The sequence below is a fragment of the Enterobacter sp. A103 genome (assembly GCF_034427535.1).
Taxonomy (GTDB): domain Bacteria; phylum Pseudomonadota; class Gammaproteobacteria; order Enterobacterales; family Enterobacteriaceae; genus Enterobacter; species Enterobacter asburiae_B.
Genome location: NZ_JAXQPQ010000001.1, coordinates 1 through 56,133, shown reverse-complemented (window position 1 = coordinate 56,133; position 56,133 = coordinate 1). Strand labels below are relative to the sequence as shown.

53 protein-coding genes, 2 tRNA genes and 1 other RNA gene (1 of these 56 only partly in view) are annotated in these 56,133 nt (G+C 57.7%); 32 read left to right on the top strand and 24 right to left on the bottom strand.

What is annotated here, in order from left to right; translation table 11 throughout:
* Positions 1 to 255 carry the 5' end (the start) of a riboflavin synthase subunit alpha gene (locus SPH27_RS00280; RefSeq protein ID WP_048977446.1) on the bottom strand. The gene continues 390 nt to the left of window position 1, outside the view, so only the first 255 of its 645 coding nucleotides appear in the window; its start codon is at positions 253 to 255; its stop codon lies beyond the left edge, outside the window.
* 225 nt (positions 256 to 480) lie between these two features.
* On the opposite strand from SPH27_RS00280, the gene mdtK reads away from it, so the two are divergent.
* From mdtK to SPH27_RS00260, 4 genes are all read left to right on the top strand, one after another.
* Entirely contained in the window at positions 481 to 1,854 is a 1,374-nt protein-coding gene (mdtK, locus tag SPH27_RS00275) for an MdtK family multidrug efflux MATE transporter (protein WP_096150078.1), read from the top strand.
* Between the two features lie 153 nt (positions 1,855 to 2,007).
* Positions 2,008 to 2,084 (top strand) — tRNA-Val (locus SPH27_RS00270).
* A gap of 4 nt (positions 2,085 to 2,088) precedes the next feature.
* Positions 2,089 to 2,165: transfer RNA gene (locus SPH27_RS00265), tRNA-Val, on the top strand.
* A gap of 118 nt (positions 2,166 to 2,283) precedes the next feature.
* Positions 2,284 to 3,879 (top strand): FAD-NAD(P)-binding protein, encoded by a 1,596-nt coding sequence (locus SPH27_RS00260; RefSeq protein WP_182071182.1) that lies wholly within the window; start codon positions 2,284 to 2,286, stop codon positions 3,877 to 3,879.
* 28 nt (positions 3,880 to 3,907) lie between these two features.
* Here the strand turns inward: SPH27_RS00260 and SPH27_RS00255 are convergent, their stop codons facing one another.
* Together SPH27_RS00255 and SPH27_RS00250 are read right to left on the bottom strand one after the other, a co-directional pair.
* A complete protein-coding gene (locus SPH27_RS00255; RefSeq protein WP_023335425.1) occupies positions 3,908 to 4,543 on the bottom strand; it encodes a carbonic anhydrase in 636 nt (211 codons plus the stop codon).
* A 73-nt stretch (positions 4,544 to 4,616) separates the two neighbouring features.
* Positions 4,617 to 5,399 (bottom strand): MBL fold metallo-hydrolase, encoded by a 783-nt coding sequence (locus SPH27_RS00250; RefSeq protein ID WP_182071181.1) that lies wholly within the window; start codon positions 5,397 to 5,399, stop codon positions 4,617 to 4,619.
* Between the two features lie 125 nt (positions 5,400 to 5,524).
* Between SPH27_RS00250 and SPH27_RS00245 the strand changes: the two genes are divergently transcribed.
* Complete coding sequence (locus tag SPH27_RS00245; RefSeq protein ID WP_003857665.1) at positions 5,525 to 5,665, top strand: hypothetical protein; 141 nt, start codon at positions 5,525 to 5,527, stop codon at positions 5,663 to 5,665.
* A 92-nt stretch (positions 5,666 to 5,757) separates the two neighbouring features.
* Here the strand turns inward: SPH27_RS00245 and SPH27_RS00240 are convergent, their stop codons facing one another.
* Entirely contained in the window at positions 5,758 to 5,928 is a 171-nt protein-coding gene (locus SPH27_RS00240) for a hypothetical protein (RefSeq protein WP_157843316.1), read from the bottom strand.
* Positions 5,929 to 6,170: 242 nt separating this feature from the next.
* On the opposite strand from SPH27_RS00240, the gene SPH27_RS00235 reads away from it, so the two are divergent.
* Genes SPH27_RS00235 through SPH27_RS00220 form a run of 4 tightly spaced genes read left to right on the top strand, consistent with a single transcriptional unit; the run spans position 6,171 to position 9,265 of the window.
* Positions 6,171 to 7,001 carry an ABC transporter substrate-binding protein gene (locus tag SPH27_RS00235; RefSeq protein WP_182071286.1) on the top strand — a complete coding sequence of 277 codons (831 nt, stop codon included), beginning with the start codon at positions 6,171 to 6,173 and terminating at the stop codon, positions 6,999 to 7,001.
* A gap of 2 nt (positions 7,002 to 7,003) precedes the next feature.
* Positions 7,004 to 7,819: an amino acid ABC transporter ATP-binding protein gene (locus SPH27_RS00230; protein WP_039262344.1), complete on the top strand. Its 816-nt coding sequence runs from the start codon at positions 7,004 to 7,006 to the stop codon at positions 7,817 to 7,819.
* Positions 7,819 to 8,595: an amino acid ABC transporter permease gene (locus SPH27_RS00225; RefSeq protein ID WP_182071180.1), complete on the top strand. Its 777-nt coding sequence runs from the start codon at positions 7,819 to 7,821 to the stop codon at positions 8,593 to 8,595. Before SPH27_RS00230 ends, SPH27_RS00225 begins: the two co-directional genes overlap by 1 nt.
* Positions 8,579 to 9,265: an amino acid ABC transporter permease gene (locus SPH27_RS00220; RefSeq protein WP_032657777.1), complete on the top strand. Its 687-nt coding sequence runs from the start codon at positions 8,579 to 8,581 to the stop codon at positions 9,263 to 9,265. Before SPH27_RS00225 ends, SPH27_RS00220 begins: the two co-directional genes overlap by 17 nt.
* Here SPH27_RS00220 and fumD read toward each other — a convergent pair.
* The 4 genes from fumD to SPH27_RS00200 all read right to left on the bottom strand — a co-directional run bounded on the left by fumD (position 9,246) and on the right by SPH27_RS00200 (position 12,085).
* Positions 9,246 to 9,455, bottom strand: a complete 210-nt coding sequence (gene fumD / locus SPH27_RS00215; protein WP_008500615.1) for a fumarate hydratase FumD — start codon at positions 9,453 to 9,455, stop codon at positions 9,246 to 9,248. The two genes, SPH27_RS00220 and fumD, sit on opposite strands and share 20 nt — an antisense overlap.
* A gap of 110 nt (positions 9,456 to 9,565) precedes the next feature.
* Complete coding sequence (locus tag SPH27_RS00210) at positions 9,566 to 10,378, bottom strand: MetQ/NlpA family ABC transporter substrate-binding protein (protein ID WP_008500616.1); 813 nt, start codon at positions 10,376 to 10,378, stop codon at positions 9,566 to 9,568.
* A 23-nt stretch (positions 10,379 to 10,401) separates the two neighbouring features.
* Complete coding sequence (locus SPH27_RS00205) at positions 10,402 to 11,070, bottom strand: methionine ABC transporter permease (protein WP_008500617.1); 669 nt, start codon at positions 11,068 to 11,070, stop codon at positions 10,402 to 10,404.
* Entirely contained in the window at positions 11,063 to 12,085 is a 1,023-nt protein-coding gene (locus SPH27_RS00200; RefSeq protein ID WP_182071179.1) for a methionine ABC transporter ATP-binding protein, read from the bottom strand. The genes SPH27_RS00205 and SPH27_RS00200 overlap by 8 nt, the downstream gene beginning before the upstream one ends.
* 400 nt (positions 12,086 to 12,485) lie before the next feature.
* Between SPH27_RS00200 and SPH27_RS00195 the strand changes: the two genes are divergently transcribed.
* From SPH27_RS00195 to lpp, 4 genes are all read left to right on the top strand, one after another.
* Positions 12,486 to 13,856: a pyridoxal-phosphate dependent enzyme gene (locus SPH27_RS00195; protein WP_182071178.1), complete on the top strand. Its 1,371-nt coding sequence runs from the start codon at positions 12,486 to 12,488 to the stop codon at positions 13,854 to 13,856.
* An 11-nt stretch (positions 13,857 to 13,867) separates the two neighbouring features.
* The gene (locus tag SPH27_RS00190; protein ID WP_182071177.1) at positions 13,868 to 15,013 is read left to right on the top strand and encodes a trans-sulfuration enzyme family protein; all 1,146 of its coding nucleotides are present in this window, start codon (positions 13,868 to 13,870) and stop codon (positions 15,011 to 15,013) included.
* A gap of 377 nt (positions 15,014 to 15,390) precedes the next feature.
* Positions 15,391 to 16,812 carry a pyruvate kinase PykF gene (pykF, locus tag SPH27_RS00185; protein WP_029739779.1) on the top strand — a complete coding sequence of 474 codons (1,422 nt, stop codon included), beginning with the start codon at positions 15,391 to 15,393 and terminating at the stop codon, positions 16,810 to 16,812.
* 309 nt (positions 16,813 to 17,121) lie between these two features.
* Positions 17,122 to 17,358, top strand: a complete 237-nt coding sequence (gene lpp / locus SPH27_RS00180) for a murein lipoprotein Lpp (RefSeq protein ID WP_010430241.1) — start codon at positions 17,122 to 17,124, stop codon at positions 17,356 to 17,358.
* 60 nt (positions 17,359 to 17,418) lie between these two features.
* Here lpp and ldtE read toward each other — a convergent pair whose 3' ends face one another.
* The 9 genes from ldtE to SPH27_RS00135 all read right to left on the bottom strand — a co-directional run bounded on the left by ldtE (position 17,419) and on the right by SPH27_RS00135 (position 26,498).
* Positions 17,419 to 18,432: a L,D-transpeptidase LdtE gene (gene ldtE / locus SPH27_RS00175; protein ID WP_039262109.1), complete on the bottom strand. Its 1,014-nt coding sequence runs from the start codon at positions 18,430 to 18,432 to the stop codon at positions 17,419 to 17,421.
* A gap of 97 nt (positions 18,433 to 18,529) precedes the next feature.
* On the bottom strand, positions 18,530 to 18,946 hold the full coding sequence (sufE, locus tag SPH27_RS00170) for a cysteine desulfuration protein SufE (protein ID WP_028012869.1): 417 nt from the start codon (positions 18,944 to 18,946) through the stop codon (positions 18,530 to 18,532).
* 14 nt (positions 18,947 to 18,960) lie between these two features.
* On the bottom strand, positions 18,961 to 20,181 hold the full coding sequence (sufS, locus tag SPH27_RS00165) for a cysteine desulfurase SufS (RefSeq protein WP_182071176.1): 1,221 nt from the start codon (positions 20,179 to 20,181) through the stop codon (positions 18,961 to 18,963).
* Positions 20,178 to 21,449, bottom strand: coding sequence for a Fe-S cluster assembly protein SufD (sufD, locus tag SPH27_RS00160; protein ID WP_096151421.1), 1,272 nt, complete (start codon positions 21,447 to 21,449; stop codon positions 20,178 to 20,180). Before sufD ends, sufS begins: the two co-directional genes overlap by 4 nt.
* Positions 21,424 to 22,170: a Fe-S cluster assembly ATPase SufC gene (sufC, locus tag SPH27_RS00155; protein WP_014831592.1), complete on the bottom strand. Its 747-nt coding sequence runs from the start codon at positions 22,168 to 22,170 to the stop codon at positions 21,424 to 21,426. The genes sufD and sufC overlap by 26 nt, the downstream gene beginning before the upstream one ends.
* A gap of 9 nt (positions 22,171 to 22,179) precedes the next feature.
* Complete coding sequence (gene sufB / locus SPH27_RS00150) at positions 22,180 to 23,670, bottom strand: Fe-S cluster assembly protein SufB (RefSeq protein ID WP_023335409.1); 1,491 nt, start codon at positions 23,668 to 23,670, stop codon at positions 22,180 to 22,182.
* An 8-nt stretch (positions 23,671 to 23,678) separates the two neighbouring features.
* Positions 23,679 to 24,047 carry a Fe-S cluster assembly scaffold SufA gene (gene sufA, locus SPH27_RS00145; RefSeq protein ID WP_033145301.1) on the bottom strand — a complete coding sequence of 123 codons (369 nt, stop codon included), beginning with the start codon at positions 24,045 to 24,047 and terminating at the stop codon, positions 23,679 to 23,681.
* A 313-nt stretch (positions 24,048 to 24,360) separates the two neighbouring features.
* On the bottom strand, positions 24,361 to 25,089 hold the full coding sequence (locus tag SPH27_RS00140; RefSeq protein ID WP_033145300.1) for a MerR family transcriptional regulator: 729 nt from the start codon (positions 25,087 to 25,089) through the stop codon (positions 24,361 to 24,363).
* 188 nt (positions 25,090 to 25,277) lie between these two features.
* A complete protein-coding gene (locus SPH27_RS00135; protein WP_039262103.1) occupies positions 25,278 to 26,498 on the bottom strand; it encodes a diguanylate phosphodiesterase in 1,221 nt (406 codons plus the stop codon).
* Positions 26,499 to 26,834: 336 nt separating this feature from the next.
* On the opposite strand from SPH27_RS00135, the gene ycgZ reads away from it, so the two are divergent.
* The 4 genes from ycgZ to fdhF all read left to right on the top strand — a co-directional run bounded on the left by ycgZ (position 26,835) and on the right by fdhF (position 30,049).
* Entirely contained in the window at positions 26,835 to 27,074 is a 240-nt protein-coding gene (gene ycgZ / locus SPH27_RS00130) for a regulatory protein YcgZ (RefSeq protein ID WP_029739771.1), read from the top strand.
* Positions 27,075 to 27,078: 4 nt separating this feature from the next.
* Positions 27,079 to 27,399: a hypothetical protein gene (locus tag SPH27_RS00125; RefSeq protein ID WP_033145299.1), complete on the top strand. Its 321-nt coding sequence runs from the start codon at positions 27,079 to 27,081 to the stop codon at positions 27,397 to 27,399.
* 29 nt (positions 27,400 to 27,428) lie between these two features.
* Complete coding sequence (locus SPH27_RS00120; protein ID WP_039262102.1) at positions 27,429 to 27,707, top strand: biofilm development regulator YmgB/AriR family protein; 279 nt, start codon at positions 27,429 to 27,431, stop codon at positions 27,705 to 27,707.
* 191 nt (positions 27,708 to 27,898) lie between these two features.
* Positions 27,899 to 30,049, top strand: coding sequence for a formate dehydrogenase subunit alpha (gene fdhF, locus SPH27_RS00115; protein ID WP_182071174.1), 2,151 nt, complete (start codon positions 27,899 to 27,901; stop codon positions 30,047 to 30,049).
* A gap of 88 nt (positions 30,050 to 30,137) precedes the next feature.
* Here the strand turns inward: fdhF and SPH27_RS00110 are convergent, their stop codons facing one another.
* From SPH27_RS00110 to SPH27_RS00100, 3 genes are all read right to left on the bottom strand, one after another.
* On the bottom strand, positions 30,138 to 30,332 hold the full coding sequence (locus tag SPH27_RS00110; RefSeq protein WP_003857766.1) for a YdiH family protein: 195 nt from the start codon (positions 30,330 to 30,332) through the stop codon (positions 30,138 to 30,140).
* Between the two features lie 85 nt (positions 30,333 to 30,417).
* Positions 30,418 to 30,828, bottom strand: a complete 411-nt coding sequence (gene menI, locus SPH27_RS00105; protein ID WP_023311321.1) for a 1,4-dihydroxy-2-naphthoyl-CoA hydrolase — start codon at positions 30,826 to 30,828, stop codon at positions 30,418 to 30,420.
* The gene (locus tag SPH27_RS00100; RefSeq protein WP_182071173.1) at positions 30,825 to 33,881 is read right to left on the bottom strand and encodes an FAD-binding and (Fe-S)-binding domain-containing protein; all 3,057 of its coding nucleotides are present in this window, start codon (positions 33,879 to 33,881) and stop codon (positions 30,825 to 30,827) included. Before SPH27_RS00100 ends, menI begins: the two co-directional genes overlap by 4 nt.
* A gap of 199 nt (positions 33,882 to 34,080) precedes the next feature.
* Here SPH27_RS00100 and ydiK point away from each other — a divergent pair, with 199 nt between their 5' ends.
* The gene (gene ydiK, locus SPH27_RS00095) at positions 34,081 to 35,196 is read left to right on the top strand and encodes an AI-2E family transporter YdiK (protein WP_033145295.1); all 1,116 of its coding nucleotides are present in this window, start codon (positions 34,081 to 34,083) and stop codon (positions 35,194 to 35,196) included.
* Positions 35,197 to 35,405: 209 nt separating this feature from the next.
* Positions 35,406 to 35,513: antisense sRNA RprA (gene rprA / locus SPH27_RS00090), an RNA gene on the top strand.
* Between the two features lie 5 nt (positions 35,514 to 35,518).
* Here rprA and SPH27_RS00085 read toward each other — a convergent pair.
* From SPH27_RS00085 to ppsA, 3 genes are all read right to left on the bottom strand, one after another.
* A complete protein-coding gene (locus SPH27_RS00085; RefSeq protein ID WP_182071172.1) occupies positions 35,519 to 37,894 on the bottom strand; it encodes a glycoside hydrolase family 3 N-terminal domain-containing protein in 2,376 nt (791 codons plus the stop codon).
* Between the two features lie 3 nt (positions 37,895 to 37,897).
* Positions 37,898 to 39,298 carry an MFS transporter gene (locus SPH27_RS00080; RefSeq protein WP_182071171.1) on the bottom strand — a complete coding sequence of 467 codons (1,401 nt, stop codon included), beginning with the start codon at positions 39,296 to 39,298 and terminating at the stop codon, positions 37,898 to 37,900.
* A gap of 233 nt (positions 39,299 to 39,531) precedes the next feature.
* Positions 39,532 to 41,910 carry a phosphoenolpyruvate synthase gene (ppsA, locus tag SPH27_RS00075; RefSeq protein ID WP_182071170.1) on the bottom strand — a complete coding sequence of 793 codons (2,379 nt, stop codon included), beginning with the start codon at positions 41,908 to 41,910 and terminating at the stop codon, positions 39,532 to 39,534.
* 335 nt (positions 41,911 to 42,245) lie between these two features.
* Between ppsA and SPH27_RS00070 the strand changes: the two genes are divergently transcribed.
* From SPH27_RS00070 to SPH27_RS00035, 8 genes are all read left to right on the top strand, one after another.
* A complete protein-coding gene (locus tag SPH27_RS00070) occupies positions 42,246 to 43,079 on the top strand; it encodes a pyruvate, water dikinase regulatory protein (protein WP_023311315.1) in 834 nt (277 codons plus the stop codon).
* Between the two features lie 152 nt (positions 43,080 to 43,231).
* Positions 43,232 to 44,278: a 3-deoxy-7-phosphoheptulonate synthase AroH gene (gene aroH, locus SPH27_RS00065; protein WP_033145292.1), complete on the top strand. Its 1,047-nt coding sequence runs from the start codon at positions 43,232 to 43,234 to the stop codon at positions 44,276 to 44,278.
* Between the two features lie 209 nt (positions 44,279 to 44,487).
* Entirely contained in the window at positions 44,488 to 44,670 is a 183-nt protein-coding gene (gene hemP / locus SPH27_RS00060; protein WP_032638304.1) for a hemin uptake protein HemP, read from the top strand.
* A gap of 77 nt (positions 44,671 to 44,747) precedes the next feature.
* Positions 44,748 to 46,730 (top strand): TonB-dependent hemoglobin/transferrin/lactoferrin family receptor, encoded by a 1,983-nt coding sequence (locus SPH27_RS00055; RefSeq protein ID WP_182071169.1) that lies wholly within the window; start codon positions 44,748 to 44,750, stop codon positions 46,728 to 46,730.
* A 35-nt stretch (positions 46,731 to 46,765) separates the two neighbouring features.
* Complete coding sequence (gene chuS, locus SPH27_RS00050) at positions 46,766 to 47,794, top strand: hematinate-forming heme oxygenase ChuS (RefSeq protein WP_048977414.1); 1,029 nt, start codon at positions 46,766 to 46,768, stop codon at positions 47,792 to 47,794.
* A complete protein-coding gene (locus SPH27_RS00045; protein WP_033145289.1) occupies positions 47,791 to 48,612 on the top strand; it encodes a heme/hemin ABC transporter substrate-binding protein in 822 nt (273 codons plus the stop codon). Before chuS ends, SPH27_RS00045 begins: the two co-directional genes overlap by 4 nt.
* Positions 48,612 to 49,604, top strand: a complete 993-nt coding sequence (locus tag SPH27_RS00040; RefSeq protein ID WP_047061637.1) for a FecCD family ABC transporter permease — start codon at positions 48,612 to 48,614, stop codon at positions 49,602 to 49,604. Before SPH27_RS00045 ends, SPH27_RS00040 begins: the two co-directional genes overlap by 1 nt.
* Positions 49,597 to 50,376 (top strand): heme ABC transporter ATP-binding protein, encoded by a 780-nt coding sequence (locus SPH27_RS00035; RefSeq protein WP_048979473.1) that lies wholly within the window; start codon positions 49,597 to 49,599, stop codon positions 50,374 to 50,376. The genes SPH27_RS00040 and SPH27_RS00035 overlap by 8 nt, the downstream gene beginning before the upstream one ends.
* On the opposite strand, the gene SPH27_RS00030 is transcribed toward SPH27_RS00035, so the two are convergent.
* Positions 50,343 to 51,266, bottom strand: a complete 924-nt coding sequence (locus SPH27_RS00030; protein ID WP_033145286.1) for a LysR family transcriptional regulator — start codon at positions 51,264 to 51,266, stop codon at positions 50,343 to 50,345. The two genes, SPH27_RS00035 and SPH27_RS00030, sit on opposite strands and share 34 nt — an antisense overlap.
* Before the next feature lie 140 nt (positions 51,267 to 51,406).
* On the opposite strand from SPH27_RS00030, the gene SPH27_RS00025 reads away from it, so the two are divergent.
* The 5 genes from SPH27_RS00025 to SPH27_RS00005 form a co-directional block, all read left to right on the top strand.
* Positions 51,407 to 52,114 carry a CoA transferase subunit A gene (locus SPH27_RS00025; RefSeq protein WP_182071168.1) on the top strand — a complete coding sequence of 236 codons (708 nt, stop codon included), beginning with the start codon at positions 51,407 to 51,409 and terminating at the stop codon, positions 52,112 to 52,114.
* A gap of 2 nt (positions 52,115 to 52,116) precedes the next feature.
* On the top strand, positions 52,117 to 52,773 hold the full coding sequence (locus SPH27_RS00020) for a CoA transferase subunit B (protein ID WP_029740425.1): 657 nt from the start codon (positions 52,117 to 52,119) through the stop codon (positions 52,771 to 52,773).
* Positions 52,774 to 52,782: 9 nt separating this feature from the next.
* Positions 52,783 to 53,964: an acetyl-CoA C-acetyltransferase gene (locus tag SPH27_RS00015; RefSeq protein WP_182071167.1), complete on the top strand. Its 1,182-nt coding sequence runs from the start codon at positions 52,783 to 52,785 to the stop codon at positions 53,962 to 53,964.
* A gap of 44 nt (positions 53,965 to 54,008) precedes the next feature.
* A complete protein-coding gene (locus SPH27_RS00010; RefSeq protein WP_039262085.1) occupies positions 54,009 to 55,400 on the top strand; it encodes a GntP family permease in 1,392 nt (463 codons plus the stop codon).
* A 10-nt stretch (positions 55,401 to 55,410) separates the two neighbouring features.
* Positions 55,411 to 56,133: 3-hydroxybutyrate dehydrogenase (locus SPH27_RS00005; RefSeq protein ID WP_322435567.1), on the top strand; the 723-nt coding region annotated here is incomplete at its 3' end.

Sequence of the window (56,133 nt, the reverse complement as noted above, 5' to 3'; positions counted from 1 at the left end):
CTCAACGTTGACGGTATCTCCCACCGCCAGCTCGCCAAGGTTGGTGATGCGCAGCGTCTCTTTCATCAAATCAAAGCTAATCTGGTTGCCGTTAATTTCGGTAACGGTCAGGCAGCAGCCGTTATGAGCAATCGACGCGCCTGTTTCAATGCCCTCAAGCATATATTCCGGCAGCTCAACAACATGAGTACGGAAATTAGGTTTTTCATCAATGGACACCACTTTGGCGGTGCCCTGCACAATACCAGTAAACATGCTTACAACTCCTGTTTTTTCCGGACGGTGGTGACACCGTTTAATCCCACCACAATAACAGTTGGAAAAAGAGGTTGCCAGCGGAGCGCATTTTCTGGCGATTTTTTCACTAGATAAATAGCTAAAGCCCGCTACAATAGCTGGCACCCCCCTGCATTTTCTTCTTGCTGCCCGTTTCGGCGGCTTTTTTAGTCTCTCAAATAACAACAAAATAAAGGTGTTCACGTGCAGAAGTACATGAATGAAGCGCGCCAGCTATTGGCACTGGCTATACCAGTGATCGTCGCGCAAGTGGCCCAGACCGCAATGGGATTTGTGGATACGGTAATGGCAGGTGGCTACAGCGCCACCGATATGGCGGCCGTTGCTATCGGCACGTCAATCTGGCTTCCGGCCATCCTGTTCGGCCACGGTCTGCTGCTCGCGCTCACGCCGGTTATCGCTCAGCTCAATGGCTCGGGTCGTCGCGAGCGCATTGCCCATCAGGTTCGTCAGGGTTTCTGGCTGGCAGGGTTTGTTTCCGTGCTGATCATGGTCGTGCTCTGGAACGCGGGCCACATCATTCGCGCTATGCATAACATTGACCCGGCACTGGCTGATAAAGCCGTGGGCTATCTGCGCGCCCTGCTCTGGGGTGCGCCCGGCTACCTCTTTTTCCAGGTGGCGCGTAACCAGTGTGAAGGCCTGGCGAAAACCAAGCCCGGGATGGTGATGGGCTTTATCGGTTTGCTGGTCAACATTCCGGTGAACTATGTCTTTATTTACGGTCATTTCGGGATGCCGGAGCTCGGCGGCGTCGGCTGCGGCGTGGCGACAGCAGCCGTTTACTGGGTGATGTTCTTCTCCATGATCGCCTTTGTAAAACGCGCCCGTTCCATGCGCGATATTCGCAACGAGAAAAAATTTAGCACGCCGGACTGGAACATCATGACGCGTCTGGTGCAGTTAGGGTTGCCGATCGCCCTCGCACTGTTCTTTGAAGTGACCCTGTTTGCCGTGGTCGCCCTGCTGGTCTCCCCGCTGGGCATCGTGAACGTGGCCGGGCACCAGATTGCGCTGAACTTCAGCTCCCTGATGTTCGTCCTGCCGATGTCGCTGGCGGCGGCGGTCACGATCCGCGTCGGCTTCCGCCTGGGCCAGGGCTCAACGCTGGATGCGCAAACGGCCGCCCGGACCGGGCTGGGCGTCGGCGTCTGCATGGCTGTCTGTACGGCGCTCTTTACCGTTGCATTACGCGAGCAGATTGCCCTGCTCTATAACGACAACCCGGAAGTGGTCACGCTGGCATCGCACCTGATGCTGCTGGCCGCGATTTACCAGATCTCTGACTCCATCCAGGTGATTGGCAGCGGCGTGCTGCGCGGATATAAAGACACGCGCTCCATCTTCTTTATCACCTTCATCGCCTACTGGGTGCTGGGTCTGCCGGCTGGCTACATCCTGGCGCTTACCGACCTGGTGGTGGATCGCATGGGTCCGGCAGGATTCTGGATGGGCTTTATCATCGGCCTGACGTCGGCGGCGATTATGATGATGATGCGAATGCGCTTCCTGCAGCGCCAGCCATCAACGGTCATTTTGCAGCGCGCGGCACGTTAACGACGCGGTAGCCGCCGCCCGGCGGCTACTTTCTCTTCACTTTGCGCGGTAATGAAGCAATCGCGTGAAATCAGAGAGAAAAATGCATTTTCCCTCTTGCCACCTCGATGCTGTGCCGCTAATATTCGTCCCCGTTGTCAGCGACAACACGTTGCGTTCATAGCTCAGTTGGTTAGAGCACCACCTTGACATGGTGGGGGTCGTTGGTTCGAGTCCAATTGAACGCACCATTCTGCGTCCGTAGCTCAGTTGGTTAGAGCACCACCTTGACATGGTGGGGGTCGGTGGTTCGAGTCCACTCGGACGCACCATTTCAGTCCTGAGATGGTGCAAATCCTCTTCTGATATCCTGAATTTTCCTAATCCCTTATTTTCATCATTATTCTCCTGCTACGCTTTTCTTATGGAAAAAAAACAGGAAGACCGTCGATGAAGAAAATCGCGATTATCGGCTCCGGCCCCACAGGGATTTATACTTTTTATCATCTCCTTAAAAACAGTAAGCCGCTCTCCGTTTCCGTTTTCGAACAGGCCGATGAAGCTGGCGTGGGTATGCCCTATAACGACGACGATAACTCCCGGCTGATGCTGGCGAACATTGCGAGCATTGAAATCCCGCCCATTTTTATGACCTACCTCGACTGGCTGAAGGATCAAAGCGAAGCTCATCTGGCGCGCTTTAAGGTCGATAAAACCCGCCTGCATGACCGGCAGTTCCTGCCCCGGCTTCTGCTGGGCGAGTATTTTCGCGACAGCTTTCGTTCAATCGTGAAAGAGGCCAGAAAGCTGGGGTTTCAGGTTGATGTCCATGAATCCGCCCGGGTCACCGATATCGAGCCTACGAAAGAAGGGGTCACGCTTTCCGTCAACGACAGCGCTTTTCCTGAACGCTTCGACCTTGCGGTTATCGCCACCGGCCACGTCTGGCCAGACGAGGACGAATCCACGCGAACGTTCTTCCCAAGCCCCTGGTCCGGTCTGATGGATGCCAGTATTCCTCCCTGCCGCGTCGGTATCATGGGGACATCGTTAAGCGGTCTCGACGCGGCCATGGCGGTAGTGATGCAGCACGGTGAATTTCGTGATGATGAATTCGTGCTGGATAAAGGCAGCGACGCGTTGAAGATTGTCCTGATGTCCCGGACGGGCATTCTGCCGGAAGCCGATTTTTACTGCCCTATTCCTTATGAACCGCTGTCGGTATTGACCGAAGACGCGGCTGAAAGCGAGATTGCCAAAGGATCGGATGGCCTGCTCGACCGCATTTTTACCCTGATGGTGAAAGAGCTTCAGCTCGCTGACCCGACGTGGTGTGAGAAAATATCGCTGCATAAGCAGAAAGCGGACAGCATTCGTGAGGCCTGGTTTGAGGATCGTAAACGGCACGGCCCCTTTACCTGGGCCGAAGAAAATCTCAACGAGGTGGAGCGAAACAAACGCGAACGGCGCACCGTAGCCTGGCGCTATACCGTGCTTCGGCTGCATGAGGTTGTTCAGGAGATTGTTCCCCACCTCAGCGAACGGGACAGAGAGCGCTTTAAGCAAGGCCTGGCCCGCGTATTTATCGACAACTATGCGGCCATTCCTCCGCAGTCTATCCGCAGGCTGCTCGCGCTTCGCGAAGCCGGCATCATCAGCGTGGCGACGCTCGGTGACGATTACGCGCTGGATATTGGCAGCGATCGAACGGTAATCACCACACAAGAGACCGTTTACCGTTTCGACGTGTTTATTGATGCGCGCGGGCAGAAGCCGCTCAAAACGAAAGATCTGCCCTTCCCGACGCTGCGCAAACAGCTGGAAGCCACGGGTGAAGAGATACCGGACGTCGGTGAGGATTACACCTTAAAAGCGCCTGACGCCGTTCGCGGGCGCATTGCCTTCGGCGCGATACCGTGGCTGATGCACGATCGTCCCTTCGTTCAGGGGCTGGCGGAGTGTGCAGAGATTGCGGAAGCAATGGCGAAGGCGGCGGAAAAACCCGCGTCGCGATCGCGGCGCAGATTACCGTATATCGAGAACTGACCGGGCTTCCATGCCCTGCTGTCGCGGATTACTCGAAGAAGACTTCCGGGTTTTCAGACAGCGAAACGAAGGTTTTCGTCTCTTTATCCAGGGCAAGAATTTTGCCGCTTTCAATGTCGTACACCCAGCCGTGCAGTCGGATGGAGTTATTACGCAGGCCCACCGCGACGGACGGGTGGGTCTTAATGTTGCTCAGCTGCGCAAACACGTTCTCCTGCACCATCGCATTGACTTTATCGATCGGCTTATCCCAGGTTTTCTTCTCTACCACGGCTTTCGCCGCGTCAGAATAGCGCAGCCAGTGTGACACAGCAGGCATCGGTTCCAGGTTCGCGTTATCGGCAATCGCCTTCATCGCGCCACAGTTGGAGTGACCGCAAATCACGATATCCGTGACGCCCAGCGCCACCACGGCGTATTCGATAGTGGCGGACACGCCGCCAGGCTCCGGCCCGAATGGCGGCACGATGTTGCCAGCATTACGAATGACAAAGAGTTGTCCTGGCTCTTGCTGGGTGACCAGTTCCGGGACCAGACGGCTGTCGGAGCATGAGATGAACAGCGCTTTGGGATTCTGGCTGGACGCTAAACTGCGGAAGAGTTCTTTACGTTGCGGGAAAATCTCTTTTTGAAAGCTGAGAAAACCTTCAATGATATGTTGCATAGCAATGTCTCTTTTATCTGTTTTAGTTTAGGCATGATCGAGATCACACTCGTTAAAGTTTACCCATCGTGGTTTACTTCAGACAAGCAATATATTTCTGGCCCGACCGCTGCACAATCTCGTCCGCACTGGCCTCGATGTTCTGCCCTTCGAACGCGCCGTAAAGACGTTCAAAAGTTTTGCCTTCGAGATGATTCACCACCGACGCCACGGTGCGGGCCGGCAGCGGAAGATAATTCGGGTAGCTCCACATAAACGAGACGGCGTCTTTACCCGGCGTGACCTGCAGAATATCGCCCGCCAGCAATACCCCATCCCCCTCCTGCCAGTGCAGCACCGTTCCACCGGCAAAATGCCCGCCCAGACGCAGCAGGGTGACCGACGGGAAAATCTCCAGCGCGTCCCCCTCCCAGAAATGAATGGCCGGGCTGTCGCGCATGACCCACTCTCTGTCGCTGGCGTGCAGGTACACCGACGCATCAAACGCCGCAGCCCACTCCTGCACCGTGGTGTAATAGTGCGGATGTGAAATAGCAATCGCGCTGATGCCGCCGAGGGCGGTAATGAGCGTTTTGGTTGCGGGGTCGAGGTTGGCGATGCAGTCCCAGAGGATATTGCCGTGGGGCGTTTGCAGGAGCAGCGCCCGCTGGTTTATCGCAAACGCGGGCACCGTTTTGATCCCAAACAGCCGCGGCTCCAGCTGCTGCCATTTGTTGCTATGCGTGGCGGTGACGGTGTCGAAATCGGTCCATGCCTGACCCGTGGCGGGCACGTACTGGCGTTCATCCTCGCAAATTGGGCATATTTCCGGCTGCGTATCGTAGGCGGTTCCACAGGTTTTACAGAGTGTAATCATGTGCTCTCCTCAGCGATAAAGCACTGAGTATGGCAGGGATTATCCTTATGTGCTGCGAGGTACATTGCTGGCTTTTTTTGCCCTATACTGTGCCAGTATCAAAAACTGAACAGAGCAGGTGCCACATGGAAATTGATCTCGATAACTTAGTCTTTAACGGTCTGGATGAAGCCGAAGAGCGTAATGCCGAACGTCTGGACGATGCAGACAAAAAAGCGCAGGCGATTGTCGCCGACGACGACTGCGGCGACGCCTGCAAGATCTAATAAAAAAGCACCGGGAAACCGGTGCTTTTTTATTTCACTCGTTATACGTCACGCACACCTCGTTCCAGTACGTTTCGCGCGTGCGGCGCAGTTCAGCGTGACGTTTTATCATGGAACCACTCCGGGTCAATGTTGGCAACGTCGACGCCATACAGGCTGGCGACAGGCAGGATTGACTCAAGAACACGTTGCGCGCTGTTCTCCGCATTCACTGGTCGGGTCGCAAAAAACCGCCGTAACGTGCTGATCCATTTTTTCATCATCTTACCCTCTCTCGCCGTGTCTGAGCTCAGTTAAGCACTCAAATGCCGCGCGGGGGAAATACCAAAATCCACTGTCGATGTGCAGGATCTGCAAATAGCATCCCGTTCTTTTCACTCTTCATTAACACGTTGTTCACTAATGCTTTTTTGCTCATAGCAAAGAACGATTTCTTATTTGGCGATAGCTTTCGCTTATGGGAGCGTAGCGGGGTAAAACAAAAACAACGGGATGGCGAATGACTATGGCAGCAAATATGAAAGGGTTTACCAAAGGGACACTGGTTCTGGGATTACTGGCGGCGGGGAGCCTGCTTTCAGCGCAGGCACAGGCCGATCAGCTGGCGGATATTAAGGCCGCAGGGGTGGTGAAAGTGGCCACGTTTGACGCCAACCCGCCGTTTGGCTCTATTGATGCCAAAACGCACGAGATCGTGGGTTATGACGTGGACTTCGCCAAAGCGCTGGCAAAATCGCTCGGCGTGAAGCTTGAACTGGTTGCCACCAATCCGGCTAACCGTATTCCGCTGCTGCAGTCCGGAAAAGCCGATCTGATCGTGGCGGATATTACTATCACTCCGGAACGCGCACAGGTGATTGATTTCTCAACGCCTTACTTTGTCACCGGTCAGCAGTTCCTGGTGCCGGCTAAATCACCGGACAAGCTTGATGACTACAGCCGGGCGCGTATTGGCGCGGTCAAAGGAACGACGGGCGAGCAGGCGCTGCACCAGCGTTTCCCGCAGTCACGCGTGCTCTCGTATGACGATATTCCGCTGGCGCTGACGGCGCTGCGCAACGGTAACGTACAGGCCATCACCCAGGACAGCACCATTCTGGCCGGTCTGCTGGCGCAGGCGCCGGATAAAGCGAACTTTAAAATCCTGCCCCATCTGCTCAGCAAAGAAGAGATTGGCGTTGGGGTGAAGAAAGGTGAAACGGCGCTGCTGAAGGCCGTTAACGACGAGCTGATTAATCTCGAGAAGAACGGTCAGGCAGCAAAAATCTACGATGTCTGGTTTGGCCCAAACACGCCTTCCCCACAGCCTCGCGCCTTTAAAATAGAAGCCAGATAATTATGCTCTCAGGTTTATTTTCACACTCCGCGGCCGGTGCCGCGGATTTTTCACATCTGGAACAGGCCAGCGTCGAGTTTCGTCATGTGGACAAACGCTACGGTGACCATCAGGTTTTAAACGACATTAACCTCACCATCACGCCCGGTGAAGTGGTCGCCATCCTCGGCCCTTCGGGTTCCGGTAAATCCACCCTGATTCGTCTTATCAACCAGCTTGAAACCCTAAGCGGCGGAGAGATTCTGGTCGACAACAAGCCTACCGCAAAGCTCTCCGGTACCGGGCTGCGCCAGCTGCGCAGCCGCGTGGGGTTTGTGTTCCAGCAGTTCAATCTTTACGCCCACCTCACCGCCAGCCAGAACATTACCCTGGCGCTGGAGCACGTTCACGGCTGGAAGCCGCAGCCAGCTCAGGAGCGCGCGCTGGCCCTGCTGGAGAAGGTCGGGATGCTGGAAAAAGCCCACCATTTCCCGGCAGAGCTTTCCGGTGGACAGCAGCAGCGCGTCGCGATTGCCCGCGCCCTGGCCTCTTCACCGCAAATCATTCTGTTCGATGAACCCACCTCCGCGCTGGATCCGGAGATGATTGGTGAAGTGCTGTACGTGATGAAAGCCCTCGCCCACAGCGGGATCACGATGATCGTGGTGACCCACGAGATGCAGTTTGCCCGGGAAATTGCCGACCGGATTGTCTTTATCGACGGCGGGCAAATTCTGGAAACGGCGCCGCCGGCGCAGTTTTTCAGCCAGCCGTCGCATCCGCGCGCGCAGCGGTTCCTGCAGAAGGTGCTCAACCCGCTGCATCAGGAGCATCTGTAATGCCCGCGCTCGACTGGCAGGGGGTACTGACCGGACAGCCTCTGCAGTGGATACTCTCCGGATTCCTCACCACCCTGTGGGTCACGCTTGCCGGGATGCTGCTGGCCAGCCTGCTCGCACTGCTTTTTATGCTCCTGCGCCTTTCCGGCGGACGCCCCGGGAACGCGGTCGTCAGCAGCTGGGTGTCGCTGTTTCGCAATACGCCGCTGCTGGTACAGCTACTGTTCTGGTATTTTGCCGCCTGGAACGGGCTACCGCAGGCGTTCCGCGACGCGGTGAACGCGGATCACAGCTGGTCAATTCTACCCGGTAACGTCTGGTGGTTTACGCCCGAATTTTTATGTTCTGCCTGGGGGTTGGGCGTCTTTACCTCGGCGTTTCTAATCGAAGAGGTGGAATCGGGGTTACGTTCCGTGCCTGCCGGACAGCGGGAGGCGGCGCTCGCGCAGGGATTCTCCGCGTGGCGTCTGTTTCGTTACATCCTTCTGCCGCAGGGGCTGGCCAACGCCTGGCAGCCGGTTGTGGGCCAGTACCTTAATCTGATGAAGCTCTCCTCGCTCGCGAGCGGGATTGGCTTTGCCGAGCTGACCTATCAGGTCAGGCAGATCGAGAGCTATAACGCGCACGCGCTGGAGGCGTTTACCCTCGGTACCGCACTCTATCTGCTGACCGGCCTGGTCATGGGGCTGGTGCTGGTTCGCATCGGGCCTGACGCGAAACGTAAACGCCCAGGCGTCGCCACCACAGGGAGTGAAAAACATGATTGCCGGACTTAACGTCATCACCGATAACCTCGACTATCTGCTGTGGGGACGCGCGGCGACGGGTGAACCGGGGGGCGTATTGCTGTCGTTGATGATGGCGGCCGGGGCCGCCGTCATCGCCCTGCCCGGTGGGATAGTGCTCGCGTGTTTGGCCTGGCGCTTTACCGGGCTCGTGCGAAAGGCCCTCTTTTTATGGGCAGAGCTGATCCGCGGCATCCCGCTCATCTTCGTGATTTTCTGGATGTGGTATCTCCTGCCGCTTATGACCGGGGGCGATCTGCCGGGAGCGCTGACCGTCACGCTGGCCCTGGCCTGGTTTACCGCGGCAACGGTGATGCACTCGGTGCTGGCCGGGCTTAACGCGCTACCGTCAGGACAATATGAGGCCGCACTGTCACAGGGATTCAGCACGCAGCAAACCCTCCTGCGCGTGCTGCTGCCGCAGGCGCTGAGGAATATTCTGCCGTCGCTGGTGGGGATTTTTATCAGCCTGCTGAAGGATACGTCGCTGGCGTTTATCGTGAACGTACCGGAACTGACCACGGTGGCGGGACAGGTCAACAACCGGGTGCAAATCTACCCGGCGGCCATTTTTATCTTTACGGGCGTGGTCTACTACCTGCTCTGCTGCTCGCTCGAACAGCTTGCGAAACGCTGGCGCATTACCCGGCCAGCGCTTTAACCACCGTTTCCATCGCTTCGGTTGTCAGTTCACTGCGCTTAACGCGCTGGTTCGCCAGCGCGGTACGCAGGACTCCGGCAATGACAATATGCTTTGGCTCCTGCCCTAAATCACGCATCTCGAGCACCACCTTCCCGACCACCCGGCACATCTCCTGATACAGCGCTTCATCTTTGGTCACGTTACCCATCGTCATCACTCCATTGCCTTTTAAACGTTGAGCTTAAATGATTCTCCTGCCGGATACAAAAAAGAAGCCCGGCGAGAGACTCGCCGGGCTTCATCTGTAAAATCAGTAAATTAGTTGTTTACTGGGATGACCGCGCCTTTGTACTTGGTGCGGATCCAGTCCTGAATCTCTTTCGAGTGCAGGACGTTCACCAGCGCAACGATATCTTTCTTCTTCTCGTCACCGCGATGCACGGTAATGATGTTGGCGTACGGGTTGTTTTCACCGCTCTCTACCGCAATCGGGTCGTGAACCGGATCCAGACCGGCGTCAATCGCGTAGTTGGCGTTAATCACCACCGCATCGCCTTCGTTGTTGTTGTACATCTGCGGCAGCAGAGAGGCTTCCACGTTCGGCGTGAACTTCAGCTTTTTCGGGTTCTCAACGATGTCGCTGATGCGCGCGGTCACTTTGTCGATGCCCGGCTTCAGCTTGATCACGCCCTCTTTCTCAAAGATGGAGAGAATGCGCCCCTCTTCAGAAACCGCGTCACGCATGATGATCTTGCCGCCTTCCGGCAGGTCTTTCAGCGACTTGTATTTTTTGGAGTAGATGCCGATTGGCTCAATGTGGATCGCGCCCGCACTGACGAAATCGTAGTCTTTATCGCCCGCATGATCCTTAAGCACGCTGTTCAGGTAAGGAATGTGCTGGAAATAGTTCGCGTCGATGTCATGACCCGCCAGCGCGGTGTTCGGCAGAATGTAGTCCTGGAACGGTTTAATCTCCAGGTCGATACCCTGCTTCGCCAGAATCGGCTTAGCCTGCTCCAGAATTTCGGCGTGCGGCGTGTTGGATGCGCCCACGGTCAGGGTGTCGGCCCAGGAGGCGAAGCTCAGGGCGCTCAGGGTTGCGGCGGCGATCAGTGTCAGTGTTTTTTTCATGATGTGGTTCCTGTGTGTATTTATTAGCGTTTATCTAACAGTGAAGTAATGACATCGCCGCAGAACTGGATAATGAAAACGATGATCAGAATGGTCACCGTTGCCACCAGCGTGACGTCACCATGGTTGCGCTGGAATCCTTCCAGATAAGCCAGATTTCCCAAACCGCCGGCGCCAATCACCCCCGCCATTGCGCTGTAGCTCACCAGCGCAATGAGCGTCACCGTAATACCCGATACCAGTGCGGGTGATGATTCCGGCAGTAAAACCCGAAACACTAACGTGCTCAGTCGTGCGCCCATCGAGCGCGTTGCTTCGATGACGCCTTTATCCACTTCACGCAGGGCGATCTCCACCAGGCGTGCGTAGAACGGTGCGGCGCCTACAATCAGCGCCGGCAGCGCCGCGTTGGCGCCGAGAATGGTGCCGACGACGGTCTTGGTGAACGGGATCAGCAGGACAATCAGAATGATGAACGGAATTGAGCGGAACACGTTCACCACAATCGAAATCACGCTGTAGACCGTGCGGTTGTGGAACAGCCCGCCGCGCGCGGTTAAAAACAGCGCCAGCCCCAGCACGATACCCAGCACAAACGTCGCCACGCCGGACAGCGCGGTCATGTACAGCGTCTCCAGCGTCGCCGCCCAGAGCTGATCCCACTTGAGATGCGGAAAGAGATTCTCAGCCATGTTTAATCACCTCGCCTTCAATATCGCTGTGCTGCAGGTCGGCGAGGATATTGTTCAGTTGTTCATCGGATGCCACGACATGCACCCAGAGCTGACCAAACACACCGTGGGCGGTTTGCGTCATTTTCCCGTGCAGGATATTAAACGGCAGACCGTAGCGCAGGGTCAGTTCACCCACGATCGGCTTATGGGTGCTGTGCCCGGTAAAGGTCAGCTTGATGACCGTGCCTTCCAGATCGTTTGCCAGTTCGGTATTGAAGGTTTCCTCCTCGGCATACTGGCTCACCTGGCGGACAAACTGCTGCGTAATCGGCTGCTGCGGATGGGTAAAGACGCTCAGCACGTCGCCCTCTTCCACCACTTTACCGTTCTCCATCACCGCCACGCGGTCGCAGATTTTGCGCACCACGTGCATCTCGTGGGTGATCAGCACGATGGTCAGCCTGAAGCGGCGGTTAATATCCAGCAGCAGATCGAGGATCTGATCGGTGGTCTGCGGGTCGAGCGCCGAGGTAGCTTCATCGCAGAGCAGCACGTCAGGGCTGTTAGCCAAAGCGCGCGCAATACCGACGCGCTGCTTTTGCCCGCCGCTCAGCTGGGACGGGTACGCATTCTCGCGCCCCTTCAGGCCGACCAGCTCCACCAGCTCGGCGACGCGCGCCTTGATGTTGGCTTTTGGTACACCGGCGATTTGCATCGAGAAAGCGATATTCTCGCTCACCGTGCGCGACCACAGCAGGTTGAAGTGCTGGAACACCATGCTGATTTTCAGGCGCGCCTGGCGCAGCGCTTCACCCTTTGCCGCAGAGATATCCTGTCCGTTAATGGTGACGCTTCCGGCGCTGGGTTTTTCCAGGCCGTTCAGCAGACGAATCAGCGTGCTTTTCCCGGCTCCGCTGTAGCCGATAATTCCGTAAATCTGTCCCTGTTCTATCGTCAAATTGACGTTATCAACGGCAGTCAGCGCGACCTTTCCGTTGTCAAAAACCTTCGAAATATTCCTGAGTACGATCATTCTTATTCTTTATCCGTTTCGCGCATGGCTGTTTAGCAGTATGGATGTCCAAACGATAGTAAACAGGCGTTATCAGCTTTCAAATGAACAAAAAAGAATTTGTTATAACTTTCGGAAATAAACAGCGGATTTACAGGGTGGGAAGCATTTAGACCAATTTCAGCAATGATTATCTGCCGGATGCATATCTGCTGGCAGATGCCCGCGAAAAACGCTCATTTTTGCAGCATTTCATGCCGGTATAGCCATCCTCACATCCAGACAACTTTACGTCTTGCTGTCCTGACATCCAAAAATGGCATTTATATTCTTTTCTGTTCTAAAGAGCAGTGAATGGTTCTTTATTGCGAAAATTTCGCCGCTCTATCATCCCGTCATGACATCCAGAAAGGAAAACATCATGACGATTTATCACTCCGTCACTGAACTGATTGGTCGTACCCCGCTTATCCAACTGCACAAGCTTGATACCGGTCCCTGCTCGCTGTTCCTGAAGCTGGAAAACCAGAATCCGGGCGGCTCTATTAAGGATCGCGTTGCGCTGTCGATGATTAACGAAGCGGAGCGTACCGGCCAGCTGCAGCCGGGCGGCACGATTATTGAGGCGACGGCGGGGAATACCGGTCTCGGCCTGGCCCTGATCGCCGCTCAGAAAGGCTACTCGCTAATCCTGGTGGTGCCGGACAAAATGAGCCGCGAGAAGATTTTCCACCTGCGCGCGCTGGGTGCCCAGGTGGTGCTGACCCGCTCCGACGTTAACAAGGGCCACCCCGCCTATTACCAGGATTACGCCCAGCGCCTGGCCAACGAGCTGCCCGGCGCGTTTTACATCGACCAGTTCAATAATGAGGCCAACCCGCTGGCGCACCGCACCACCACGGCACCGGAACTGTACGAGCAGCTTGACGGGCGGATCGACGCCATCGTGGTGGGCGTCGGCTCAGGCGGTACGCTGGGCGGCCTGCAGGTGTGGTTCGCCGAGCACTCTCCGCACACGGAGTTTGTCCTGGCAGATCCGGCCGGATCGGTTCTCGCCGACCAGGTGGAAACCGGACGCTATCACGACGCGGGCTCCTGGCTGGTTGAAGGTATTGGCGAAGACTTTATTCCCCCGCTGGCCCACATTGAAGGGGTGAATCGCGCCTGGCGCATTACCGACCGCGAGGCCTTCACCACCGCGCGCGACCTGCTGAAAACGGAAGGCATTCTGGCGGGCTCCTCCAGCGGCACGCTGCTGGCGGCCGCGCTGAAATATTGCCAGGCGCAGACCGCGCCGAAGCGCGTGGTGACCTTCGCCTGCGACAGCGGCAATAAGTATCTCTCGAAGATGTTCAACGATGACTGGATGCGTCAGCAAGGGCTCATCACGCGCCCTCAGGCCGGCGATCTCTCTGACTATATCGCCCTGCGCCACGATGAAGGCGCCACCGTAACCGCCGCCCCGGACGACACGCTTTCCACCGTACTGGCACGCATGCGCCTGTATGACATCTCCCAGCTGCCGGTGCTGGAGAACGGCAAGGTGGTGGGCATTATCGACGAGTGGGATCTCCTGCGGCATATCGGCGGCGACGGCGACCGCTTCGCGCTTCCGGTGACGGCAGCCATGACGCGTCAGGTGGAGTTTCTTGATAAACACGCCCCGGAAAGCGCCCTGAACGCCATCTTCGACCGCGGTCTGGTGGCCGTCATTAATGACAACGACCGTTTTCTCGGTCTGATTACGCGCAGCGACGTTCTGACCGCCTGGCGCAACCGTCTTCAGCAATAAAGGAATCGATGATGAAAAACCTGGCTACCCTGAGCGTACACAGCGGCGAGTTCAACGACCAGCACGGCGCCGTCATGCCGCCGATATACGCCACCTCAACGTTTGCGCAACCGTCACCCGGCGAGCATACCGGCTATGAGTATTCCCGCAGCGGCAACCCTACCCGCCATGCGCTGGAAACCGCCATCGCTGAACTGGAAGGCGGCACGCGCGGCTACGCCTTCGCCTCCGGTCTGGCGGCCATCTCCACGGTGCTCGAACTGCTGGATAAAGACAGCCATATTGTCGCCATTGATGACGTTTACGGCGGGACGTATCGCCTGATTGAAAACGTGCGCAAGCGCAGCACCGGCCTGCAGGTCAGCTGGGTTAAACCGAACGACTTAGCTGGTCTCGAGGCCGCCATTCGCCCGGATACCCGCATGGTGTGGGTCGAAACGCCAACCAACCCGCTGCTGAAGCTGGCGGATCTGGCGGCCATTGCGGCGATCGCCCGCCGTCATAACGTCATCAGCGTGGCGGATAACACCTTCGCGTCACCGGTGATCCACCGTCCGCTGGAGTCAGGTTTCGATATCGTGGTGCACTCCGCCACCAAATACCTGAACGGCCACTCTGACGTGGTGGCCGGGCTGGCGATTGTCGGGGACAACAGGGAACTGGCGGATAAGCTGGGCTATCTGCAAAACGCGGTGGGCGGCGTACTGGATCCGTTCAGCAGCTTCCTGACGCTGCGCGGTATTCGCACGCTTGCTTTGAGGGTAGAAAAGCACAGCACCAACGCGCTGGCGATTGCGCAATGGCTGGAGCAGCATCCTCTGGTCGAAAAGGTGTTCTATCCCGGCCTGGAATCGCATCCGCAATATCAGCTTGCCCGCACGCAGATGGCCCTGCCCGGCGGGATGATTTCCGTGGTGGTAAAAGGCGATGCGCAACGCGCCACCGAGGTGATTCGCAACCTGAAGCTGTTCACCCTCGCGGAAAGCCTCGGCGGTGTGGAAAGTCTGGTGAGCCAGCCCTACAGCATGACGCACGCCTCGATTCCGCTGGAGCAACGCCTGGCAAACGGCATTGTGCCGCAGCTGATCCGTCTGTCAGTCGGGATTGAAGATCCGAAAGACCTGATTGCCGACCTCAGCCAGGCGCTGCAAAAATAAGCAAAACGCGGCAGGTCAATCACCTGCCGCCATAAGTTGTCATCATGGCTTAACGCCTTGATAACAATATTATGTGAAACTGCACAGATTATTTCTGAAACACCGTTTCCATTTTCCTTTTATCTTAAAATCAGCGTATAATGCGCGCCTAATCCCTGGTGAATGGTTTCAGCGCTTGGAATACAAAAAACAACGTACAACTTCTCCTCTCCTTCGTTGGGCTGTCACTCAGGCACACTTTCTTCTGCACGCTCATTTGATGTCTCCTATCCTTAGTGCGTGTCATATACTCTTTTGCAACACAGGTTTAACTCCGCGGCGGTGCGCCCCCGGAGCGAGATTTCCATATCCTTCCCAACTTAAAGACTAAGACTGTCATGAAAAAGACGAAAATTGTTTGTACTATCGGCCCGAAAACCGAATCTGAAGAGATGCTGACCAAAATGCTGGACGCCGGCATGAACGTGATGCGTCTGAACTTCTCCCACGGTGATTACGCAGAACACGGTCAGCGTATCCAGAACTTGCGCAACGTAATGAGCAAGACCGGTAAAAAAGCTGCGATCCTGCTGGATACCAAAGGTCCAGAAATCCGTACCATCAAACTGGAAGGCGGTAACGACGTCTCTCTGAAAGCGGGCCAGACCTTCACCTTCACCACCGACAAATCCGTTGTCGGCAACAGCGAAATCGTTGCAGTGACCTATGAAGGCTTCACCAACGACCTGTCCGTCGGTAACACCGTGCTGGTAGACGATGGTCTGATCGGTATGGAAGTCACCGCCATCGAAGGCAACAAGGTTATCTGTAAAGTGCTGAACAACGGCGACCTGGGCGAAAACAAAGGCGTTAACCTGCCGGGCGTCTCTATCGCACTGCCAGCACTGGCTGAAAAAGACAAACAGGACCTGATCTTCGGTTGCGAACAAGGCGTTGACTTTGTTGCGGCCTCCTTCATCCGTAAGCGTTCAGACGTGGTTGAAATTCGTGAGCACCTGAAAGCCCACGGCGGCGAGAAGATCCAGATCATCTCCAAAATTGAAAACCAGGAAGGCCTGAACAACTTCGACGAAATCCTCGAAGCGTCTGACGGCATCATGGTTGCACGTGGCGACCTGGGCGTAGAAATCCCGGTTGAAGAAGTGATCTTCGCGCAGAAGATGATGATCGAGAAATGTGTTCGCGCGCGCAAAGTGGTTATCACCGCAACGCAGATGCTGGACTCCATGATCAAAAACCCACGCCCAACCCGCGCAGAAGCAGGCGACGTGGCTAACGCCATCCTCGACGGTACTGATGCCGTTATGCTGTCCGGCGAATCCGCAAAAGGTAAATATCCGCTGGAAGCGGTGTCCATCATGGCCACCATCTGCGAACGTACCGACCGCGTAATGAAAAGCCGTCTGGACTACAACAACGACAGCCGCAAGCTGCGCATCACCGAAGCGGTTTGCCGCGGTGCAGTAGAGACGGCTGAGAAGCTGGAAGCACCGCTGATCGTGGTTGCGACCCAGGGCGGTAAATCTGCTCGCGCGGTGCGTAAATACTTCCCGGATGCGACTATTCTGGCGCTGACCACCAACGAAACCACGGCTCGTCAGCTGGTGCTGAGCAAAGGCGTGATCCCTCACCTGGTGAAAGAGATCGCGTCTACGGATGATTTCTACCGTCTGGGTAAAGAAGTGGCTCTGGAGCTGGTTGATCGTGGTCTGGCACAGAAAGGTGACGTTGTGGTCATGGTTTCTGGCGCGCTGGTGCCAAGCGGAACCACCAATACCGCATCTGTTCACGTGCTGTAATAATTCCCGAACGAATTAATTTTGATAAAAAGCGCCCTCCGGGCGCTTTTTTTATTCCTGGCATTAGCTAAAGTCATTCAAATTGCAAATCGGGTTTTTCTATTTAATTGCGAATTATCTAAGATGAATCCGATGATAAATGCCTTTTTTTACATAGATTTTTGCTCAAAAAGGGCCGATTCGATGCTTCTTTGAGCGAACGATCAAAAATAGGTGTATTCCCATCAAAAAAATATTCTCAACCCAAAAAACTTTGTGTAATACTTGTAACGCTACATGGAGATTAACTCAATCTAGAGGGTATTAATAATGAATCGTACTAAACTGGTACTGGGCGCGGTAATCCTGGGTTCTACTCTGCTGGCTGGTTGCTCCAGCAACGCTAAAATCGATCAGCTGTCTTCTGACGTTCAGACTCTGAACGCTAAAGTTGACCAGCTGAGCAACGACGTGAACGCAATCCGTTCCGACGTTCAGGCTGCTAAAGACGACGCAGCTCGCGCTAACCAGCGTCTGGACAACCAGGCTACTAAATACCGTAAGTAATAGTACCTGTTAATAAAATGGCGCACATTGTGCGCCATTTTTTTTGCCTGCGTCAAACGGCTACTGCGTCACCTTCTCCCCTTCATCTTCCGCTACCGCAGCGGACACCCGACTGTTCTGCACCGATAACACGCTATTGCTGGCCGACGGGCCGCTCTCTGACGACACGATAACCGGGATCCCGGCGCGGCGCGACAGGGCTTTCTCGATCAGCGCCTTATCGCTTCCCGCCTGAGAAACAAAGGTCGCAAAGTCGGCGGAGTGGGTAATGGGCGAGACCTGCGGGTTTTCTCCCTCAGCCTGCGCCAGCGGGCGGTGGACTTCAATATAGCGTTTACCATCCGGCTCCACGGAGAACTTCACGGGTTCATTGATAATCTGTACCCGCGTGCCAACCCGCACCTGTTCAAACAGGGCTTTAATGTCCGGGGCGTTCATCCGCATACAGCCGGAGCTGACGCGCAGTCCGACGCTGTCCGGCGCGCTGGTGCCGTGGATGAGATATTCCCCGTTGCCCACGCCTAAACGCAGTGCGAAGCGTCCCAGCGGGTTATTTGGCCCGGCAGGTACCACCGGCGGTAATTTAATTCCCTGCTCAAGAGAGCGTGCTCTGATGCCCGGCGTGGGCGTCCAGGTGGGATTCGGGATTTTCTGGCTTACGCGCGTGGTCGTAACCGGTGTTTCCAGCCCCAGCTGTCCGATGCCGAGCGGGAAGACCTGAACGATGTTTTCTCCCGGCGGGAAGTAGTAGAGCCGCAGCTCAGCGAGGTTCACCACAATCCCCTCGCGCGGCGTGTCCGGCAGCAGCATCTGCGACGGGATGGTAATGACGGTTCCCGGCGCAGGGTTTACCGGCGCAATGGTATTGTTCGTTTCCAGAATCACCTGCGCCGCGGTATTAAACCGGCGGGCGATGGTCTGCAGCTTATTATCCCCTTCCTGTATCGTGTAGGTTTGATTTTGCCCAATCAGGCGACTGCCTGCGGGCGGCAACGGATAGTCCATCGCGCGGGCCGAATTAAGTGCGCCGAGCGAACTGAGGAGTAATAGAGTTATGAGAGACGCGCGCTTCATGCTGAGATTCCTTATTCACTGGCAGGACGCCAGAAAGCTGAAAAACCAGCGAGGCGGGAACCACCTCGCGAAACAGAATGAATGCTGTTCTGTAAGTCTAGCTAAGGATTGCAGCTTTGGCGCGAATCGCGCGAATCATCGCTTCCAGTCCCTGGGAACGAGACGGGGTGAGGTGTTGTGTGAGGGCCATTTTTTCAAACCACGGGCGGACATCGAACGCGACAATATCCTGCGCCGACATCCGGTGGTAAAGAATAAAGACGACCGCAATAAGCCCTTTTACAATGGCCGCATCGCTGTCGCCGTGCAGTGCTATCGTGCCGTCGTCAGACTGCTCCATCACAATCCACACCTGGCTCTGACAGCCCTGAATAATATTTTCCGGGTTATGCGCCTCCTCACCGAGCGGCGGCAGGCGCTGCCCCAGCTCGATGATATAAAGGTACTTCTCTTCCCAGTTTGCGCAACGCCCAAAGTTGCGCAGCAATTTGTCTCTGTCCGGCAGTTCTGCCATCTTTCGCCTCTCCGTTAGCCCAGCAGCTGGTGAATGCGCTTAAGCCCCGCCACCAGCCTGTCGACCTCTTCCGTTGTGTTGTGCATCACCAGCGACGCGCGGCACATTGCCGGCACCTGGTAAAACGCCATCAGCGGCATGGCGCAGTGGTGCCCGGTACGGACCGCCACGCCGTAGTTATCGAGGAAACTGCCCACGTCATAGGCGTGATGTTTCCCGAGATTGAACGCAATCACCCCTTGCCGGTCGGCAGGCCCGTAGAGGGTCAGATCCGGCACGCTGGCAAGCTCGGCAAGCGCATAGTGCATCAGCAGCTGTTCGTACTCATGAATGCTATCAAGGCCGATCGCGGAGACGTAGGAGACCGCCGCCCCCAGCCCGATAATCCCGCCGGTGTTGGGCGTACCTGCCTCAAAACGCCACGGTGCGCGCGCGTAGGTGGTGCCTTCCGTCAGACTAACGGTGGCGATCATCGATCCGCCCCCTTCCCACGGCGGCATCGCCTGCAGGATATCTTCTTTCACGTACAGTACGCCAATCCCGGTCGGCCCATAGAGCTTGTGGCCTGAAAAGACGTAGAAATCACAGTCCAGCGCCTGAACGTCAACCGCGTGGTGCATCACCGCCTGAGCGCCGTCAATCAGCACCTTCGCGCCGGCCTGGTGGGCTTTTTCGATAATCTCTGCCACCGGGTTTTCCGTCCCGAGCACGTTAGAGACCTGGGTGACCGCCACCAGCCGCGTTTTATCATCCAGCAGTGCGTCGAGCTGCTCGAGCTGCAGCGTCCCGTCAACGTTCAGCGGGATCACCCGCAGCTGCGCGCCAACGCGCTCGCAGAGCATCTGCCACGGCACGATGTTGGCGTGGTGCTCCATCTGGGTGATGATAATGTTATCCCCCGCGTGGACCTGCGCGTTGCCCCAGCTGTTAGCGACAAGGTTGATCCCTTCGGTAGTTCCGCGCACGAAGACCAGCTCTTCAGGCGATTTCGCATTGAGGAAGGCGGCAATTTGCGTGCGCACGTTTTCCATACGCTGGGTCGCCTCGGCGCTCAGGGTATGAATACCGCGATGCACGGCGGCGTAGCCGTGGCGATAAAACTCGGCTTCCGCATCCACTACCGGGTTCGGCTTCTGCGCGCTGGCCGCGCTGTCCAGATAGGCCAGAGGAAGACCGTTCACTTCACGGGTCAGAACCGGAAAATCTGCCCGTACTTTCTCGACGGGAAAACTCATGCTTCGCCTCCAGGCAGACGCTGACCGATACGCGCCAGCACCTGCTGTTTCAACTGACCATCGTTCAGCGCCTCCGTCAGTTCGGCGGCAAACGCATAGATAATCATTTTCTGCGCCGCCTGCTGGTCGATACCGCGGGAACGCAGGTAGAACATCTGCTCGTCGTCGATGCGCCCGACCGTCGCACCGTGGCTGCACTTCACGTCGTCGGCGTAGATCTCCAGCTGCGGTTTGGTGTCCACTTCCGCCAGGCGACCTAACAGCAGATTGTTGTTGGTCATCTGCCCGTCGGTTTTAATGGCGTGCTGCGCCACGTTGATCAGTCCGTTAAACACCGCGCGCCCTTTATCACTCACGATAGTTTTGTGCAGCTGGCGGCTGTTGCAGTAGCCCTTGTTGTGCTCAAGCCAGGTGCGCGTGTCGCACACTTCAGATTTAACCGGCATCGCCAGGCTGTTGATGCGCAGCGTGGTGTTTTCACCGTTAAGCTGCGTGCTGGTGTTGTGGCGCAATACCGACCCGCCGAGCAGGAAGCTGTGGCTGTACGCCGCGGCATCCTGACCCAGCACAATGTCGTTATGGGCAAAGTGGTGGCTCTGCGCATTCTCAAACGCCAGCTTGACGTGGTGAAGCTGGGCATTGGCGGCAACGTTCATCGTCAGACGCGATCCGGTAAAGTGCCGGACATCGTTAAGGCTGACGTAATGTTCGATTACCGTGGCTTCCGCCCCCTCCGCCAGCTCAAGATGATGGCGATAGTGCGCGGTGTTGATTTCGTCGCCGTCCAGACCCTGGGTGATGTGCATCAGCAGCAGCGGTTTTGCCGGACGCTGGTTACGCTTCACGCGGATATGCGTCACGCTGCGGGCCAGGCTCTCGGTCAGGTGCAGGAAAACCTCAGGCTGAACCGGGGCGCTCAGGGGCTGGCGATCGTCGTTTATCTCAATCTCAAATCCGCTCCCCTGAAGGGCGTCGCTCAGCTCCGGACGGAACTCACCGTCGACAAACACCAGGCGCACGGCATCCACGTTTACGGCCAGCGCGTCACGCTGCGCCGGGGTGAGATGCGCCAGACGGGACACAAACTCGGCGTTCAGCAGGCCATCAAGCGGGGTGTATTTCCAGTTCTCATGCTTACGCGTCGGCAGGCCGAGACGCAGCATCTGCTGCAGATGCTGCTGCGCCTGCTCAGAGCGCGTGCCGCCCTGGGCTTCAAACAGCCGGTGCCACTGCTGGAGCGCATTACTGCTGTTCGGTAAGCCAGCCATAGCCCTGCTCCTCCAGTTGTTTAACCAGCGTGAAATCACCGGATTTCACAATACGCCCCTGGTAAAGCACGTGAACGTAATCCGGCTTGATGTAGTCCAGAATGCGCTGGTAATGGGTAACGATAATGAACGAACGCTTGCCGTCGCGCAGGGAATTCACCCCGTCAGCGACAATCTTCAGGGCGTCGATATCCAGACCGGAGTCGGTCTCATCCAGAATGCACAGCTCGGGCTCCAGCACCGCCATCTGCAGAATGTCGTTACGCTTTTTCTCGCCGCCGGAAAAGCCAACGTTCACCGAACGGGTCAGCAGATCTTCCGGCATTTTCAGCAGCTTGATCTTCTCTTCCATCAGGTCCTGGAAGTCAAAGCGGTCCAGCGCCTCCAGGCCGCGATACTTGCGCACCGCATTCAGCGCCGTCTGCAGAAAGAACTGGTTGCTGACGCCAGGAATTTCGACCGGGTACTGGAAGGCCATGAAGATGCCCTCTCCCGCGCGGTCTTCCGGCGACATCTCCAGAAGGTCTTTGCCGTTAAACTCCACCGAGCCGTGGGTTACCTCATAATCTTCGCGCCCCGCCAGCGTCGCAGAAAGCGTACTTTTCCCGGAACCGTTCGGCCCCATGATGGCGTGAACTTCACCCGGCTTGACGTCAAAATTGAGGCCACGCAGGATGGCTTTGTCTTCTACGCTGACCTGTAAATCTTTAATGCTTAACATGTGCTTTCCTTAACCGACGCTGTGTTCAAGACTAATGGCGAGGAGTTTCTGGGCTTCAACGGCAAATTCCAGCGGCAGTTCAGAGAACACGTCCTTACAGAAGCCGTTGACGATCATCGAGATGGCGTCTTCTTCGCTGATCCCGCGCTGCAGGCAGTAGAAGAGCTGATCTTCCCCAATCCGCGACGTCGTCGCCTCGTGCTCAAGCTGGGCCGTGTTGTTACGGCACTCGACGTACGGGAAGGTATGCGCCCCGCAGTCAGCGCCAATCAGCATCGAGTCACACTGGGTAAAGTTTCTCGCATTGGTGGCCGTCGGCATGATTTTCACCAGCCCGCGATAGCTGTTCTGGCTATGCCCGGCAGAGATCCCTTTCGAGATGATGGTTGATTTGGTGTTTTTACCAATGTGGATCATCTTGGTGCCGGTATCGGCCTGCTGATGGCCGCTGGTCAGCGCCACCGAGTAAAACTCGCCGATGGAGTTATCCCCGCGCAGAATGCAGCTCGGGTATTTCCAGGTGATGGCAGAGCCGGTTTCAGACTGGGTCCACGACATCTTGCTGTTTTCGCCTTCGCACAGCGCGCGCTTGGTGACGAAGTTCAGGATACCGCCGGTATTGCCGTCGCCCGGGAACCAGTTTTGCACCGTGGAATATTTCACCTCGGCGTCTTTGTGGATGATGACCTCCACCACCGCCGCGTGCAGCTGGTAGCTGTCGCGGACCGGGGCGGAGCACCCTTCGATATAGCTGACGTAGCTGCCTTCATCCGCAACCAGAATCGTGCGTTCGAACTGGCCGGTTTTTTCGGCATTGATGCGGAAATAGGTGGACAGCTCCATCGGGCAGCGCACGCCTTTCGGCACATAGATAAAGGTGCCGTCAGAGGCTACCGCCGCGTTGAGCGCCGCAAAGAAGTTGTCGTTAGAAGGCACCACGGTCCCAATGTATTTTTTCACCAGTTCCGGATGATCGTGAATCGCTTCGCCGAAGGAGCAGAAAATGATCCCCTGCTCTGCCAGCTTCTCGCGGTAGGTGGTTGCCACCGAGACGGAGTCGAAAATGGCGTCCACCGCCACCTCTTTCCCCTCACGCACGGGCACGCCAAGCTGGTTAAAGGCTTCTTCCACCTCTTTGCTGAGGAAACTGTTCTCCGCACCGGTTTGCTGCACCGCGCCGGGCTGCGAGGCGCAGGTATCGTCACAGCTGCCGCAGGAGGGCGCGGAGTAGTAGCTGTAATCCTGATAGTTCAGCTTGTCGTAGTGCGCTTTCAGCCAGTGCGGTTCTTCCATCTCCAGCCAGGCGCGGAAGGCGCTCAGGCGGAACTCCAGCATCCACTCGGGCTCGTTGCGTTTCGCCGAGATCGCCCGCACGACATCTTCGTTGATGCCTTTCGCCAGCTCATCGGTCTGCAGCTGGGTGAAGAACCCCTCTTTATAGTTGAGGTGCCCACCGCCCCAGGTATTTACTTCACTCGTTGCTTCAGTATTACGAGACATAGTACCGCCTATACCCCAAAGCTTTCGCCGCAGCCGCATTCGTTCTGGGCTTTCGGGTTATGAAATTTGAATAACTGGTTTAAGCCTTCGCGGACGTAGTCCACTTCGGTGCCGTCAATAAACGGCATGGCCTGCAGCGCGACGTACAGCTTCGCGCCGTCAGTCTCGAACACCAGGTCATCTTTCTCGGGTTCGGTGACGGTATCGAGCACGTAGCCGAAACCCGCGCAGCCGGTCTGTTTGACGCCTAAACGCACGCCAAGGATCTCGGGCTTTTTCGCCACCAGATCGTGAATATGTGCCGCCGCCGCTGGCGTGAGCGTTAAGCCGCGCCAGGCAAAATCGGCAGGATTAAAGGTTTCTGAATGCAGTTCCATAGGTCCACCTCATCTGATAAGCCATCAGGGCATAACACCATGTTAGTGATAACGATTATCACTTCAACCCTCTGTCAGCAGGGGCATTCGGCTAAACCGCCCTTTTTGCCTACTTTTATTAAGCATAGACCCTGTGAGAGGATGCAGTCAGGATGGATGTATTTGTTCAATGCATTGATTAATAATGCATTTCGTCGCGGTATTTATGACAGGGAAGAGAAAAGTAAAATATGCATCGGAAATGCCTATTTTTGAGATAGCTTTTGCTCAGAAAAGGACAAAAACAAAAAAAGGCCCTCAAGGCCTCTGTTAATCAGTGATGAAATGAGACAGCAAACCCCTGTTCACGCCAGTGGTCGAGCTGTTCCTGCTGGCGAGGCGTTGGGGATTTCCCCGTCCAGACGAAAATTTTTTGCCCAGGGAACAGTTCAGGACGCGGCGAATCAATAGGTTCCGCCAGGACGTCAATGTGCCAGCCCTTCTGCGATAGGCGCGCGGCTTCCAGCCACAGGTGGGTGCGGTCATCGCATTCCCAGCCAATCAGAAGCGCGTCTTTACCGGCTTTTTTGCGGGATTCCGCCAGGCTTGCAATCGCGAATTCGATCAGGACGCCGTCAAACAGGCTCGCCATGTGACGCACGGTGTTTTGATCCTGATTCATGCGCTGACGAACGGGAGAAATAATATTGTCAATCAGCGCGTCTATCGCGTGATCGCGGCGGAATTCGCCCATTTTGGCGCGCAGCTTTGCCGGGCTGGCGTAACGCAGAACGGTCATCATCTCTTCCTGGAACGAGACCCAGTTGCCCTGAGTCAATACTTCTTTGTTTTCCAGCAAGGCTTTGACTTTTCCGACCGAAACGCCGCTTTTCATCAGGCGCTTGATCTCTTCTATGCGGAGGATATCTTCATCGTCAAACTGACGATGACCCCCTTCGCTGCGCTGCGGCTTCAACAATCCATAACGGCGCTGCCAGGCACGCAGCGTAACGGGGTTGATACCGCATCGTTCGGCCACTTCGCCGATACTGTAATAGGCCATTAACTCCCTCACGCTCAGAACTTCCATACCTAACTGCACCAACCTTATCAGATTGTACACACCATTTGTATAACTAAGACCGCATTTTGCTCAGGTGAATGGGCTACTCCTCCCTTCACCTGTTAATACATTGTTGTATAAAATTTACCATTCGTACAGTTAACTCTGCCGTAATGTGTACAGCTTTATCAGAAGTCGAACTTTTTCTCCGGCCACGCAATCGCGGGAATACCGCCGTGTCGCGGGCTGGCAAAAAGATGTCCCTGGAACTGGGAAATCCCGGCGGATTCCAGCCACATCCACTCTTCAGCCTTCTCTACTCCTACTGCGCAGAACTGGATCTCAAGCGAGGAGCAGCATTTAATAATCGCCTGAATAATGGCCTGTCGGGGGCCACTTTTATGCACGTTCGCGACCAGATCGCGATTAATCTTAATTCTGTCCGGCTGGAACTGCGCCAGCAGCTGCAGCCCGGCAAAACCGGCGCCAAAGTGATCGATCGTCACGCTGATACCCGCGCTTTTTAACTGCCTGACCGAATCCGTGAATTCATCAAAACGGGAAATGGCTTCGCTCTCGGTGAACTCCACCACAATTTGCTCGGGTACAAACCCATTGGCTTCAATCGCGGTGAGCAGGAAATCCACGGCGTTGGGAATGTTGACCAGCGTCATGGGCCGCAGGTTGAGGGATAACGTCTGGTCCTGTAGCCCCAGCGCGCTGGCCATGGAGAGCGCCACCTGCTTGCTGTGTAAATCAGAGGCATACACCTCGTCACGCGGCAGATTGGCAAAGTAATCTCCCGGTGCGCCGCCGTCAGGCGTGCGGAGAAGCGCCTCCCAGGAGACGACCTGCTGCATAAACGGATCGACTATCGGCTGGAACGCAAAGCTGCAATCCGCCCCTTTCGCGACCACTTCGGGCTGCGCGGACAGGCGCGTTTCTTCGCGAACGAACTCCCAGGAATCCGCAGGCGGCAGTTCAAAATAGTTCGCTTTTTCCGTGGCCTCGACAAAGGTGCGGAAAAACTGCAGCGGGCGGTCATTATACGTCAGCTGATAGCGTGTCGTCCCCCTGTTGAGCACCTGCTGCAGCACTTCTTCCCTGTCGAAGTGGCGCAAATCAAAAAGCTCCATGCCCACGTTGCCAAAACGCCGGACAGGTCCGTGATCGCGCATCAGCTCCACCACGTTATGGTGGCGCGGGTCGTTGCAGATCTGCTCATAGATAGCAGAGACGTGTTCCACTGGCCCTTCAAGCAGCTGAAAAAAATGTGTGCCGTTAAACAGCAGGATCCCCGTGACATTGGATTGCCGGTTTTTACTATTTGCTGCAGCGACCATGGCTTCCAGCGCTTTCACTGGAACGTCCTCGCAGATATGGCTGCGGTAAATGATGGTTGTGAGCATGCGATTCCTGGGGTTAGGGTTTTGGCCACAAAAAGGTGGATAAGTATCATTTATAGCACATTCATTGCCTGACAAATAATTTACATCTCAATCATTTACGGCAGTTAATGAAACATTTTTCTGCGCTGTACAACTTACCAGTGCCAGACCTTTTTGTACAATATATCCTGTAACATTACCGGTTCACACCAACTAATTAACCACCTGAAAATAAAGCAATTTATAAAATATATCATAAAAATATTAAAAATCTGTACATTTTAAGTGTACAGATTTAAGAATTGTGTATACCTTAATTGTAACGTTAGTGATTACAAAATTTTACAGGAGCGAAACATGCAGCAGAAAGGTTACGCCACAGATTCCGCAGCAGCGATCGCACAGTACTTCGAAAAGGCGGCGCTTCCTACTCAGCAGGAGACGCTGGGCCAGGTGGTTGTCGAAATCCTCAGCGACGGGCGAAACCTGAATCGCAAATCGCTCTGTACCAAACTGCTCAGCCGCCTCGAAAGGGCCGATGGTCCGGAAGAGGAAGAGCACTACCACATGCTGCTTGGTCTGCTCTTCGAACGGTAACGTGATGAATAGCAGTGACGCAGACCGACTGATCGACACGCTTATCGGTGAAGCCGTTCTCTCTCTTCTGAAAGAGCGGGGGCCAGTGACAACCGAAGGATTGCTGCAGCGTCTGCGGGTAATGAAAGAACATGAAAAGGATCCCCGGCGGCGGGAGACACTTGCGGTGGTGATTGCCGAGATCGGCTCAAACAGCATCGCCTTTACACGTCGCAGAACCGCGCAAGGACGAACGAACAGAGAGGGACCTCTCAACGATAACAGAGACAATGTAGTGCCGTTATTTGGAAGTGGAAAACCGTCCGACCCCAAAAAAATACATTGACTGCAATTTAACAGCTACGGTGAGAACAAATGAGACAAAATATTCAGCTTCAACCCGAATACCACTCTGCTTTTTTAGACAGTGCGCTGGCGGAATATTTCCGTCATGCAGGCGATCGTTTTGCTGAAGAGTCCGCTATTTTTTCTACTGCAGTACGCTGTGTTCTGGCCTCCGAAGGCCATCTGTCCAACAAAGCGATCATCCTCTGGCTCATTCAGACGCTGGAAGCGACCCGTGACGTTGTCCAGGCGGATGTGATTCGCAAGACGCTGGAAATTGTCGTGGGCCACACCATGGACGACCTGTAATTTCACGGCTCCTCATCCTGCTTTCGTGTCATCGTCAAAACTGACGAACAGCCTGACGATGACACGCGCCTTCCCCGCTTAACACCCTGTAAAACCAGCAAAGCCAATCTGGCACGGTTCCTGCTTACCTCCGTGTACGGGACTGGATTTTCCAGTCAACTTTGCTTCATTTCTTAACAGGTCTGTTATTGATGAAAAAGATCGCCAGCGTCTGCCCCTACTGCGGTGCAGGCTGTAAATTAAACCTTGTCGTTGAAAATAACCGTATCATCCGTGCCGAAGCCGCAGAAGGCGTCACAAACCAGGGCACCCTGTGTCTGAAAGGCTTTTACGGCTGGGACTTCCTCAACGATACCCGTCTGCTCACCCCGCGCCTGACCCAGCCGATGATCCGCTACCATAAAGGCGAGGCATTCACTCCCGTTACCTGGGAAGAGGCTATCCGCTACACCGCGCACAAACTCAGCAGCATTAAAGCGCAGCACGGGCCGCGGTCGATCATGACCACCGGATCCTCTCGCGGAACCGGCAATGAAACAAACTATGTGATGCAAAAATTTGCCCGCGCGGTGCTGAACACCAACAACGTGGACTGCTGCGCGCGCGTTTGTCACGGCCCTTCCGTGGCCGGTTTACAGGAAACGCTCGGCAACGGCGCGATGAGCAACTCAATCAACGATATTGAAAACTCAAAATGCCTGCTGGTGTTTGGCTATAACTGCGCGGACTCCCACCCTATCGTCGCCCGACGCGTGCTGAAAGCGCGGGAAAATGGCGCAAAAATTATCGTCTGCGATCCGCGGCGCATTGAAACGGCGCGCATCGCCGACCAGCATCTGCAGCTGAAAAACGGCAGCAACATGGCGCTGGTAAACGCCTTTGGCTACGTGCTGCTGGAAGAGGAGCTCTACGACAAAAGCTACGTGGCGCGCTTTACCGAGGGGCTTGAGGCCTACCGCCAGACGGTGAAAGACTATGCGCCGGAGAAGGTTGAGCATCTTACCGGCATTCCCGCCCGCGACGTTCGCCAGGCGATGCGTACCTTCGCGGCGGCCCCTTCCGCCACCGTGATGTGGGGGATGGGCGTGACCCAGTTTGGTCAGGCCGTGGATGTGGTCAAAGGGCTTTCCAGCCTGGCGCTGCTGACCGGCAACCTCGGCCGCCCTGCCGTCGGCGTCGGTCCCGTGCGCGGGCAAAACAACGTTCAGGGCGCCTGCGATATGGGCGTTCTGCCGAATATGTTCCCCGGCTATCAGGATGTGACCGATCCGGCGGTCAGGCAGAAGTTTGCCGATGCATGGGGAATCGACGCCGATAAAATGGACGATCGGGTCGGAACGCGCATTACCGAGGTGCCCCATCTGGCGCTGGAAGGCAAGGTCAAGGCCTACTACATCATGGGGGAAGATCCGCTTCAGACCGAAGCCGATCTCGGTCTCGTTCGCAGCGGTTTTGAGGCGCTCGACTTTGTGGTGGTTCAGGACATCTTTATGACCAAAACGGCAGAAGTGGCGGACGTCCTGCTTCCTGCCACCTCCTGGGGTGAACACGGCGGCGTCTTTACCTGTGCCGATCGCGGATTCCAGCGTTTTGGCAAAGCCATTGAGGCCAGCGGCAACGTGAAGCGCGACTGGGAGATTATCAGCCTGCTCGCCACCGAGATGGGCTACCCGATGCATTATGACGACAACCAGCAGATCTGGGACGAGATGCGCGAGCTGTGCCCTCTCTTCTATGGCGTGACGTATGAAAAAATGGGCGAGATGGGCCACGTGCAGTGGCCGTGCCCGACGCTGGATCATCCGGGAACGCCGTACCTGTACAAAGACAATCAGTTCGACACCCCAACCGGTAAAGGGCAGCTCTTTGCCGCCCCGTGGCGCGCGCCGGCGGAAACCCCGGACGCGGATTTCCCGCTGGTGCTGTGCACGGTGCGTGAAGTGGGGCACTACTCCTGCCGCTCGATGACCGGGAACTGCGCCGCGCTGCAAAGCCTGGCCGATGAGCCGGGCCGGGTGCAAATGAACCCAGCCGATGCGCAAAGGCTGGGCATCGCGGAGGGCCAGCTGGTCTGGGTGCGCTCGCGTCGCGGCAAAGTGATTACCCGCGCCAGCATTAGCGAGCGTATCAACGCCGGGGCGGTCTACATGACCTATCAGTGGTGGATTGGCGCCTGCAACGAGCTGACCCAGGATAATCTCGATCCCATCTCCAAAACGCCGGAAACGAAGTACTGCGCGGTGCAGCTGGAGGCGATTGAGGACCAGCGCTGGGCGGAGGATTTTGCGGCGTCGGCGTATCAGTCCATGAAGTCGCGGCTGATCAACGCCGTCAATGTCTGAGGAAAATATCGGGTGGCGTCACCGCCACCCGATACTGAATTTCAGACACAAAAAAGGCCGCACTCGCAGCCCTTTTATTCTCATGTACTCAATGGACGTGAACGCCCAACCGCCAGGCAAAGTAGATCTCTTCTTTCAGTTCATTCGAAGAGAGCGCCAGCAAATCTGTAAATTCCAGCTCAAGCTGTTTCAGCTTTTTCAGGTACTGCGCCGGAGACAGGTTGCTCTTATCGCGACGTAAATATTCAATTGCCAGCTGTGTTGGGGTTATTTCAGTATCCATGATGTCCTCGCTTATGTACAAAACCTGACCAGTATATCACAACGGACTGGCTAGTTTTTGACCAAAGGCAAAACATCTGAAAACTTTACACAACCGCCGTGGTCAGCCGCGACGAGCAGCACAGGCGATCCTGCTCATCGAGAATATCTATCTGCCACACCTGATGGCGGCTTCCGGCGTGCAGCGCGCGGCAAACACCGCGCACGCGCCCGCTGCGCACCGAGCGAATGTGGTTAGCATTCACCTCAAGTCCGACAACCTTCTGCTCCCCTTCGGTACAGAGATACCCCGCCACCGAGCCCAGCGTTTCGGCCAGCACGACGGAGGCCCCGCCGTGCAATAAACCAAACGGCTGGTGGGTGCGACTATCGACGGGCATGGTGGCCTCAATCTCATCGTCGCCAATGCGGATGAACTGGATATCCAGCAGCCCCACCATATTCCCCTCGCCCATGGCGTTCAGCGCCTGCAGCGTCACGGCACGTTTCCAGATCATCCAATTATCTCCAGTAAAGCCTGCAATGGGTGACGCACACCGTTACCTTCTACCCGTTTTACCTGGCTGCGACAGGAGTAGCCCGTCGCCAGACAGCGGTTTCGCGGCAAACGCTGCATCGCCTGATGCCAGGACAGCTCATAGATGCCGAGCGAGTTGGCGTGGTTTTTCACTTCGTGTCCGTAGGTTCCGGCCATCCCGCAGCAGCCTACGTTGACGCTCTCCAGCTTCGCCCCGAAGCGGGCAAAAACGGACGCCCACTGCGCGGGGGCACCCGGCAGCGCGGTCACTTCCGTGCAGTGGCCGAACAGATACCACGGTTCACCGCTGACGTCCTGAACGGCTTTATCTGCCAGCGCCACCGGAAGCCACTCGTGCACCAGCATGACGTTGAAATCACCGCGCTTATCGCCCAGCGTCTGCTTGTATTCATCGCGATAGCAAAGCACCAGCGCCGGATCGACGCCAACCATCGGTATCCCGAGTTGCGCCACGCGGTTTAAGAAGTCAGACGTTTTCTGCGCGGTCTTCGCAAATCGGTTCAGGAAACCTTTAATGTGCTGCGCCTTGCCGTTGGGAGAGAACGGCAGCACAACCGGCTGGTAACCCACCTTCTCCGCCAGACGGACGAAATCGGCCACGACCTGCGCATCGTAGTAGCTGGTGAACGGATCCTGCACCACCAGCACCATACTGGCTTTTTGCTCCGGAGCGAGCGCCTCCAGCTGTTCCAGAGTCATGTTCGCCGAACGGTGACCGACGAGCTGGCGCTGCAGAGACGGGACCGACAGCAGCGGCAGATCGACCATGCCGATGTGTTTTTCGGAGAGCTTGCGCACCAGCGGCTGGTTGATAAAGAAGTTGAAGGTCTTTGGCGCACGCGCCATCAGCGGCGCGTAGCTTTCCACCGTCGCCACCAGATGGTCGCGCACCGGGCGGAGGTATCGGGTGTGGTAAAGCTGCAGGAAACGCGAGCGGAACTCCGGCACGTCGATTTTAATCGGGCACTGGGTGGAGCAGGCTTTACAGGCCAGACAGCCGGACATCGCCTCTTTCACCTCGTGGGAGAAATCATACTCGCCCTTGTTGGCATGCCAGCTGTTGCGGGTGCGCTCAATCAGCGAGCGCAGGCTGGCCCGTTTTTCCGGCAGCTCCTGCTCCAGCTTGAGCGGATCCACCCCGCGGTCGGCCAGCAGACGCAGCCACTCGCGCACCAGCGTCGCCCGCCCTTTCGGCGAGTGAATACGGTTGCTGGTGATTTTCATCGACGGGCACATCGGGCTTTTCACATCAAAGTTAAAGCACAGGCCGTTGCCGTTGCACTCCATCGCGCCGCGCCAGGACGAGCGCACCGCAATAGGGATCTGCCTGTCGTAGGTGCCGCGCTTGACGGCATCCACCTGCAGCATCGGGGCATCAACACCCTCAGGCGGACAGATTTTACCCGGGTTGAGGCGGTTATGCGGATCGAAAGCCGCTTTCACCTTACGCAATTCCGCGTAGAGCTGTTCGCCGAAGAATGCCGGGCTGTACTCCGCGCGGAACCCTTTCCCGTGCTCCCCCCACAGCAGACCGCCGTATTTGGCGGTTAAGGCCACCACGTCGTCGGAGATCTGCTTCATCAGGATCTCCTGCTGCGGGTCGCACATGTCCAGCGCCGGACGCACGTGCAGTACCCCGGCGTCGACGTGGCCGAACATGCCATAGCTCAGGCCGTGGCTGTCCAGCAGGGCGCGAAACTCCACGATGTAATCCGCCAGATGCTCGGGCGGCACGCAGGTATCTTCGGCAAAGGGAATGGGCTTCGCCGCCCCTTTCGCATTGCCGAGCAGGCCCACGGCTTTTTTACGCATCGCATAGATACGCTCAATCCCGGCCAGATCGTTACAGAGCTGCCAGCCGATCACGCCGCCTTCACCCTGCGCAATCAGCTCGTCCAGACGCTGGCAGAGCGTGGTGACCTGACGCTCAATCAGCTCCGCATCATCGCCGGCAAATTCCACGATATTAAGACCGAGCATCTCTTTATCCGGCACGTCGGTAATGAGGTCGCTTACGGAGTGCCAGACAATATCTTCCCGGGCCAGATTGAGCACCTTAGAGTCGACGGTCTCCACCGACAGCGCCTGCGCTTGCACCATAAACGGCGCATTGCGCAGCGCGGAGTCGAAGGAGTCATATTTGACGTTCACCAGACGGCGCACCTTCGGCAACCGGGTGATATCCAGCCGCGCTTCGGTAATAAACGCCAGCGTCCCTTCGGAGCCGGTCAGCACGCGGGTTAAATCAAACTGGGTCAGGTCATCGTTGAAGACGTGACGCAGATCGTAACCGGTCAGGAAACGGTTCAGCCTGGGGAATTTATCGAGAATAAGCTGGCGGTTGTCGCGGCAGCGTTCCAGCACGGTGCGATAGATACGCCCGCTGGCGGTGTTGTCTTTGCCCAGCGTTTCCGCCAGTTCAACCGGCATCGGCTGGGTATCGAGAATATCGCCGCCCAGCAGCACCGCACGCACGCCCAGCACGTGATCGGAGGTTTTACCGTAGACCAGCGAGCCCTGCCCGGAGGCATCCGTGTTAATCATCCCGCCAAGGGTCGCGCGGTTGCTGGTGGAGAGCTCAGGGGCAAAAAAGTAACCGTAAGGCTTGAGATACTGATTAAGCTGATCTTTGATGACGCCCGCTTCGACCCGCACCCACCCCTCTTCCGGGTTGATCTCAATGATGCGGTTCATATAGCGCGACATATCAACAATGATGCCCTGGTTTAGCGCCTGACCGTTGGTCCCGGTGCCACCGCCGCGCGGCGTAAAGACCAGCGAGGCAAACCGCTCCTGCGTGGCCAGCCGGGCGATAAGCGCGACGTCGGCCGTTGAACGAGGGAAAACCACGGCATCGGGAAGAAGCTGGTAGATACTGTTATCGGTCGCCATCGTCAGCCTGTCGGCATAGTTCGTGGCGGTATCACCTGTAAAACCCTGTTGCTCCAGTGCTTGCAAAAAATTAAGCACCAGCTGAACGACGCCAGGTGCCTGAGAAATCTGTGGGATCATGACTGTCGACCCTAATTAGAGTTGTATGAAATCGTTTGCGTGTATCTTAAAAGTTTTATCACATTTTTTTCTTATAATCTCTGCTGAATTACAGGCAGAATTCGCCTGTTAAAAACCGCTGAGATCATTAATGATTAAAGAGACGCGGTTTTCCGTTCCCGCCAGTCGTACTGGCGTTCTTTTAAGGAAAGTTTCATTTATGGTCAATCTTCGCCAGCCCAGGGATGTTGCGCAAATTTTGCTGTCGGTGCTGTTTCTGGCCCTCATGATTATTGCGTGTCTGTGGATTGTTCAACCCTTTATTCTCGGCTTTGCGTGGGCAGCGACCGTTGTCGTGGCCACGTGGCCTTTGCTGCTGCGCTTGCAGAAGCTGCTGTTCGGCCGTCGCGGGCTCGCCGTGCTGGTCATGACGCTCCTGCTGTTCCTGCTGTTTATCATTCCGATTGCCCTGCTGGTAAATAGCCTGGTGGATTCGAGTGGCCCGGTTATTCGCGCCATTAGCAGCGGCGACCTGACGCTGCCGGATCTCGCCTGGCTGAACAGCATTCCACTGGTGGGCGCCAAACTCTACAGCGGCTGGCATAGCCTGCTGGAGATGGGCGGCAGCGCGCTGATGGCAAAAGTCCGCCCGTATATTGGCACCACCACCACCTGGTTTGTCGGGCAGGCGGCGCATATCGGCCGCTTTATGATGCACTGTACCCTGATGCTGCTCTTCAGCGCCCTGCTCTACTGGCGCGGCGAGCAGGTGGCTTTAGGCGTTCGTCACTTTGCCACCCGCCTGGCGGGCAAACGCGGTGACGCCGCGGTGCTGCTGGCCGCGCAGGCCGTGCGCGCGGTTGCGCTGGGCGTGGTGGTCACCGCGCTGGTGCAGGCGGTGCTGGGCGGGATCGGTCTGGCGATTTCCGGCGTACCGTACGCCACCGTGTTCACCGTGGTCATGCTGATGACCTGTCTTGCGCAACTGGGACCTCTGCTGGTGCTGGTTCCCAGCATTATCTGGCTCTACTGGACGGGCGATACCACGTGGGGAACGGTGCTGCTGGTCTGGAGCTGCGTGGTCGGCACCATGGATAACGTGATTCGTCCGATCCTCATTCGCATGGGTGCAGACCTGCCGCTGATCCTGATCCTCTCCGGGGTCATTGGCGGATTGATTGCCTTTGGCATGATTGGCCTGTTTATTGGCCCGGTGCTGCTCGCCGTCACCTGGCGTCTGTTCTCTGCCTGGGTGCATGAAATTCCGCCGCCGGGAACTGACCCGGACGTGATTTTGAGCGAACTGGAAGAGCTGGAAGAGAAGAACACGCATTAAGGTATGCTGCCGGGTGGCGTTAACGCTCACCCGGCCTACACTCTCTCGCATGATACTTAAACACTGCTAAAGTATTTATTCGTTGCTCACTGGTCAGACCCGCCTTTTCAGCAGTAAGTCTGCTAATAACCTCAAGAATTCTTTACGTCTCTTTAACTATTGAGACGAATCCGATCGACGCTAAATAACACAATGCCTACTATTAGCACACGGTTATAAATCAACACCTTGATTTATAAGCATGGAAATCCCCTGAGTGAAACAACGAATTGCTGTGTGTAGTCTTTGCCCATCTCCCACGATGGGCTTTTTTTTATCCAGACTACGCGCGTTGAACCTCACAGGTACTGAGCATCCGCCACTCAGCCGGCAGCACCCGCGTTTCCCCTGTCGCATTGACCGTCACCGCCTCGCGGATATCCGCCGACGATGCGCCAACCTGCAGCTCAAACTCGCCCGGCTCGACGATGCGTTTTCCGTCGCGACGGGTGAAGTTGAACATCTCAACCGGCAGCGTAAAGGTGAGCGTGGCGGTTTCTCCCGGCGAGAGCGTGACGCGCTGGAAGGCCTTCAGCTCCTGAAGCGGCCGCACCTGCGTGGCGACCTTATCCCTGACGTAAACCTGCACCACCTCGCTGCCGCTGCGCTCTCCGGTATTGGTGATATCCACGCTCAACCTCACCTCACCGTCGACCGGTACGCTGCTTTCGGCGACGCGGACAGCGCCCCAGCTAAACGTCGTCCAGCCGAGGCCGAAGCCAAACGGGTAACGTGAGCCGAAATGGAACGCAAACGGCGTGCCGCCGCTTTTGAGCTTGTGATTGTAGTAATACGGCATCGCACCGGCGCTTTTCGGTACGCTCACCACCAGACGACCCTGCGGCTCCGCACGCCCGGTTAACACGTCCGCAATCGCCCAGCCCCCTTCCTGCCCCGGCGCCCAGGCCATCATCAGCGCCGCGACCTTATCTTCCAGACCCTGCAGGTTGTATGGACGCCCCCCGGTCATCACCACAATCACCGGTTTACCGGTGGCGACCAGCGCTTCCAGCAGCTGTTGCTGTACGCCCGGCAGGTTCAGGGAATCGGTATCGGAACCTTCCCCCACGGTACCGCTCTGGAACAGCCCGGCGAGATCGCCCACGCAGGCCACCACCACGTCACTCTCCTGCGCGGCGTTCACGGCCTCGGGGATCGGGGCGGTACTTTGTGATACGGGCGACTGCTGCATCGGTTTGCCGCCGCTGTCGCCCGGAAAGACCGGCGCGCCCGCCATCCGTTTTTCGATGATGTGGCACCCTTTGGCATAGCGGACGTTCGATGCACCGAGATACTGCTCCAGCGCCGCGCGCGGGGTCGTGACCTGCGAGGTCTCTTCCACCATATCGCTGATGATCAAATGCACCGGGAAGCTGTAGCCGCTGAGTAACGCCAGCGGATCGTCTGCCGTCGGCCCCACTACCGCCACGCGGGGTTTGCCGCCGAGCGGTAAAATACCGTTGTTTTCCAGCAGCGTGATCGATTTCGTCGCCACCTCCCGCGCGGCCTGTCGAGTGATAGTATTTTGCAGGTCGATACCGTTTTCATCCGCGTACGGCTTTTCAAACAGGCCAAGGCGGAATTTTTCCGTCAGCGTACGCGCCACAATCTCATCGACCTTCGCCATAGAGATCAGCCCGCGCTCTACCGCTTCCGCCAGATGCCGCGCGCAGTCGTCTTTCGGCAGCTCGACGTCAAGCCCGGCGTTGAACGCCAGCGCGGCAGATTCGGCCGCGTCGTGGGAAATCCCGTGGTGCTGGTGCAGCAGGCTGACGCCGCCGTAGTCCGCAACAATAATCCCGTCGAACCCCCACTGCTCGCGCAGGACGGTGGTCAGCAGGAAGCTGTCGCTGTGCCCCGGCTGGTTATCAATATCGTGGTACGCGGGCATAACCGAACCGGCGTTTGCCAGCTTGACCGCCATTTCGAACGGCAGCAGGAAGGTGTCGTTCAGCTCGCTGAACCCCAGGTGGACCGGCGCATGGTTGCGCGCTCCTTCGCTGAACGAATGCCCCACGTAATGCTTGAGCGTCGCCAGCAGATCGCGCTTATCGCCCTGTAAGCCCTTCACGTAGGCGGTCGCCATTACGCCCACCAGCCAGGGATCTTCCCCGAAGGTCTCTTCCGTTCGCCCCCAGCGCACGTCGCGGGATACGTCCAGCACCGGCGCCAGCCCCTGCTGGCAGCCGACGGAGCGCGCCTCTTTGCCAATCTGCTCTGCCGCCCGCTGCACCAGCTCCGGATCCCAGGTCGAACCGTAGTTCAATGACGACGGGAACAGGGTGGCGTCTTTGCACAGCAGCCCCACCAGACACTCCTCGTGGAATAGCGCCGGAATGCCGAGCCGCGTCTCTTCCATCATCATGCGCTGCAGGCGGTTCGCCGCGCGCACGCCGGTCTTCGCGTCAACGATGTGGGTGCCCAGCGGCCGCGTGATCTGCCCGACGCCGAGCTTCAGCCGCTCGCTGAGCGCAGCCTGCTCGCTCACGCCGGCGAATTCGTCACTCAGATCGCTGCGCTCGCGATGGTTACCGTTTTCATCGAGGATCAGCCAGTACGCGTGCATCTGGGCGAACTTCTCTTCCGGGGTCATGCGCGCCAGTAAATCGGCGACGCGCTCGTGCACGGGACGTCCAGCGTCCTTATAGATAGCTGTCATGTTTTACTCCTGTAGTGCGGAAGGGGTTGCCGGGCTGAGCTGCCCCGCTTCGGGTCTGACTTCACGCTTGCTGGCCAGCTCCAGGGCGATGGAATCCACCAGCCGGCTGTTGAGTTTGTAGATGGCAAGCAGCGCGACCATGCAGAGGAACAGCGCGCACGGGATAAGGGTGAACAGCGCGTTGATGGTCGAGAGAACGCCTGGCGCCTGGGTTGCCTGGCCCGGGGCGTAATCCACCATGCCAAGCACCCAGCCGACGACCGCCCCGCCCAGCGCCAGGCCAAACTTGATGGCAAACAGCGCGGTGGAGAAGACCAGCCCGTCCAGACGACGGCCGCTGCGGTGCTCTTCGTAGTCGACCACATCGGAGAACATGGTCCACTGGAGCGGCGTGGTGAGGTTTTGAATAAAGCTAAAGACGATGTTAAGGCCAAAGATTAGCCACACCTGTGAAGGAGGCAGGAAGAAAATCAGCGCGCCGAAGATAACGAAGGAGATAATCGTCCACTGGTAGGCGCGCACGCGGTCAAATTTCCCCAGCAGCCGTTCAGATAATAATGCGCCGCTTAAGGAGGCCACCATGCCGGAAACAATAAAGGCAAAAACCAGATCCGGGCGCAGCAGCACATAGTTCACGTAATACATGGTGGCGGAACCGCGCGTCACCACCGCCGTTAACAGCAAAATATTAAACAGAAACACAATCCGCCACTGGCTGTTCCCGGCCAGCAGTTTTAAATCGGTAAGCATGGAGCCGGAGGTATCATTGCGCGGAGAATAACGCTCGCGGGTCATCAGGAAACAGCAGAAGAACAGCACAATTCCCAGCAGACCCATCAGGCTCATGGCATAGAAATAGCCTTTCTGCACGTTGCCCTGGCCTAACAGTGAGACCAGCGGCAGGGCAATAACCGTCACGATCAGCCCGCCGATAAACGACAGGCCAAAGCGCCACGACTGCAGAGAATGACGCTCGCGCGGGTCCAGCGTCAGCGCGCCGGGCATAGCGCAGTAAGGCACGTTAATCGCGGAGTAAATCAGGCTTAAAATCGCGTAGGTCACGCAGGCGTAAACGATTTTCGCCGTCGGCCCAACGTCCGGCACATAGAAGGTAATGAGGCAGCTCACGCCAAACGGGATGGCAAACCACAGCAGCCAGGGACGGAAACGTCCGTGACGCGTCCGGGTGCGGTCAACCAGTGCGCCAATGCACGGGTCGACAAACGCATCGACCACGCGCACCACTAAAAACATGGTGCCCATAATCGCGGCGGGCAGCCCAAATACGTCTGTATAAAAATAAGCGAGAAATAAGGTAGCCGTTTGCCAGACCAGCGCGCTGGCCATATCGCCTAAGCCATAACCTATTTTATCTTTGGTACGCAATACAGAGGAGAGAGTCATTGTTATTTGCCTTTTTATCAGGTTAAAACGTATTTCAACCAGTTGCGCATCTTCTTAAGGGAAATGCGCAGTAAGGCTCAAGTATTAGCAACGGTTTGCGCGCTAACAATTGTCTAAATTGACAGACAAATTATGATATTTGGTTTTTTACTTTATTTGTGATGGGGAGCAAATAAGAAATGAAATAAAAAAGGCGAGGAATAATATCCTCGCCTTTTCGGGTCAGCGTGGCGTTACTTGTTCAGTTCCGCCAGGCTCAGCCAGGTTTGCACCACGGTGTCCGGGTTCAGGGACAGGCTATCGATCCCCTCTTCCATCAGCCATGCGGCAAAGTCTTCATGGTCGGATGGGCCCTGACCGCAGATCCCGACGTATTTACCCTGCTTCTTCGCCGCGCGGATGGACATGGAGAGCAGCGCTTTCACCGCCTCGTTGCGCTCGTCGAACAGCTCGGAGACCACGCCGGAGTCGCGGTCCAGACCCAGCGTCAGCTGCGTCATGTCGTTCGAGCCGATAGAGAAGCCGTCGAAGTGCTCCAGGAACTGCTCGGCCAGCAGGGCGTTGGACGGGATTTCGCACATCATGATGATCTTCAGCCCGTTCTCGCCGCGCTTCAGACCCTGACGCGCCAGCTCGTCCACCACCGCTTTCGCCTGATCCACGGTACGCACGAACGGGATCATGATTTCGACGTTGGTCAGCCCCATGTCGTTGCGCACGCGTTTCACCGCCTCACACTCCAGCGCGAAGCAGTCGCGGAAGCTGTCGGACACGTAGCGTCCGGCCCCGCGGAAGCCCAGCATCGGGTTCTCTTCTTCCGGCTCGTAGCGCTCGCCGCCTACCAGGTTGGCGTATTCGTTAGACTTAAAGTCAGACAGACGCACGATCACGCGTTTTGGATAGAAGGCAGCACCCAGCGTCGCGATCCCTTCGGTCAGACGGCCGACGTAGAACTCTTTTGGTGAGTCGTAGCCTTTCATCATCTCGCGGATTTCGTTCTGCAGCTTCGGATCCTGGTCGTCAAACTCCAGCAGCGCGCGCGGGTGAACGCCGATCATACGGTTGATGATAAATTCCAGACGCGCCAGGCCAAGGCCTTCGTTCGGCAGGCAGGCGAAGTCAAACGCGCGGTCCGGGTTGCCGACGTTCATCATGATCTTCAGCGGCAGGTCCGGCATGGTATCCACGCTGGAGCTCTTCACGCTGAAGTCGAGGATATCGGCGTAGACGTAGCCGGTATCGCCTTCGGCACAGGAGACGGTCACGTTCTGCCCGTCCTTCATGCGCTCGGTGGCGTCACCGCAGCCGACAACCGCAGGAATACCCAGCTCGCGGGCAATGATCGCCGCGTGGCAGGTACGACCGCCGCGGTTGGTGACGATAGCCGCCGCTTTCTTCATGATCGGTTCCCAGTCCGGGTCGGTCATGTCGGTTACCAGCACGTCGCCTGGCTCAATACGGTTCATCTCGCTGATGTCGTGGATCACTTTGACCGGACCGGCACCGATGCGGTGACCGATGGCGCGGCCTTCTGCCACAATTTTACCCTGCGCGTGCAGCGTATAACGCTCCATCACCTGACCGCGCGAGCGGACGGTTTCCGGACGCGCCTGCACGATAAACAGCTTGCCGGTGTTACCGTCTTTTGCCCATTCGATGTCCATCGGACGGCCGTAGTGTTTTTCGATCTGCACCGCCTGCTTCGCCAGTTCCTGCACTTCGGCGTCGGTCAGGGAGAAGCGGTCGCGCTGCTCCTGCGGTACATCTTCAATTTTAACCTGCTTGCCATGCTCCTGGGTCGGGGCATAGATCATGCGGATTTTTTTCGAGCCCATGGTGCGGCGCACCACCGCCGGGCGGCCAGCGGCCAGCGTTGGCTTGTGGACGTAAAATTCGTCAGGGTTTACGGCGCCCTGCACCACCATCTCACCCAGACCCCACGCGGAGGTGATAAACACCACCTGGTCGAAGCCGGATTCAGTATCAATGGAGAACATCACGCCGGATGAGCCCACGTCCGAGCGCACCATGCGCTGCACGCCAGCGGAGAGCGCCACGCCGCGATGGTCGTAGCCCTGGTGCACGCGATAGGAGATGGCGCGATCGTTGAACAGGGAAGCAAACACGTGCTTCACCGCCACCAGCACCGCATCGTAACCCTGGACGTTCAGGAAGGTTTCCTGCTGCCCGGCGAACGAGGCGTCCGGCATATCTTCTGCGGTTGCAGAGGAACGCACGGCAAAGGAGGCCTGCGCATCGTCAGCAGAGAGCTGGTTGTACGCGTCGTGAATGGCTTTTTCCAGTTCCGGCTGGAAAGGTGTGTCGATGATCCACTGGCGGATCTGCGCCCCGGCTTTGGCAAGCTCGGTAACGTCATCAATATCCGTTTTATCCAGCAGGTCGTAAATGCGCTGGTTAACACCGCTCTGGTCTAAAAACAGGTTAAAGGCATCGGCGGTGGTGGCAAACCCGTTCGGTACGGAGACACCCATACCCGACAGATTTGTAATCATTTCACCCAGGGAGGCATTTTTGCCCCCAACTCTGTCTACATCATTCATGCCGAGTTGGTTATACCAAAGCACCAGCGGTGACGAGCCATTGTTGGACATCGAAACAATCCTTTTGTGATATTTGATCGGAGTAAGTAACACCTGACTACGTATTTATACTGGCATATTTATTTCCGCTAAAAAAACGGTGAATCGTGTAAGCAATTTAAAATTTCAACTTTTCGGATACTTTCCCATCAACGATTAACCCGATGATTCCTCTATATTCAGCCAGAAACCCCAAAAATAAAGTCGCTATTTGAAAAATGAAATCCACTTTTCAGGAAAATCAAAAACAGCGTTTCATTCATAATTAGGATAAGTTCTTTGCTGTGTAATTTACTTTTTTAATTTATGCTTTCAGACAATTAGGTCTGATATTCAGGGTGAGTAAAATGGATAGCGCTGTCGATCGCCACGTTTTTTATATTTCTGATGGTACGGCGATCACCGCCGAGGTGCTGGGCCACGCGGTGATGTCGCAGTTTCCCGTCTCGATTAACAGCATCACGCTGCCGTTTGTCGAAAACGAGAGCCGCGCCAAAGCGGTGAAGGACCAGATTGACGCCATCTACCAGCAGACCGGCGTCCGCCCGCTGGTGTTCTACTCTATCGTGATCCCCGAGATTCGCTCCATCATTCTGCAAAGTGAAGGCTTCTGCCAGGATATCGTGCAGGCGCTGGTGGCGCCGCTGCAGAGCGAGCTTAAGCTCGACCCGACCCCGATTGCCCACCGAACCCACGGGCTGAACCCCGGCAACCTGACCAAGTACGACGCGCGTATCGCCGCTATCGACTACACCCTGGCCCACGACGACGGTATTTCGCTGCGAAATCTCGACCAGGCGCAGGTGATCCTGCTTGGCGTGTCGCGCTGCGGCAAAACCCCGACCAGCCTTTATCTGGCGATGCAGTTTGGCATTCGCGCCGCAAACTACCCGTTTATCGCCGACGATATGGATAACCTGGTGCTGCCCGCCGCCCTTAAGCCGCTGCAGCACAAGCTGTTCGGCCTGACGATCAACCCTGAACGCCTTGCGGCCATCCGCGAGGAGCGTCGCGAGAACAGCCGCTACGCCTCCATGCGCCAGTGCCGGATGGAGGTCTCCGAAGTGGAAGCGCTGTACCGTAAAAATCAGATCCCGTGGCTGAACAGCACCAACTATTCGGTTGAAGAAATTGCCACCAAAATTCTCGACATCATGGGGCTTAATCGCCGCATGTACTAATATGCTAGTACATTAGCTCAGATTCAGGTATCATCACCTGCAACCACGGGGCGGTGTCGCCCCGAACTTGAAATCAGCAGGGATTGGTTTAAGGTGATGCCCATCACTTCCCGGTAGTCTGCCGATGAAGCAAAAATTTTCTGAGACATTCCATGAATAAAACCGATGAACTCCGCACTGCGCGCATTGACAGCCTGGTCACGCCGGCTGAACTGGCACAGCGGCATCCCGTTTCCGCCGCCGTCGCGGAACATGTGACGGCCTCCCGCCGCCGCATTGAAAAAATCCTGAACGGTGAAGACAAACGTCTTCTGGTGGTGATTGGGCCTTGCTCCATCCACGATCTGGATGCCGCGATGGATTATGCAAAACGACTCCAGGGACTGCGGGATAAGTACCAGCATCGCCTTGAGATCGTGATGCGCACCTACTTTGAAAAACCGCGCACCGTGGTGGGCTGGAAAGGCCTGATTTCCGATCCTGACCTCAACGGCAGCTATCGCGTTAACCACGGCATCGAGCTGGCGCGGAAGCTGCTTTTACAGGTCAACGAGCTGGGCGTTCCGACGGCGACCGAGTTTCTCGATATGGTGACCGGGCAGTTTATCGCCGATCTGATCAGCTGGGGCGCGATTGGCGCGCGCACCACCGAAAGCCAGATCCACCGTGAGATGGCCTCTGCCCTCTCCTGCCCGGTCGGCTTCAAAAACGGGACCGATGGCAACACCCGTATCGCGGTTGATGCCATCCGCGCTGCCCGTGCCAGCCACATGTTCCTGTCGCCGGACAAGAGCGGTCATATGACCATCTACCAGACCAGCGGTAACCCTTACGGGCATATCATTATGCGCGGCGGGAAGAAACCCAATTACCATGCCCAGGATATTGCGGCGGCCTGTGAAACGCTGGCCGAATTTGACCTGCCGGAACATCTGGTGGTGGATTTCAGCCACGGCAACTGCCAGAAGCAGCATCGCCGCCAGCTGGACGTCTGCGATGAGATCTGCCAGCAGATCCGCAGCGGCTCGACCGCCGTTGCAGGGATTATGGCTGAGAGCTTTATCAAAGAAGGCACGCAGAAAATCGTTGCCGGACAGCAGATGGTTTACGGCCAGTCGATCACCGACCCGTGCCTGAGCTGGGAAGACAGCGAACTGCTGCTGGAAAAGCTGGCAGCTGCGGTTGATTCTCGCTTCTGATGTTATTGTCGGGTGGCGCTGCGCTTACCCGACCTACGATTGTGCCCTTCTCCCTCTCCCTGTGGGAGAGGGTCGGAGTGAGGGCATCAGACCGCACCTCACCCCCAAATTTGATCCCCTCACCCTTTTTTCACAAAAATGCTTGCCGTCAATTTGCAGTTTATTGATAATGATTATCATTGTTACATTGATTGTTATTTATAAACATTATGTCACGTACGGATAACAGCGCGGCAACGCCAGCAAAAACACACACAGCGCCAGCCCCCGCCGAGCGTCGCATTGACAGCAAAACCCTCCTCGGCGATGAGGGACGGGTCATTATCGAGCATGACGGACAGCGCTATCTTCTGCGCCAGACCCATGCCGGAAAACTGATCCTCACAAAATAAACAACACCTAAAAATACGCCAGCCACCCAGGTTATCCCCAGGCAGCCAGCGCTTTTCACTTCTTATGGAGAGTTGCTATGCCACACCTGCCTTCCGCATCTTTACGTCCGTCACTTCTGGCGCTGGCGATTGCCAGTACCCTACCGGGCGTTGCGTTCGCCGCCACAGACGACATTACCGTCACCGCCACGGGCAACGCCCGCAGCACCTTTGAAGCGCCCATGATGGTAAGCGTAATTGACGCCAGCGCGCCGGAGAAACAGACCGCCAGCTCGGCGGCCGATCTGCTGCGTAACGTCCCCGGTCTGACGCTGGACGGCACTGGGCGCACTAACGGGCAGGACGTCAACCTGCGCGGCTATGACCGTCGCGGCGTGCTGGTGCTGGTTGACGGCGTGCGTCAGGGCACCGACACCGGTCACCTGAACAGCACCTTTCTCGATCCCGCGCTAATCAAACGTATCGAGGTGGTCCGCGGCCCGTCGGCCCTGCTGTACGGCAGCGGCGCGCTGGGCGGCGTGATCTCCTATGACACCGCCGATGCCAACGATCTGCTCGAACCGGGTAAAAACAGCGGCTACCGCGTGTTTGGAACGGGCGCAACGGGCGATCATAGCCTCGGGATGGGGGCCAGCGCCTACGGCCGCACCGATACGCTTGACGGTCTGGTCTCCTGGTCCAGCCGGGATCGCGGTGATGTCCGCCAGAGCGACGGTGCTACCGCGCCTAACGACGAATCCATCAACAACATGCTGGCGAAAGGCAGCTGGAAAATCGACCCCGCCCAGACCCTGAGCGGCTCCCTGCGCTACTACAACAACGCCGCTCAGGAGCCGAAAAACCCGCAAACCACCGGGGCGGACAGCAGTAACCCGATGACCGACCGCTCCACCATCCAGCGCGATGCGCAGGTTGGCTACCACATTTCACCGGAAGGGTACGACTGGCTGGACGCCGACGCGAAGGTCTACTGGTCCGAAGCGCGCATTAATGCCCAGAACGTCGACGGTAGCGGTGAGTTCCGCAAGCAGACCACCAAAGGCGGCAAGGTGGAAAACCGCACCCGTCTGTTCAGCGACACCTTTGCAGCACACCTTCTGACCTACGGCGGGGAATACTATCGTCAGGAGCAGCATCCGGGCGGGGCAACCACCGGCTTCCCGGACGCGAAAATCGACTTCAGCTCCGGCTGGCTGCAGGATGAGATCACCCTGCGCGATCTGCCTGTTACCCTGCTGGGCGGCACGCGCTATGACAGCTACCGCGGCAGCAGCGACAGCTACAAAGATGTGGATGCAGACAAGTGGTCATCCCGCGCCGGGTTAACCATCAGCCCAACCGACTGGCTGATGCTGTTTGGCTCTTACGCGCAAGCCTTCCGCGCGCCGACCATGGGCGAAATGTATAACGACGCCAAACACTTCTCCATTGGCCGCTTCTATACCAACTACTGGGTGCCAAACCCGAACCTGCGCCCGGAAACCAACGAAACGCAGGAGTTTGGTTTTGGCCTGCGCTTTGACAATCTGATGCTTGCCAACGATGCGCTGGAGTTTAAAGCCAGCTATTTCGACACCAAAGCCAAAGACTATATCTCCACCACCGTCGATTTTGCCGCCGCGACCACCATGTCGTACAACGTTCCGAACGCCAAAATCTGGGGTTGGGATACGATGGCAAAATACTCGGCCGATCTCTTCAGCCTCGATCTGGCCTACAACCGCACGCGCGGGAAAGACACCGATACGGGCGAGTACATCTCCAGCATTAACCCGGACACCGTCACCAGCAAGCTGGATATCCCGGTGGCGCAAAGCGGGTTCTCCGTCGGCTGGATCGGTACTTTTGTCGATCGCTCAACGCATATCAGCGGCAGCTACAGCAAGCAGCCGGGCTATGCGGTCAACGATTTCTACGTGAGCTACAAAGGCCAGGAGCGGCTCAAAGGCGTGACCACTACGCTGGTGCTGGGCAACGCCTTTGACAAAGCGTACTGGTCACCTCAGGGCATTCCGCAGGACGGTCGTAACGGCAAGATTTTCGTAAGCTATCAGTGGTAATTCCCTTCGGGGCAACTATTCAGAAGGAAGAGACAATGAATCACTACACGCGCTGGCTTGAGCTAAAAGAAGCCAATCCGGGTATGTACGCGCGCGACGTCGCGGGGTTAATGAACATCAGTGAAGCAGAGCTGACCTTTGCCCGCGTAGGTCACGACGCCTGGCGATTGCGCGGTGAAATCCGCGAGATCCTGGGCGCGCTGGAGGCGGTGGGCGAAACCAAATGTATCTGCCGCAACGAATACGCCGTACACGAGCAGGTCGGGAGATTTACCAACCAGCACCTGAACGGCCACGCCGGGCTGGTGCTGAACCCGCGCGCGCTGGATCTGCGCCTGTTCCTCAACCAGTGGTCGAGCGTGTTTCACATCAGTGAAGCCACCGCACGCGGCGAGCGGCAGAGCATTCAGTTCTTCGATCACCAGGGCGATGCCCTGCTGAAGGTCTACGCCACGGACAACACCGACGTTTCCGCCTGGGGCGACGTGCTGACCCGCTTTATCTTTGCCGACAACCCGCCGCTGGCGTTGAGGATAGCCGATGCTCCGGCTCATGCAGAAAACGCAAATGCCGCTCTCGTGGATAACGAGTGGCGCGCCATGACCGACGTTCATCAGTTCTTCAGCCTGCTCAAGCGCCATAACCTCAGCCGCCAGCAGGCGTTTCGCCTGGTGGGTGACGATCTGGCCTGCCGGGTAGAAAACACCGCGCTGGCGCAGCTCCTGGAGACGGCGCGTCGGGACGGTAACGAAATCATGGTCTTCGTCGGCAACCGCGGCTGCGTGCAGATCTTCACCGGCGCGGTGGAAAAGCTGGTGCCAATGAAAGGCTGGCTGAACGTCTTTAACCCAACCTTTACCCTGCATCTGCTTGAAGGATCCATTGCGGAAACGTGGGTCACGCGCAAGCCGACGGCTGACGGGCATGTCACCAGCCTGGAGCTGTTTGCCGCCGACGGAACGCAAATCGCCCAGCTGTACGGCCAACGTACGGAAGGCGAACCGGAGCAGAGCCAGTGGCGCAGCCAGATTGACGCCTTAACGGCGAAAGGGCTGGCCGCATGAAACGGTGGCTTGCCCTGCTTAGCGCCCTGCCCCTGCTGGCGTCTGCGGCGCCGCAGGAGAAAATCGTTACCCTCGGCGGCGACGTCACCGAGATTGTCTACGCTCTCGGCGCGGCGCCCTCGCTGGTGGCCCGCGACAGCACCAGCCAGTGGCCGCAGGCGGCGAATTCGCTGCCTGACGTGGGCTATCTGCGCCAGCTCAATGCGGAAGGGATCTTATCCATGCGCCCCACGCTGGTGCTGGCCAGCGCTCAGGCGCAGCCGTCTCTGGCGCTAAAGCAGGTTGAGCAAAGCCACGTCAGGGTGATCGCTGTTCCTGCCAGTAACGACCTGAACGTCATTGACGAAAAGGTGCGGATCGTCGCTGAAGCGACGCACCGCGAGGTCGAGGGGGAGGTCCTGCGCAGCACGCTGCGCCAGGCACTGTCGGCGCTTCCCGCGTCGCCGCTCAATAAGCGGGTACTGTTTATTCTCAACCACGGCGGGATGACCGCCATGGCCGCCGGACAACAGACCGGCGCGGATGCTGCCATTCGTGCGGCGGGGCTGCAGAACGCGATGCAGGGGTTTACCCGCTATCAGCCGCTGTCTCAGGAAGGCACGATAGCCAGCCAACCCGATCTGGTGGTGATTTCTCAGGACGGTCTCAACGCCCTGGGCGGTGAAGCGAATCTGTGGACGCTGCCCGGCCTGGCGCAAACCCCGGCGGGACGGAACAAGCAGGTACTGGCGATTGACGATATGGCGCTGCTGGGCTTCAGCGTGCGAACGCCGGAAGCCATCCAGCAGCTGCGTGCCAAAGCGGAGCTGCTGCCCTGATGTCCCGGCGGATCGCCTTATCGTTATGGATGCTGACCGCGATCCTGACCATCATGACGCTCGCAGCGACCGGGGTTGGGGCATTACACCTGCCGATCAGCCTGATGTGGAACGGGACCGACGAGGCGCTGCGTCAAATCTGGCTGACAATCCGCCTGCCTCGCGTGCTGCTGGCGCTGGCGATCGGCGGTTCACTGGCGCTGGCGGGTTGCGTGATGCAGGGGCTGTTTCGAAATCCGCTGGCGGACCCGGGACTGCTCGGCATCAGCAGCGGCGCGGCGCTCGCCGTTGCGCTGTGGGTGGTTCTTCCGCTCTCGCTGCCTGCACTGGTGATGCTGTATGCCCCGATGCTGGCGGCGTTTCTCGGCGCGCTGGCCGCCACCTTCGTGATTTTCCTGCTCAGCCGTCAGCGTGACGCTTCCCTGTCGCGCCTGCTGCTGGTGGGAATTGCTATCAACGCCCTGTGCGGCGCGGCCGTCGGGGTGCTGTCATGGCTCAGCAATGATTCCCAGCTTCGCCAGCTTTCGCTCTGGGGAATGGGCAGCCTCGGCCAGGCGCAGTGGTCAACGCTGCTGGTCGTCGCGTCGCTGATGGTTCCCACCGTGCTCGCGATCTGGCGTCTGGCAGGCGCCCTCAACCTGCTGCAGCTGGGCGACGAAGAGGCACATTACCTCGGCGTGGAGGTTGCCGCCGTGCAGCGGATCCTGCTGTTGTGCAGCGCCCTGCTGGTGGCCGCCGCCGTTGCGGTCAGCGGCGTGATCGGCTTTGTCGGCCTGGTGGTGCCGCATCTGGTGCGCATGTGGCTGGGAGCCGACCACCGGGCCGTGCTCCCCGGCTCGGTGCTGGCCGGCGCGTTGCTTCTGCTGGTTGCCGATACGCTGGCGCGCAGCCTGGTCGCACCGGCGGAAATGCCGGTCGGCTTACTGACCAGCCTTCTCGGCGCGCCGTGGTTTCTGTGGCTTATCTTTCGTCGCGGAGGTGCGCATGGCTGAACACTATTGTGCTGAAAACCTTGTTTTTCGCGCCGGACAACGCACGCTGATTGACGACGTGTCGCTGACCTTATCTCAGGGCGAGCTGGTGGCGCTGATTGGCCCCAACGGCGCCGGGAAATCAACGCTGTTGCGGCTGCTGACCGGATACCTTAAACCTGCGGGCGGACGGTGCAGCCTGGCGGGCACACCGCTTGCGGCCTGGCAGCCGAACAGGCTTTCCCGCTACCGGGCGGTAATGCGCCAGAACACGCAGCTCGGATTTGACTGGCCGGTTGAGGCGGTCGTCGGTATGGGGCGAGCGCCCTGGACCCGCACGCCTGAAGCGACGGTTATTGAGGAGGTCATGGCCGTCACCGGCTGTTTACCGCTGGCGGGCAGGCAGTTTGCCGCACTCTCCGGCGGCGAGCAGCAGCGCATCCAGCTCGCCCGCGCGCTGGCTCAGCTCTGGTGCGACGGCGCGCCGCGCGGCTGGCTGTTCCTTGATGAACCCACGTCTGCGATGGATCTCTATCACCAGCAGCATCTGCTGCGCCTGCTGAAATCCCTGACCCGTCGGGGTCATCTGCACGTTTGCGCGGTGCTGCACGACCTTAATCTGGCGGCGCTGTGGGCGGACCGCATCCTGCTGCTGCATGACGGCAGAATCGTGTCCCAGGGAGCACCGGAAACCGTTTTGCAGGCCGACGCGCTGGCGCGCTGGTACGGCGCGCAGGTTATCGTCGGCAGGCATCCGGCTCACGCCGCGCCGCAGGTGTTTCTCGCCCCCTGATTGGGCTGGTAAAAATCTTTCAGCGTTTCCAGCAGGGCATGCGCCGCCTTAGAGAGCTGCGTGTGTCCTGGATGGATCGCTCCAATACACTTTTCAATGGGCGGGTTATCCAGCGGAATACAGACCGCGCCCAGCGCCGTCATCTGCGCCTCGCAGAGCGCCGGAACGGCGCTGCCGCCCAGCCCGCTCGCGACCATTCGCCCGACCGTCACCAGCTGATGACTCTCCAGCGCCACGTCCAGCTTTCTGCCGCTTCGCGCCAGCTCCTCCTCCATCATCAGACGTACCGCCGAAGGGCGCTGCAGGGTGATGAAATCCAGCGTCAGCAGCTCTTCCCATGACAGGCGCTTCTTGCCTGCCAGCGAGGAATCTTTCGGCACAATGGCCACAAACCTGTCGAGGCCCAGCGGGGTAAACAGCAGGTTATGCGTTGGCGCGGGCTCAAAGGCGATGCCCATCTCGACCCGCCCTTCCCGCACCATCTCTATCACCTGCTCGTTAATGACATCATGCACGGTGACGTTGATCCCGGCATGGCGATCGCGAAACGCTTTTAGCACCTCGGGCAGGACATTCGCGGCAAACGACGGCATGGCCGCAACCGAAATTTTACCGCGCTGCAGGGTAAAGCACTGGTGCATCGCCTCTTCGACGTTATCCCAGTCGGCAAGCAGCTGGCGCGCCATCGGCAAAAACGTCTCTCCCTCCTGCGTCAGCGCGACCTTGCGCGTGCTCCGCTGCAGCAGCGGTCCTCCGAGCGCATCCTCCAGCGCTTTAATCGTCAGGCTCAGGGCCGGCTGGGAAAGATTCAGCCGTTCGCTTGCGTGCGCGAAATTGAGAGTGTGAGCTACCGCTAAAAACGCGCGTAACTGTTTGACACTCATTCTCATTTTTCATCCTGTTAACTAATTGAAAAAATTTAGTTAACAGGAAATTAATAAAAAAACCAAATGAGTGGGTCACAAATTCAAAATTAACAAATGAGTCGCCGCCCCTAATGATACCGGCACGGATAACGGGAGGGATGACTATGGCGGGACTGGATAAGCGCGTCGGCAGCTATGCGCGGGCGCTGGATGGGCTGACGGACGGAATGACCTTGCTGGCGGGCGGCTTCGGCCTGTGCGGGATTCCGGAGAACCTGATTGCAGAGGTCAGACGCCGTCAGGTGAAAGATCTGACGGTGGTATCAAACAACTGCGGCGTGGACGGTTTCGGTCTCGGGATACTGCTCGAAACGCGGCAGGTTCGCAAAGTGGTGGCCTCTTACGTCGGCGAGAACGCCCTGTTCGAACAGCAGGTGCTGAGCGGCGAACTGGAGATTGAACTCACGCCTCAGGGCACGCTGGCGGAAAAGGTGCGCGCGGGCGGCGCGGGCATTCCGGCATTTTACACGGCCACCGGCTACGGCACGCCCGTGGCTACCGGCAAAGACGTGCGCCAGTTTGCGGGGAAGCACTACATCCTTGAAGAGGCCATTACCGGCGATTTCGCGCTCATTAAGGGCTGGAAAGCGGACTGGTACGGCAACGTTGTCTATCGGCATACCGCGCAAAATTTTAATCCGCTGATGGCAACGGCGGGCCGGATAACGGTCGTTGAGGTGGAAGAGATTGTTGCACCGGGCGAGCTGCCCCCGTCGGCCATTCATACCCCGGGAATTTACGTCGACAGGCTGATTGTCGGCCAGTTTGAAAAACGCATTGAACAGCGCACCCTGCGCGCGGAAGGAGTCTGACGATGTTAACCCGTGAACAGATGGCCATGCGCGTCGCCCGCGAGCTGCGCGACGGGTATTACGTCAACCTGGGGATCGGTATTCCTACCCTGGTGGCGAACTACATTCCGGACGGAATGGACGTGATGCTCCAGTCGGAAAACGGGCTGCTGGGGATGGGGGCTTTTCCTGACGAGCAGAGCCTTGACGCTGACATGATCAACGCCGGTAAACAGACCGTGACCGCGCGCACCGGCGCGGCCATTTTCGACTCGGCCCAGTCGTTTGCCATGATCCGCGGCGGTCATGTAGATCTGACCGTGCTGGGCGCGTTTGAAGTGGACGTCGAGGGCAATATCGCCTCGTGGATGATCCCCGGAAAGATGGTGAAGGGCATGGGCGGCGCAATGGATCTCGTCGCAGGGGCGCAGAACATCATTGTGGTGATGACCCACGCCTCGAAAAGCGGTGAGTCTAAGCTGCTGCCGCGCTGCACGCTGCCGCTCACGGGCGCGGGCTGTATCCGTCGGGTCTTGACCGACCTCGCGTTGCTGGAGATCGAGGACGGCGCGTTCATCCTGCGGGAATACGCCCCCGGCGTCAGCATCGACGAAATTGCGGCTAAGACAGCCGGGAAAATGATTGTGGCGGACGACGTTCGCGAGATGCGCTTCAACTGAGGACTCACGATGAAAGAAGTCATGATTGTCGGGGCAACGCGAACCCCCATTGGCAGTTTTCGCGGCTCGCTATCGTCCCTTTCAGCGGTTGAGCTGGGGGCCGTCGCGGTGCGGCACCTGCTGGAGAACAGCAATCTTCTCGAAGAACAGGTAGATGAACTGATTTTCGGACAGGTGCTGACGGCGGGATGCGGGCAAAACCCCGCGCGTCAGACGGCCATCGCCGCCGGATTACCCGTCAGCACGCCGGCGACAACGGTCAACCTGGTGTGCGGCGCGGGCCTAAAAGCGGTGCAGCTCGCCGCGCAGGCGATCCGCTGCGGCGACGCGGACGTGGCTATCGCTGGCGGTCAGGAGAGCATGAGCAACGCTCCCTATCTGCTGGACGGCGCGCGTTCAGGGCTCCGTTTTGGCCATACGGGCCTGCAGGACAGCATGATTACCGACGGCCTGTGGGACGCGTTCAACGATTACCACATGGGGATTACCGCTGAAAACGTCGCCCGGGAGAATGCCATTTCCCGCGAGCAGCAGGACGCCTTCGCTGCCCGGTCGCAGCACAAAGCGGCCTCCGCCATCGAAGCGGGTCGCTTTGACGCCGAGATAGCGCCGGTGACGGTGAAACAGGGCAAAAAACCGCCGCTTATCGTCCGCCGTGACGAACAGCCCCGGCCAGGCACCACCGCTGAGCAGCTGGCGCAGCTGCGCCCCGCCTTTTTGCAGGCGGAAGGCACGGTCACGGCCGGAAATGCGTCGACGCTCAACGACGGTGCCGCCGCGGTGCTGCTGATGAGCGGCGAAAAGGCGCGGGAGAGCGGTTTGCCGATCCTCGGTCGCATCGTGAGCTACGCCGTGACGGGCGTTGACCCGTCGGTAATGGGCATCGGTCCGGTCAGCGCCTGCCGGACGGCGCTGGCGAGGGTGGGCTGGACGCTCGATGACGTGGATCTCATTGAAGCCAATGAAGCCTTTGCCGCCCAGGCGCTGGCGGTAGGCAAGCAGCTCGGCTGGGATGAGCGCAGGGTGAACGTTAACGGCGGCGCTATCGCCCTGGGTCATCCGATTGGCGCCTCCGGCTGCCGCATCCTCGTGACGCTGCTGTACGAAATGCAGCGCCGTGACGTCAAAAAAGGGCTCGTCACCCTGTGCGTGGGCGGCGGGCAAGGCATTGCTCTGACCGTCGAGCGTTAAGCATCTCGTTGGTACCCGAATAATAACTAAAGTGAGGAGTCGTAATGAGCGTGTTAATTGCCCTGGCGGCGCTGGCGCTGCTGATGCTGGCGGCCTATCGCGGATACAGCGTTATTTTGTTTGCGCCGATTGCGGCGCTCGGCGCCGTGCTGCTGACCGATCCGGGTGCCGTCGGCCCGACGTTTACCGGCCTGTTTATGGAAAAGATGGTGGGCTTCGTCAAGCTCTACTTCCCGGTGTTCCTGCTGGGGGCCGTTTTCGGCAAGCTGATTGAGCTTTCCGGTTTCTCACGATCCATCGTCGCGGCCGCGATTCAGATCCTCGGTCGTCGCCACGCTATTCCGGTGATCGTCCTGGTGTGCGCGCTGTTAACCTACGGCGGCGTGTCGCTGTTCGTGGTGGCGTTTGCGGTGTATCCGTTTGCCGCGGAACTGTTCCGCCAGAGCGGCATCCCCAAGCGGCTGATCCCGGCCACCGTGGCGCTGGGGGCATTTTCGTTTACCATGGACGCCCTGCCCGGCACGCCGCAGATCCAGAATATCATCCCCACCAGCTTCTTTGGCACGAACGCCTGGGCCGCGCCGTGGCTGGGGCTTATCGGCTCTCTGTTTATTATCGTCTTTGGCCTGCTCTGGCTGGAGCGCCAGCGTCGTAAGGCGTTCAATAACAACGAGGGCTACGGCACGGATCTGAAAAATGAACCCGAGACGCCGGATAACATTAACCTTCCGCACCCGCTGATTGCTATCTCCCCGCTGCTTGTGGTGGGCATACTGAACCTGCTGTTTACCCGCTGGATCCCCGGCTGGTACGGCACGACCCACGAGCTTACTCTGCCCGGCCTGGCGAAACCGATTGTGACCGAGGTGGGCAAGATCACCGCCATCTGGGCCGTCGAGGCTGCGCTGATCTCCGGTATCGTGCTGGTGCTGATTTTTGGCTTTCGCAATATTCGGGGGCGTCTGGCTGAAGGCAGCCGGACCGCGGTGAGCGGTGCCATTCTGGCGGCGATGAATACCGCCTCGGAATACGGTTTCGGCGCGGTGATCGCCGCCCTGCCCGGGTTCCTGGTGTTATCCAAAGCGCTGGCGGCCATCCCCAATCCGCTGCTGAATGAGGCCATCAGCGTGACGGTGCTTGCGGGGATCACCGGCTCGGCGTCCGGCGGGATGAGTATTGCCCTCGCCGCCATGTCCGATTCGTTTGTCGCCGCCGCCCACGCCGCCAATATCCCGCTTGAGGTGCTGCACCGCGTGGCCTCGATGGCGAGCGGCGGGATGGATACGCTGCCCCATAACGGCGCGGTGATTACTCTGCTGGCGATTACCGGCCTGAGCCATCGTCAGGCCTACGGCGGCATTTTCGCTATCACCCTCATTAAAAGTCTGGCAGTGCTTTTTGTCATTGCCGTGTTCTATCTGACCGGCATTGTGTAAGGAGAGAAAGATGAATCTGAACGGTAAGACCGCGCTGGTGACGGGCTCGACCAGCGGCATTGGACTTGGGATCGCCCGCGTACTGGCGAAGGCCGGGGCGCAGCTGATCCTCAACGGTTTCGGCGACAGCGAATCAGCAAGAGAAGAGATTGCGCAACTGGGCAAAAAGCCGGGCTATCACGATGCGGACCTGCGTGACGTGCTGCAAATTGAAGCCATGATGCGCTACGCCGAATCGCAATTCAGCGGCGTGGACATTCTTGTCAACAACGCCGGGATACAGCATGTCGCCCCGGTTGACGCGTTTCCGGTGGAGAAATGGAACGACATTATCGCCATTAATCTCTCCTCGGTATTTCACACCAGCCGGCTGGCGCTGCCCGCCATGCGCGAGAAAAACTGGGGGCGCATCATTAATATCGCCTCCGTTCACGGGCTGGTCGCGTCAAAAGAGAAGTCAGCCTACGTGGCCGCCAAGCATGGCGTAGTGGGCTTTACGAAATCGCTGGCGCTGGAAACCGCCCGCACCGGTATTACCGCCAACACCATCTGCCCCGGCTGGGTACTGACGCCGCTGGTGCAACAGCAAATCGACCAGCGTATCGCTGAGGGCGTCCCGCCGGAGCAGGCTCGCGATCGGCTTCTCGCAGAGAAACAGCCTTCGGGCGAGTTTGTCACCCCGGAGCAGCTGGGTGAACTGGCGCTGTTTTTGTGCAGCGAGGGCGCCGTGAAC

Excerpts from the sequence above, each read along its gene's own strand:
- SPH27_RS00260 (WP_182071182.1), top strand. The coding sequence starts at position 2,284 with ATGAAGAAAATCGCGATTATCGGCTCCGGCCCCACAGGGATTTATACT.
- SPH27_RS00255 (WP_023335425.1), bottom strand. The coding sequence starts at position 4,543 with ATGCAACATATCATTGAAGGTTTTCTCAGCTTTCAAAAAGAGATTTTC.
- SPH27_RS00250 (WP_182071181.1), bottom strand. The coding sequence starts at position 5,399 with ATGATTACACTCTGTAAAACCTGTGGAACCGCCTACGATACGCAGCCG.
- SPH27_RS00245 (WP_003857665.1), top strand. The coding sequence starts at position 5,525 with ATGGAAATTGATCTCGATAACTTAGTCTTTAACGGTCTGGATGAAGCC.
- SPH27_RS00240 (WP_157843316.1), bottom strand. The coding sequence starts at position 5,928 with ATGATGAAAAAATGGATCAGCACGTTACGGCGGTTTTTTGCGACCCGA.
- SPH27_RS00235 (WP_182071286.1), top strand. The coding sequence starts at position 6,171 with ATGGCAGCAAATATGAAAGGGTTTACCAAAGGGACACTGGTTCTGGGA.
- SPH27_RS00230 (WP_039262344.1), top strand. The coding sequence starts at position 7,004 with ATGCTCTCAGGTTTATTTTCACACTCCGCGGCCGGTGCCGCGGATTTT.
- SPH27_RS00225 (WP_182071180.1), top strand. The coding sequence starts at position 7,819 with ATGCCCGCGCTCGACTGGCAGGGGGTACTGACCGGACAGCCTCTGCAG.
- SPH27_RS00220 (WP_032657777.1), top strand. The coding sequence starts at position 8,579 with ATGATTGCCGGACTTAACGTCATCACCGATAACCTCGACTATCTGCTG.
- fumD (WP_008500615.1), bottom strand. The coding sequence starts at position 9,455 with ATGGGTAACGTGACCAAAGATGAAGCGCTGTATCAGGAGATGTGCCGG.
- SPH27_RS00210 (WP_008500616.1), bottom strand. The coding sequence starts at position 10,378 with ATGAAAAAAACACTGACACTGATCGCCGCCGCAACCCTGAGCGCCCTG.
- SPH27_RS00205 (WP_008500617.1), bottom strand. The coding sequence starts at position 11,070 with ATGGCTGAGAATCTCTTTCCGCATCTCAAGTGGGATCAGCTCTGGGCG.
- SPH27_RS00200 (WP_182071179.1), bottom strand. The coding sequence starts at position 12,085 with ATGATCGTACTCAGGAATATTTCGAAGGTTTTTGACAACGGAAAGGTC.
- SPH27_RS00195 (WP_182071178.1), top strand. The coding sequence starts at position 12,486 with ATGACGATTTATCACTCCGTCACTGAACTGATTGGTCGTACCCCGCTT.
- SPH27_RS00190 (WP_182071177.1), top strand. The coding sequence starts at position 13,868 with ATGAAAAACCTGGCTACCCTGAGCGTACACAGCGGCGAGTTCAACGAC.
- pykF (WP_029739779.1), top strand. The coding sequence starts at position 15,391 with ATGAAAAAGACGAAAATTGTTTGTACTATCGGCCCGAAAACCGAATCT.
- lpp (WP_010430241.1), top strand. The coding sequence starts at position 17,122 with ATGAATCGTACTAAACTGGTACTGGGCGCGGTAATCCTGGGTTCTACT.
- ldtE (WP_039262109.1), bottom strand. The coding sequence starts at position 18,432 with ATGAAGCGCGCGTCTCTCATAACTCTATTACTCCTCAGTTCGCTCGGC.
- sufE (WP_028012869.1), bottom strand. The coding sequence starts at position 18,946 with ATGGCAGAACTGCCGGACAGAGACAAATTGCTGCGCAACTTTGGGCGT.
- sufS (WP_182071176.1), bottom strand. The coding sequence starts at position 20,181 with ATGAGTTTTCCCGTCGAGAAAGTACGGGCAGATTTTCCGGTTCTGACC.
- sufD (WP_096151421.1), bottom strand. The coding sequence starts at position 21,449 with ATGGCTGGCTTACCGAACAGCAGTAATGCGCTCCAGCAGTGGCACCGG.
- sufC (WP_014831592.1), bottom strand. The coding sequence starts at position 22,170 with ATGTTAAGCATTAAAGATTTACAGGTCAGCGTAGAAGACAAAGCCATC.
- sufB (WP_023335409.1), bottom strand. The coding sequence starts at position 23,670 with ATGTCTCGTAATACTGAAGCAACGAGTGAAGTAAATACCTGGGGCGGT.
- sufA (WP_033145301.1), bottom strand. The coding sequence starts at position 24,047 with ATGGAACTGCATTCAGAAACCTTTAATCCTGCCGATTTTGCCTGGCGC.
- SPH27_RS00140 (WP_033145300.1), bottom strand. The coding sequence starts at position 25,089 with ATGGCCTATTACAGTATCGGCGAAGTGGCCGAACGATGCGGTATCAAC.
- SPH27_RS00135 (WP_039262103.1), bottom strand. The coding sequence starts at position 26,498 with ATGCTCACAACCATCATTTACCGCAGCCATATCTGCGAGGACGTTCCA.
- ycgZ (WP_029739771.1), top strand. The coding sequence starts at position 26,835 with ATGCAGCAGAAAGGTTACGCCACAGATTCCGCAGCAGCGATCGCACAG.
- SPH27_RS00125 (WP_033145299.1), top strand. The coding sequence starts at position 27,079 with ATGAATAGCAGTGACGCAGACCGACTGATCGACACGCTTATCGGTGAA.
- SPH27_RS00120 (WP_039262102.1), top strand. The coding sequence starts at position 27,429 with ATGAGACAAAATATTCAGCTTCAACCCGAATACCACTCTGCTTTTTTA.
- fdhF (WP_182071174.1), top strand. The coding sequence starts at position 27,899 with ATGAAAAAGATCGCCAGCGTCTGCCCCTACTGCGGTGCAGGCTGTAAA.
- SPH27_RS00110 (WP_003857766.1), bottom strand. The coding sequence starts at position 30,332 with ATGGATACTGAAATAACCCCAACACAGCTGGCAATTGAATATTTACGT.
- menI (WP_023311321.1), bottom strand. The coding sequence starts at position 30,828 with ATGATCTGGAAACGTGCCGTGACGCTGCAGGCGCTGAACGCCATGGGC.
- SPH27_RS00100 (WP_182071173.1), bottom strand. The coding sequence starts at position 33,881 with ATGATCCCACAGATTTCTCAGGCACCTGGCGTCGTTCAGCTGGTGCTT.
- ydiK (WP_033145295.1), top strand. The coding sequence starts at position 34,081 with ATGGTCAATCTTCGCCAGCCCAGGGATGTTGCGCAAATTTTGCTGTCG.
- SPH27_RS00085 (WP_182071172.1), bottom strand. The coding sequence starts at position 37,894 with ATGACAGCTATCTATAAGGACGCTGGACGTCCCGTGCACGAGCGCGTC.
- SPH27_RS00080 (WP_182071171.1), bottom strand. The coding sequence starts at position 39,298 with ATGACTCTCTCCTCTGTATTGCGTACCAAAGATAAAATAGGTTATGGC.
- ppsA (WP_182071170.1), bottom strand. The coding sequence starts at position 41,910 with ATGTCCAACAATGGCTCGTCACCGCTGGTGCTTTGGTATAACCAACTC.
- SPH27_RS00070 (WP_023311315.1), top strand. The coding sequence starts at position 42,246 with ATGGATAGCGCTGTCGATCGCCACGTTTTTTATATTTCTGATGGTACG.
- aroH (WP_033145292.1), top strand. The coding sequence starts at position 43,232 with ATGAATAAAACCGATGAACTCCGCACTGCGCGCATTGACAGCCTGGTC.
- hemP (WP_032638304.1), top strand. The coding sequence starts at position 44,488 with ATGTCACGTACGGATAACAGCGCGGCAACGCCAGCAAAAACACACACA.
- SPH27_RS00055 (WP_182071169.1), top strand. The coding sequence starts at position 44,748 with ATGCCACACCTGCCTTCCGCATCTTTACGTCCGTCACTTCTGGCGCTG.
- chuS (WP_048977414.1), top strand. The coding sequence starts at position 46,766 with ATGAATCACTACACGCGCTGGCTTGAGCTAAAAGAAGCCAATCCGGGT.
- SPH27_RS00045 (WP_033145289.1), top strand. The coding sequence starts at position 47,791 with ATGAAACGGTGGCTTGCCCTGCTTAGCGCCCTGCCCCTGCTGGCGTCT.
- SPH27_RS00040 (WP_047061637.1), top strand. The coding sequence starts at position 48,612 with ATGTCCCGGCGGATCGCCTTATCGTTATGGATGCTGACCGCGATCCTG.
- SPH27_RS00035 (WP_048979473.1), top strand. The coding sequence starts at position 49,597 with ATGGCTGAACACTATTGTGCTGAAAACCTTGTTTTTCGCGCCGGACAA.
- SPH27_RS00030 (WP_033145286.1), bottom strand. The coding sequence starts at position 51,266 with ATGAGAATGAGTGTCAAACAGTTACGCGCGTTTTTAGCGGTAGCTCAC.
- SPH27_RS00025 (WP_182071168.1), top strand. The coding sequence starts at position 51,407 with ATGGCGGGACTGGATAAGCGCGTCGGCAGCTATGCGCGGGCGCTGGAT.
- SPH27_RS00020 (WP_029740425.1), top strand. The coding sequence starts at position 52,117 with ATGTTAACCCGTGAACAGATGGCCATGCGCGTCGCCCGCGAGCTGCGC.
- SPH27_RS00015 (WP_182071167.1), top strand. The coding sequence starts at position 52,783 with ATGAAAGAAGTCATGATTGTCGGGGCAACGCGAACCCCCATTGGCAGT.
- SPH27_RS00010 (WP_039262085.1), top strand. The coding sequence starts at position 54,009 with ATGAGCGTGTTAATTGCCCTGGCGGCGCTGGCGCTGCTGATGCTGGCG.